Origin of the sequence: Streptococcus sp. LMAG:39, from assembly GCF_008680485.1 — a bacterium.
In the GTDB taxonomy this organism is placed as follows: Bacteria; Bacillota; Bacilli; order Lactobacillales; family Streptococcaceae; genus Streptococcus; species Streptococcus pasteurianus.
This window is the reverse complement of the sequence record NZ_NALE01000001.1, coordinates 865,072-922,742: the sequence shown is the minus strand read 5'-3', so window position 1 is coordinate 922,742 and position 57,671 is coordinate 865,072. Positions and strand designations below refer to the sequence as shown.

The 57,671-nt window shown below is 37.5% G+C and carries 51 protein-coding genes and 2 pseudogenes (1 of these 53 running past the window's edge); 34 read left to right on the top strand and 19 right to left on the bottom strand.

What is annotated here, in order from left to right; genetic code table 11:
• Positions 1–47, top strand: partial view of an AzlD domain-containing protein gene (locus CCC20_RS04490; protein WP_069789066.1) — the 3' end only. Its footprint begins 280 nt before the window's first position; 47 of the gene's 327 nt are visible here — the last part of the coding sequence; its start codon lies beyond the left edge, outside the window; its stop codon occupies positions 45–47.
• Here the strand turns inward: CCC20_RS04490 and CCC20_RS04485 are convergent.
• Positions 36–437 (bottom strand): MarR family winged helix-turn-helix transcriptional regulator, encoded by a 402-nt coding sequence (locus tag CCC20_RS04485; protein WP_009854967.1) that lies wholly within the window; start codon positions 435–437, stop codon positions 36–38. The two genes, CCC20_RS04490 and CCC20_RS04485, sit on opposite strands and share 12 nt — an antisense overlap.
• 108 nt (positions 438–545) lie before the next feature.
• Between CCC20_RS04485 and CCC20_RS04480 the strand changes: the two genes are divergently transcribed.
• On the top strand, positions 546–1,571 hold the full coding sequence (locus CCC20_RS04480; RefSeq protein ID WP_069789065.1) for a threonine aldolase family protein: 1,026 nt from the start codon (positions 546–548) through the stop codon (positions 1,569–1,571).
• 9 nt (positions 1,572–1,580) lie between these two features.
• Entirely contained in the window at positions 1,581–2,060 is a 480-nt protein-coding gene (locus CCC20_RS04475; protein WP_003066501.1) for a GNAT family N-acetyltransferase, read from the top strand.
• 64 nt (positions 2,061–2,124) lie between these two features.
• Here CCC20_RS04475 and rpsN read toward each other — a convergent pair whose 3' ends face one another.
• The gene (gene rpsN, locus CCC20_RS04470; protein ID WP_003066499.1) at positions 2,125–2,394 is read right to left on the bottom strand and encodes a 30S ribosomal protein S14; all 270 of its coding nucleotides are present in this window, start codon (positions 2,392–2,394) and stop codon (positions 2,125–2,127) included.
• A 130-nt stretch (positions 2,395–2,524) separates the two neighbouring features.
• Complete coding sequence (gene aao, locus CCC20_RS04465) at positions 2,525–3,697, bottom strand: aminoacetone oxidase (RefSeq protein ID WP_069789084.1); 1,173 nt, start codon at positions 3,695–3,697, stop codon at positions 2,525–2,527.
• Between the two features lie 219 nt (positions 3,698–3,916).
• Between aao and CCC20_RS04460 the strand changes: the two genes are divergently transcribed.
• From CCC20_RS04460 to CCC20_RS04450, 3 genes are all read left to right on the top strand, one after another.
• Positions 3,917–4,450, top strand: a complete 534-nt coding sequence (locus tag CCC20_RS04460; RefSeq protein ID WP_003066496.1) for a DUF536 domain-containing protein — start codon at positions 3,917–3,919, stop codon at positions 4,448–4,450.
• A gap of 72 nt (positions 4,451–4,522) precedes the next feature.
• Positions 4,523–5,110, top strand: coding sequence for a 3'-5' exonuclease (locus tag CCC20_RS04455; protein ID WP_058692499.1), 588 nt, complete (start codon positions 4,523–4,525; stop codon positions 5,108–5,110).
• Positions 5,111–5,212: 102 nt separating this feature from the next.
• On the top strand, positions 5,213–5,947 hold the full coding sequence (locus CCC20_RS04450) for a MerR family transcriptional regulator (RefSeq protein ID WP_285394662.1): 735 nt from the start codon (positions 5,213–5,215) through the stop codon (positions 5,945–5,947).
• Between the two features lie 43 nt (positions 5,948–5,990).
• Here the strand turns inward: CCC20_RS04450 and CCC20_RS04445 are convergent, their stop codons facing one another.
• Positions 5,991–6,290 (bottom strand): YbaB/EbfC family nucleoid-associated protein, encoded by a 300-nt coding sequence (locus CCC20_RS04445; protein ID WP_003066489.1) that lies wholly within the window; start codon positions 6,288–6,290, stop codon positions 5,991–5,993.
• 251 nt (positions 6,291–6,541) lie between these two features.
• On the opposite strand from CCC20_RS04445, the gene CCC20_RS04440 reads away from it, so the two are divergent.
• Genes CCC20_RS04440 through CCC20_RS04410 form a run of 7 tightly spaced genes read left to right on the top strand, consistent with a single transcriptional unit; the run spans position 6,542 to position 12,871 of the window.
• Positions 6,542–7,423: a substrate-binding domain-containing protein gene (locus CCC20_RS04440; protein WP_285394664.1), complete on the top strand. Its 882-nt coding sequence runs from the start codon at positions 6,542–6,544 to the stop codon at positions 7,421–7,423.
• A gap of 10 nt (positions 7,424–7,433) precedes the next feature.
• Complete coding sequence (gene pstC, locus CCC20_RS04435) at positions 7,434–8,279, top strand: phosphate ABC transporter permease subunit PstC (protein ID WP_003066486.1); 846 nt, start codon at positions 7,434–7,436, stop codon at positions 8,277–8,279.
• A gap of 2 nt (positions 8,280–8,281) precedes the next feature.
• Positions 8,282–9,160 carry a phosphate ABC transporter permease PstA gene (gene pstA / locus CCC20_RS04430; RefSeq protein ID WP_003066485.1) on the top strand — a complete coding sequence of 293 codons (879 nt, stop codon included), beginning with the start codon at positions 8,282–8,284 and terminating at the stop codon, positions 9,158–9,160.
• Positions 9,153–9,902 (top strand): phosphate ABC transporter ATP-binding protein PstB, encoded by a 750-nt coding sequence (pstB, locus tag CCC20_RS04425; RefSeq protein WP_287179320.1) that lies wholly within the window; start codon positions 9,153–9,155, stop codon positions 9,900–9,902. Before pstA ends, pstB begins: the two co-directional genes overlap by 8 nt.
• Positions 9,899–10,552: a phosphate signaling complex protein PhoU gene (gene phoU, locus CCC20_RS04420; RefSeq protein WP_013852255.1), complete on the top strand. Its 654-nt coding sequence runs from the start codon at positions 9,899–9,901 to the stop codon at positions 10,550–10,552. The genes pstB and phoU overlap by 4 nt, the downstream gene beginning before the upstream one ends.
• Positions 10,549–11,226, top strand: a complete 678-nt coding sequence (locus CCC20_RS04415) for a winged helix-turn-helix domain-containing protein (RefSeq protein ID WP_003066479.1) — start codon at positions 10,549–10,551, stop codon at positions 11,224–11,226. Before phoU ends, CCC20_RS04415 begins: the two co-directional genes overlap by 4 nt.
• Entirely contained in the window at positions 11,219–12,871 is a 1,653-nt protein-coding gene (locus tag CCC20_RS04410) for a sensor histidine kinase (protein ID WP_013852254.1), read from the top strand. The genes CCC20_RS04415 and CCC20_RS04410 overlap by 8 nt, the downstream gene beginning before the upstream one ends.
• Before the next feature lie 321 nt (positions 12,872–13,192).
• On the opposite strand, the gene CCC20_RS04405 is transcribed toward CCC20_RS04410, so the two are convergent.
• Entirely contained in the window at positions 13,193–15,484 is a 2,292-nt protein-coding gene (locus CCC20_RS04405; protein ID WP_287179318.1) for a Xaa-Pro dipeptidyl-peptidase, read from the bottom strand.
• A 119-nt stretch (positions 15,485–15,603) separates the two neighbouring features.
• On the opposite strand from CCC20_RS04405, the gene gla reads away from it, so the two are divergent.
• The 4 genes from gla to CCC20_RS04385 all read left to right on the top strand — a co-directional run bounded on the left by gla (position 15,604) and on the right by CCC20_RS04385 (position 19,143).
• Positions 15,604–16,449 carry an aquaglyceroporin Gla gene (gla, locus tag CCC20_RS04400; RefSeq protein WP_013852252.1) on the top strand — a complete coding sequence of 282 codons (846 nt, stop codon included), beginning with the start codon at positions 15,604–15,606 and terminating at the stop codon, positions 16,447–16,449.
• Between the two features lie 319 nt (positions 16,450–16,768).
• Positions 16,769–17,515: a CppA family protein gene (locus CCC20_RS04395; RefSeq protein ID WP_013852251.1), complete on the top strand. Its 747-nt coding sequence runs from the start codon at positions 16,769–16,771 to the stop codon at positions 17,513–17,515.
• On the top strand, positions 17,512–18,432 hold the full coding sequence (locus CCC20_RS04390) for a serine hydrolase domain-containing protein (RefSeq protein ID WP_270619840.1): 921 nt from the start codon (positions 17,512–17,514) through the stop codon (positions 18,430–18,432). Before CCC20_RS04395 ends, CCC20_RS04390 begins: the two co-directional genes overlap by 4 nt.
• A gap of 96 nt (positions 18,433–18,528) precedes the next feature.
• A complete protein-coding gene (locus tag CCC20_RS04385) occupies positions 18,529–19,143 on the top strand; it encodes a DUF1269 domain-containing protein (RefSeq protein ID WP_058692495.1) in 615 nt (204 codons plus the stop codon).
• Positions 19,144–19,544: 401 nt separating this feature from the next.
• On the opposite strand, the gene CCC20_RS04380 is transcribed toward CCC20_RS04385, so the two are convergent.
• Positions 19,545–19,982: a GNAT family N-acetyltransferase gene (locus CCC20_RS04380; protein ID WP_058692494.1), complete on the bottom strand. Its 438-nt coding sequence runs from the start codon at positions 19,980–19,982 to the stop codon at positions 19,545–19,547.
• A gap of 59 nt (positions 19,983–20,041) precedes the next feature.
• Positions 20,042–22,366, bottom strand: coding sequence for a formate C-acetyltransferase (gene pflB / locus CCC20_RS04375; protein ID WP_048791117.1), 2,325 nt, complete (start codon positions 22,364–22,366; stop codon positions 20,042–20,044).
• Between the two features lie 225 nt (positions 22,367–22,591).
• On the opposite strand from pflB, the gene dinB reads away from it, so the two are divergent.
• Positions 22,592–23,689, top strand: coding sequence for a DNA polymerase IV (gene dinB, locus CCC20_RS04370; RefSeq protein ID WP_287179316.1), 1,098 nt, complete (start codon positions 22,592–22,594; stop codon positions 23,687–23,689).
• Between the two features lie 54 nt (positions 23,690–23,743).
• Here the strand turns inward: dinB and CCC20_RS04365 are convergent, their stop codons facing one another.
• The 4 genes and pseudogenes from CCC20_RS04365 to rnhC all read right to left on the bottom strand — a co-directional run bounded on the left by CCC20_RS04365 (position 23,744) and on the right by rnhC (position 28,602).
• Positions 23,744–24,247: a hypothetical protein gene (locus tag CCC20_RS04365; protein WP_287179314.1), complete on the bottom strand. Its 504-nt coding sequence runs from the start codon at positions 24,245–24,247 to the stop codon at positions 23,744–23,746.
• Between the two features lie 522 nt (positions 24,248–24,769).
• Positions 24,770–26,962, bottom strand: a pseudogene (gene recD2, locus CCC20_RS04360) (SF1B family DNA helicase RecD2); the annotation flags it as partial.
• A gap of 127 nt (positions 26,963–27,089) precedes the next feature.
• Complete coding sequence (gene lepB / locus CCC20_RS04355; RefSeq protein ID WP_003066451.1) at positions 27,090–27,683, bottom strand: signal peptidase I; 594 nt, start codon at positions 27,681–27,683, stop codon at positions 27,090–27,092.
• Between the two features lie 16 nt (positions 27,684–27,699).
• Positions 27,700–28,602 (bottom strand): ribonuclease HIII, encoded by a 903-nt coding sequence (gene rnhC, locus CCC20_RS04350; RefSeq protein ID WP_013852248.1) that lies wholly within the window; start codon positions 28,600–28,602, stop codon positions 27,700–27,702.
• Between the two features lie 121 nt (positions 28,603–28,723).
• Here rnhC and zapA point away from each other — a divergent pair, with 121 nt between their 5' ends.
• The 3 genes from zapA to CCC20_RS04335 all read left to right on the top strand — a co-directional run bounded on the left by zapA (position 28,724) and on the right by CCC20_RS04335 (position 32,025).
• Entirely contained in the window at positions 28,724–29,032 is a 309-nt protein-coding gene (gene zapA / locus CCC20_RS04345) for a cell division protein ZapA (RefSeq protein WP_003066449.1), read from the top strand.
• Positions 29,033–29,034: 2 nt separating this feature from the next.
• Positions 29,035–29,583 carry a CvpA family protein gene (locus tag CCC20_RS04340; RefSeq protein WP_003066448.1) on the top strand — a complete coding sequence of 183 codons (549 nt, stop codon included), beginning with the start codon at positions 29,035–29,037 and terminating at the stop codon, positions 29,581–29,583.
• Positions 29,584–29,688: 105 nt separating this feature from the next.
• Positions 29,689–32,025: an endonuclease MutS2 gene (locus tag CCC20_RS04335; RefSeq protein WP_285394673.1), complete on the top strand. Its 2,337-nt coding sequence runs from the start codon at positions 29,689–29,691 to the stop codon at positions 32,023–32,025.
• A gap of 98 nt (positions 32,026–32,123) precedes the next feature.
• Here CCC20_RS04335 and nadA read toward each other — a convergent pair whose 3' ends face one another.
• A complete protein-coding gene (gene nadA, locus CCC20_RS04330) occupies positions 32,124–33,044 on the bottom strand; it encodes a quinolinate synthase NadA (RefSeq protein WP_013852246.1) in 921 nt (306 codons plus the stop codon).
• Between the two features lie 236 nt (positions 33,045–33,280).
• On the opposite strand from nadA, the gene CCC20_RS04325 reads away from it, so the two are divergent.
• Positions 33,281–34,585: an L-aspartate oxidase gene (locus CCC20_RS04325; protein WP_285394675.1), complete on the top strand. Its 1,305-nt coding sequence runs from the start codon at positions 33,281–33,283 to the stop codon at positions 34,583–34,585.
• A gap of 27 nt (positions 34,586–34,612) precedes the next feature.
• A complete protein-coding gene (gene nadC / locus CCC20_RS04320; RefSeq protein WP_287180420.1) occupies positions 34,613–35,473 on the top strand; it encodes a carboxylating nicotinate-nucleotide diphosphorylase in 861 nt (286 codons plus the stop codon).
• A 79-nt stretch (positions 35,474–35,552) separates the two neighbouring features.
• On the opposite strand, the gene CCC20_RS04315 is transcribed toward nadC, so the two are convergent.
• On the bottom strand, positions 35,553–36,050 hold the full coding sequence (locus CCC20_RS04315) for a phosphatase PAP2 family protein (protein ID WP_003066443.1): 498 nt from the start codon (positions 36,048–36,050) through the stop codon (positions 35,553–35,555).
• 239 nt (positions 36,051–36,289) lie between these two features.
• On the opposite strand from CCC20_RS04315, the gene trxA reads away from it, so the two are divergent.
• Together trxA and CCC20_RS04305 are read left to right on the top strand one after the other, a co-directional pair.
• Positions 36,290–36,604, top strand: a complete 315-nt coding sequence (trxA, locus tag CCC20_RS04310; RefSeq protein WP_013852243.1) for a thioredoxin — start codon at positions 36,290–36,292, stop codon at positions 36,602–36,604.
• Between the two features lie 959 nt (positions 36,605–37,563).
• A complete protein-coding gene (locus tag CCC20_RS04305) occupies positions 37,564–38,607 on the top strand; it encodes an alcohol dehydrogenase catalytic domain-containing protein (protein ID WP_013852242.1) in 1,044 nt (347 codons plus the stop codon).
• Positions 38,608–39,196: 589 nt separating this feature from the next.
• Here CCC20_RS04305 and CCC20_RS04300 read toward each other — a convergent pair.
• Complete coding sequence (locus CCC20_RS04300; protein WP_013852241.1) at positions 39,197–40,243, bottom strand: AraC family transcriptional regulator; 1,047 nt, start codon at positions 40,241–40,243, stop codon at positions 39,197–39,199.
• Between the two features lie 173 nt (positions 40,244–40,416).
• Here CCC20_RS04300 and CCC20_RS04295 point away from each other — a divergent pair, with 173 nt between their 5' ends.
• The 8 genes from CCC20_RS04295 to CCC20_RS04260 all read left to right on the top strand — a co-directional run bounded on the left by CCC20_RS04295 (position 40,417) and on the right by CCC20_RS04260 (position 47,803).
• A complete protein-coding gene (locus CCC20_RS04295) occupies positions 40,417–41,778 on the top strand; it encodes an MFS transporter (protein WP_058692489.1) in 1,362 nt (453 codons plus the stop codon).
• Positions 41,775–43,034: an MFS transporter gene (locus CCC20_RS04290; RefSeq protein ID WP_013852239.1), complete on the top strand. Its 1,260-nt coding sequence runs from the start codon at positions 41,775–41,777 to the stop codon at positions 43,032–43,034. Before CCC20_RS04295 ends, CCC20_RS04290 begins: the two co-directional genes overlap by 4 nt.
• Before the next feature lie 4 nt (positions 43,035–43,038).
• Complete coding sequence (locus tag CCC20_RS04285; RefSeq protein ID WP_013852238.1) at positions 43,039–44,619, top strand: alpha-L-rhamnosidase-related protein; 1,581 nt, start codon at positions 43,039–43,041, stop codon at positions 44,617–44,619.
• Between the two features lie 3 nt (positions 44,620–44,622).
• On the top strand, positions 44,623–45,525 hold the full coding sequence (locus tag CCC20_RS04280; protein WP_041973383.1) for an ROK family protein: 903 nt from the start codon (positions 44,623–44,625) through the stop codon (positions 45,523–45,525).
• Between the two features lie 147 nt (positions 45,526–45,672).
• Positions 45,673–46,122: a DUF3290 domain-containing protein gene (locus tag CCC20_RS04275; RefSeq protein WP_270619851.1), complete on the top strand. Its 450-nt coding sequence runs from the start codon at positions 45,673–45,675 to the stop codon at positions 46,120–46,122.
• A gap of 3 nt (positions 46,123–46,125) precedes the next feature.
• Complete coding sequence (locus CCC20_RS04270; protein ID WP_333557732.1) at positions 46,126–46,761, top strand: DUF421 domain-containing protein; 636 nt, start codon at positions 46,126–46,128, stop codon at positions 46,759–46,761.
• An 86-nt stretch (positions 46,762–46,847) separates the two neighbouring features.
• Positions 46,848–47,252, top strand: a complete 405-nt coding sequence (locus CCC20_RS04265; protein ID WP_013852235.1) for a hypothetical protein — start codon at positions 46,848–46,850, stop codon at positions 47,250–47,252.
• A gap of 122 nt (positions 47,253–47,374) precedes the next feature.
• Positions 47,375–47,803 carry a YjdF family protein gene (locus CCC20_RS04260; protein ID WP_144356919.1) on the top strand — a complete coding sequence of 143 codons (429 nt, stop codon included), beginning with the start codon at positions 47,375–47,377 and terminating at the stop codon, positions 47,801–47,803.
• A gap of 193 nt (positions 47,804–47,996) precedes the next feature.
• Here the strand turns inward: CCC20_RS04260 and CCC20_RS04255 are convergent, their stop codons facing one another.
• Positions 47,997–50,411, bottom strand: coding sequence for a flavocytochrome c (locus tag CCC20_RS04255; RefSeq protein WP_013852233.1), 2,415 nt, complete (start codon positions 50,409–50,411; stop codon positions 47,997–47,999).
• 13 nt (positions 50,412–50,424) lie between these two features.
• Positions 50,425–51,024, bottom strand: a complete 600-nt coding sequence (locus CCC20_RS04250; RefSeq protein WP_003066384.1) for an NADPH-dependent FMN reductase — start codon at positions 51,022–51,024, stop codon at positions 50,425–50,427.
• A 235-nt stretch (positions 51,025–51,259) separates the two neighbouring features.
• Between CCC20_RS04250 and CCC20_RS04245 the strand changes: the two genes are divergently transcribed.
• Positions 51,260–52,465 carry an L-lactate MFS transporter gene (locus CCC20_RS04245; protein WP_003066383.1) on the top strand — a complete coding sequence of 402 codons (1,206 nt, stop codon included), beginning with the start codon at positions 51,260–51,262 and terminating at the stop codon, positions 52,463–52,465.
• A gap of 354 nt (positions 52,466–52,819) precedes the next feature.
• On the opposite strand, the pseudogene CCC20_RS04240 reads toward CCC20_RS04245, so the two are convergent.
• From CCC20_RS04240 to mutY, 3 genes and pseudogenes are all read right to left on the bottom strand, one after another.
• Positions 52,820–53,092 (bottom strand): annotated as a pseudogene (locus CCC20_RS04240) (GFA family protein); the annotation flags it as partial.
• Between the two features lie 294 nt (positions 53,093–53,386).
• A complete protein-coding gene (locus CCC20_RS04235; RefSeq protein ID WP_003066378.1) occupies positions 53,387–55,048 on the bottom strand; it encodes an AbiH family protein in 1,662 nt (553 codons plus the stop codon).
• A gap of 6 nt (positions 55,049–55,054) precedes the next feature.
• Entirely contained in the window at positions 55,055–56,209 is a 1,155-nt protein-coding gene (mutY, locus tag CCC20_RS04230; RefSeq protein ID WP_003066376.1) for an A/G-specific adenine glycosylase, read from the bottom strand.
• Positions 56,210–57,671 lie beyond the last annotated feature (1,462 nt).

Genomic DNA, 57,671 nt, shown 5'->3' with positions numbered 1-57,671 from the left:
TCATTACAGGAATTGTTGGCATGGCGATTTTACGGTTAATATTTTAATTTTGCCATTAATTGTTTGAGTTGAGCAATTTCTTCTGTGGATAAGTTTGATAAAAGAAAATCAGATTGCTTTTGTTCATATTCGTGAAGCTGTGGATAAATGTCCATGGCTTTTTCTGTTGGATAAACACGTTTGATTTTCTGGTTAACAGCATCTTTCTTTAGTTCAAAATAGCCGAGCGTAGCTAATTTTTTTATCGTTCTAAAGGCAGTTGTACGGTCAATTTGGACATTATCTGCCAACTCGCCCAAAAACATTCCAGGTTTTTCACAGACACGAATAATATAGATGAATAGATTGTTATTTAGTCCAAGTTCTTTAAAATGATTATTAGAGTCAATTTGAATGGTGCGCGTGACAGCACCAATAGTACGAATAATATCAAACATAATAGTTTCTCCTTGCTAAAAATTTTAACAAAAAAATATTGCATTTACAATAAAAAGTGATATAATAATCTCGATATTATTGTAAATGCAATCAAAAGAGGTACTAATATGTTACATTTTGAAAATGATTATAATAAAGGAATTCATCCACAGCTACTCCAAGCGCTTGTGGATAGTAATCAAGAAAGTTTTGCTGGTTATGGCATGGATAGTTATTGTGCACAGGCTGCAGAAAAGATAAAAGAAGCTTGCCATTGCCCTGAAGCTGAAATCTTCTTTTTATCAGGTGGCACACAGACTAATCAAGTGGTTATCGATAGCTTGTTAACCTCTTACGAAGGTGTTATCGCTGCTGAAACGGGGCATGTTAGCACTCATGAAGCTGGTGCTATTGAATTTACAGGACACAAGGTACTAACACTTCCTTCTCATCAAGGAAAAATTCAGGCGGCTGAGCTTGCTGCTTATGTGGATAACTTTTATCATGATGGCAACCATGACCATATGGTTTTTCCAGGGATGGTTTACATTTCTCACCCAACTGAATCTGGCACGCTCTACACCAAAGAAGAATTAACCGCCATTTCAGATGTTTGTCGTCAATATCAATTGCCACTCTTTATTGATGGCGCACGTTTAGGATATGGTTTGGCAGCTAAGGAGACAGATGTTGATTTACCAACTATTGCTGCATTGTCAGACGTCTTTTATATTGGTGGTACCAAAATGGGAGCCTTTATTGGTGAAGCCGTCGTGTTTACAAAACAAAATACACCAAAACATTTTGTGACAACAGTCAAGCAGCATGGAGCACTTTTGGCAAAAGGTTGGCTGATTGGTGTGCAATTTGACCGTTTCTTTACGGATAATCTTTATTTTGAAATTGGTGAGCACGCTATTAAAATAGCAGAGCAGTCAAAAGACATTTTACGTGAAAAAGGCTATCGTTTCTATCTGGAATCACCAACAAATCAACAATTTATCATTATTGAAAATGCTAAATTAGCCACTTTAGGTGAAGTCCTTGCTTATAGCTTCTGGGAAAAATATGACGATACTCATACGGTTATTCGTTTGGCAACAAGTTGGTCAACAACGCAAGAAGATATTGATAAATTACGAGAGGTTTTATAGGAGGAAGGTATGCAGATATCTATTTTTGAACCAAAGTTTAATCAGGCGGTGATAGACTTGATACTAACTATCCAGCAAGAAGAATTTTTGCTTCCTATTTCCTTAACGGAACAACCTGATTTATTGGACATTGAAAATTCTTATCAAAAACAAGGTGGTCAATTCTGGGTAGCTATCAATGAGAGGAAAGAAGTGCTAGGGTGTATTGGCTTAGTGGCTCTTGAACAAGACAATGTCGCTTTAAAGAAAATGTTTGTAAGTAAAAATTACAGAAAAGCAGGTTTAGGAAAAGAATTATTGAAGGCTTTTGTAGCTTATTGCCAAAAAGAGCAGAAGAAGGCTATTTTTCTTGGAACAACAACAGATTTTGAGGCTGCTCAGCACTTTTACCGAAAATTTGGTTTTCAAGCAATTGAATCGTCAAATTTACCTGCTGATTTTCCACGTTTAGCTGTGGATAATCGTTTCTATACTTATGTTATTAACTAAAAAAGCTGGGGACATCCCAGCTTTTTGTGTGATAAAAACTTTTGTCTTTCTATTTTTTTGAGGATTACCAGCTGGCTTTTTTGACGCCAGGAAGTTGTCCTTTGTGAGCAAGGTCACGGAAGTTGATTCGGCTAACGCCGAATTTACGCATGTATGCGTGTGGGCGTCCGTCAATGCGGTCACGATTTTTCAAACGATTTGGATTTGAGTCGCGTGGTAATTTACGAAGCGCTTCGTAATCGCCTTTTGCCTTCAATTCACGACGTAAGTCGGCATATTGCTCAATGAGTTTTAGTTGTCGGTTGTATCTAGCAATTTTTGATTTTTTAGCCATAATGTCTCCTTTACTTAACTGGTTAACGATATTTATTATAACACCTTTGAGGAAATAATCAAGAGAAAAACTTAACTAGTTAAATATTTTTTTAAAAAAAGAAACCCACAAAAGGATTTCTCAACAATTGTTAGTAATGTAAACTTCCAGCGACCCAGCCTGTACATAACGCCACAGTGATGTTAAAACCACCTGTGTGGGCATTAATATCAAGCACTTCACCAGCAAAGTAAAGTCCAGGGACTTGCTTACTTTCAAGGGTTTTGGGATTAATTTCTTTCAAATCAATGCCACCTTTAGTCACAAAAGATTTTGCCAGTGACATTTTTCCGGTTACTTTAATTGGCAGCTCTTTGATATTATCCACAAGTTCTTTTTCTTGTTGTGGCGTTAGTTGTTTGACTTTTTCGGGAAATGGCTGTGCTAAAAAGCTTGCTAATCGTTCTGGAAGAAGCACTTTAAGAGCATTTTTGAGGGATTTCTCACGCTGCTCCGCTAAAAATGTGTGTAGCTCTTCTGTGGATAGTTTGGGGATAAGGTCAAGTGTAATGGTTTCGCCACCCTTGATAAAACTTGATAGGCGTAGTGCGGCAGGTCCAGACAAACCAAAATGCGTAAAGAGCAAATCATGCGTAATATGGTGTTTTTGATAGCTCAAACAAACATCATCGAGAGAGATTCCTTGAAGTTCCTTGTGTGGAAAATCTGTTAATAATGGACTTTCAGCCGCTTCAAGTTCTGTAAGATTGAGTTTAAAATGCCTGGCAATCTCATAACCAAAACCTGTTGACCCTGTGGAAGGATAGGCTTTACCACCTGTTGTGACAATGAGTTTTCCACAGATGAATTCATCTGTCGCAGATTTGACGTGGAAAAGGTTGTCGATTTTCTTGACAGAAACAACTTCAGTATTGGTTAAAACGGTGCCACCGAGTTCATTGATTTTATGGGTAAGAGCATCAATAATCGTTTTTGATTTATCAGTTTTTGGGAACACACGCCCATGGTCCTCAACTTTTAAAGCAACGCCATTTTCTTCAAAAAATCGGATAATGTCGTAGTTGTCAAACTGTGAAAAGACACTGTAAAGAAAGCGTCCATTTCCAGGAATGCCTTCCATGAGGTCATCAATGGTACCATTATTAGTGACGTTACAACGTCCACCCCCCGTTCCAGCTAGTTTTTTGCCGAGTCGTTTATTTTTGTCAATAAGTAATGTTTGGTTACCATAATAACTGCTTGAAATGGCAGCCATCATACCAGCGGGACCGCCACCAATGATAATTGTATCGTATGTATTCATATAGCTATTGTAGCATAAAATATTGCTATCTTGATAAGCAAGTAATGGGATTTGTGAAAAGAAAGTTAGGATGTTTACAGAAAATAACAAAAACGTGACAGCAGTTCTAAAAAAAGTTGATATCAAGTAAAAAGCACACCAGAAACTTGGTGAAAATTGACAATCATAGACTGTTATGTTATCCTTTTCATAAGAAATTTCAACGTAAAAGAGGATATTATGGCAATTGAGAAAACAGTTAGCGAGCTGGCTGAGATTCTAGGAGTTAGCCGTCAAGCGGTTAACAATCGTGTCAAGAGTCTGCCAGAAGAAGATGTCGATAAAAATGAAAAGGGAGTTACCGTTGTCAACCGAAGTGGCTTGATTAAATTGGAAGAAATCTACAAAACAACCATTTTTGAAGATGAGCCAATTGATGAAGAAACAAAACAACGCGAACTTTTAGAAATTTTAGTGGACGAAAAAAATACTGAAATTACACGTTTGTATGAGCAGCTCAAAGCTAAGGATAAACAGCTTGCTTCAAAAGATGAACAGCTTCGTGTTAAAGATGTGCAAATTAGTGAAAAAGACAAGCAGCTTGATCAGCAACAACAATTGACGCTTGCTGCCATGGAAGACACAAAACGCCTTCAGCTTGAACTTAATGAAGCTAAGGCTGAAGTCGAAGAAATTCAAACGAAGTCAGAAGAAAAAATTCAAGAAGAAGCAGCTCCGAAGGGATTCCTAGCGCGTCTTTTTGGTGGAAAATAAGAACTCGAAATTTATCGGAAGCTGGGACAAAAGTTCCAGCTTTATTTTATAAACTCATTTTTAGGAGGTATCATGGAAAAATTAGCGGAGTACATTGCATTTGATTTGGAATTTAATACGGTTGCTGAGAAAAGTCATATTATTCAGGTTTCAGCAGTAAAATTCAAAGAAGGTCACGAAGTTGACAGCTTTGACACTTATGTTTACACCGATGTGCCATTGCAGTCATTCATTAATGGATTGACGGGTATTACGTCAGAAAAAATTGCTAACGCTCCAAAGCTTGATGAAGTGCTGGCTGACTTTAAAACATTCGTTGGAGAGACTGCTTTGGTTGGTTACAATGCGCTAAAATCAGACCTGCCCTTACTTGCTGAAAATGAATTAGACTTGACAGAGCTTTACAAGGTTGATTTATATGATGAGGCTTTTGAACGTCGTAGCACAGACTTGAATGGAATTGCCAGTCTCAAGTTGACAAGTGTTGCTGAATTTTTAGGTATTTCAGGACATTGTCATAATTCACTTGAAGATGCTCGCATGACTGCGCTTGTTTATGAAAAGTTCATGGAATTTGATGAGAATAAATCTTATTTGAATCAGCAAGAAGAAGAGCATGGTGACAATCCTTTTGCAGCTTTAGGTGGCTTTTTTAGCTAAAAGCTCTGCTATTTTTCAAAAAATAAAAAATCATCTAGGGTAACCCCTTGCTTGTGACGTTGGGGCATGTCCTATAATAAGGACAGAAAGGAGGTGAAAGGAATGTCTCGCTCTTATACAACTGGCGATTTGGCGAAGTTGGCAGGTGTTTCAGTTCGCACGGTCCAATATTATGATAAACGTGGTATTTTGTCGCCATCTGATTTGACAGAAGGTGGACGGCGGATTTATGTGGATAGTGATTTGGAACAGTTGCGCATGATTTGTTTTTTGAGAGAGTTAGATTTTTCTATTGAACAGATAAAGCGGTTGTTTGCTGAGGAAAATGCAAGGCAAGTTTTAGAGTTACTGCTTGTTGAGCATATCAAGAAAACAAAGCGTGAGCTTGCTGAGAAGAAAGCCAAACTTGACACTACTGTCAACTTGCTTGACAGGGTAAAAAATCAAACAGGTCAGTCGCTAGAATTTTTATCAGACATTTCTCTTACCATGAAAAATCAATTAGCTTGGCGTCGTTTGCAAAAACGGATGTGGATTAGTAATCTAGCAACGATTCTTATTTTTGTTCTTTGTGTTGCTTGGCTTGCAAGTCGTCCACAATCTGTTGTTTGGCAAGGTGTTGGTATCGGTATTGGTTTGGTGTATGTTGGCACATTATTAACATTGTCTTATCGTTTTTCACGTAAAATAGCTTATATCTGTCCCAATTGCCACCAACTTTTCCAACCAACGTATAGGGAATTCGTATTTGCTCGTCATACTCCTAAAACGCGAAAATTAACTTGCCCACATTGTCATGAAAAATCTTATTGTTTAGAAACAGCAAAAGAAGCTTAAAAAGCTCGAACCTTAAAAGGTTCGAGCTTTTTTGATTATGTCATTAAAATGGTAATTTTCCTGCAAATGCGCCTAGTGTTTTTTGTGTGGCATCATCGATTTGAGAAAGTGCATCGTTGATTGCTTGTGTTGTCATGTCTTGAAGTGTTTCAACATCATCTGGGTCAACAACAGCATCTTTAAAAGTGATGTTCACCAATTTTTTATCACCTGTAAACTCAACAACAACTAAATCTTGAGCTGATTTTCCAGTGAAAGTTGTACTAGCAAGTTCAGATTGTTTTTTCTCCATTTGTTTTTGGAGTTTTTGAGCCTGACGCATCATATTTTGCATATTCATCATAAGATTTTTAAGATTCCTTTCGTAGCAAGGGTTTAGACCCTCTTGTTAAATTTTCGTTGCCTTATGTTTCTTTTTGAGTATTTCTTAAAGCTTTATTTATTATAGCATTTTTTGAAGTAACTGCCTATTTTAACTGTGTGATAAGAGTGAGCGTTTGGTAATGATTTTACAAAAACTTTACAAAAGTATGGTAATAGATTTGATGTTGGCTTTCTATAATGGTCATTGTAAAGAATTTAAAGGAGAACATCATGAAAAAATGTAAATTGTTTTCGGTACTGGCCCTAGCTGGCTTAACAGCTCTACTGGGACTTTCAGCTTGTAGCAAATCAAACGGGGACTCTTCATCTGCATCTGGTAACATCAGCGTTGTTTCCCGTGAAGATGGGTCTGGGACACGCGGTGCTTTTGTTGAACTTTTCGGAGTTCAACAAGAGCAAAATGGTGAAAAAGTTGATTTGACAACGGACAAAGCCATTGTTACTAACTCGACCTCTGTTATGCTAACGACAGTAGCTGGAGATAAGTCAGCTATCGGCTATACTTCGCTAGGTTCTTTGGATGATACCGTCAAGGTTCTGAAAATTGATGGTACCGAGGCAAGTGTTGCCAATATTAAAGCCGGAAGCTACAAGATTTCTCGACCATTTAACATTGTGACTAAAGATAAGATAAGTGAGGCTGCTCAAGATTTCATCAACTTTATTTTAAGTTCTGATGGTCAAGCTGTCGTAGAAGAAAATGGTTACATTCCACTTGACGATACCAAAGCCTATAAATCTTCAGTTGATTCTGGCAAGGTTGTTGTTTCAGGATCAAGCTCTGTCACACCAGTTATGGAAAAATTAAAAGAAGCTTATAGCAAAGTCAACTCTAAGGTTGAAGTAGAGATTCAACAAAGCGACTCCTCAACAGGTATCACAAATGCAATCGAGGGAACAGCTGATATTGGAATGGCGTCACGTGATTTGAAAGATGAAGAAACATCTAAAGGAGTCAGCTCAACAGTTATTGCGATAGATGGTATTGCTGTTATTGTTAATAAAGATAACAAAGTTGATGGCTTAACAAGCGAACAAGTCAAGACTATTTTTACAGGTAAGACAACAAGTTGGGACGGTCTTTCAGACTAAGGGGTCATGAATGAATCATACAAAAGAAAAAATGATGCAAGCGGTATTTTTTCTTACCGCCTGCATTTCTGTTCTATCCGTGCTACTAATTTGCATCTTTTTGTTTTCGAGTGGGATTCCTGCTATTCATCAAATTGGTTTAGGTAACTTTCTTTTCGGAACTGTATGGAGACCGGCTAACAACCTTTTTGGTATTTTTCCAATGATTGTCGGTTCACTTTATGTGACAGCAGGGGCGCTTATTATTGGGGTACCTGTTGGAGTTTTGACAGCGGTTTTTATGTCTTCTTTTTGTCCAGAAGCCATCTATAGACCGCTCAAGGCGGCTATTAACCTCATGGCAGGGATACCATCGGTTGTTTATGGTTTCTTTGGTTTGGTTGTTTTAGTTCCCTTTGTTCGTGATAACATCGGTGGCTTTGGAATGGGAGTACTTACCGCTTCAATTTTGCTTGGTTTGATGATTTTACCAACTATTATCAGTGTCTCTGAGGCTGCTATTCGTGCTGTTCCTAGATCCTATTATGAAGGTGGTTTAGCTCTGGGGGCTTCCCATGAGCGTAGCATCTTTTTTGCAGTACTGCCAGCAGCTAAGCGGGGAATTTTGGCATCTGTCATTTTAGGGATTGGACGCGCAATCGGGGAAACTATGGCAGTTATCATGGTTGCAGGTAACCAAGCTGTCTTGCCAGATTCCTTGACATCAGGGGTCAGAACTATGACAACCAATATTGTTATGGAGATGGGGTACTCTAGTGGTCTTCACAGAGAGGCTCTTATAGGGACAGCTGTTGTTCTTTTTATATTTGTCCTAATCATTAACATCAGCTTTTCGTTGTTACATAAAGAGGAGTAGACATGGAAAATATCAATCACCGTAGCTTCAAGCAAGATTGGCAGTCACGCCGACGGGACCTGGTATCATTAATGTTGTATTTGTTAGTTTATGGTGCTGCCTTGATAACATTTGTCGGAATTGCTTTCACGGTCGGATATATTCTGGTCAAAGGCTTGCCCAACTTAAACATGAGTTTGTTTGCTTGGACTTACAATAGTGAGAATGTATCGTTGTTACCGGCCTTAATCAATACGATTTTTATGACCATTTTAGCATTAAGTGTTGCCGTACCTATTGGTATAGGGGCTTCTATTTACTTGGTAGAATATGCGCGTCGTGATAACCCTTTTGTTAGTGTTATTCGGATTGCAACTGAAACGCTCTCTGGGATTCCCTCCATTATCTATGGACTGTTTGGCGCTCTTTTCTTTGTTAAGTTCGCTCACATGGGACTTTCCTTGCTGTCAGGAGCTGTTACACTTAGTATCATGATTTTGCCACTGATTATGCGAACAACAGAAGAAGCTTTGCTTTCAGTACCAGACTCCTATCGTGAAGGGGCTTTTGCACTTGGGGCGGGTAAACTTAGGACAATTTTTAAAATTGTCCTTCCTAGCGCCATGCCAGGAATTTTTTCAGGAATTATTTTAGCGATTGGGCGAATTGTGGGAGAATCAGCCGCCTTGATTTTTACAGCAGGTACGGTTGCTGAAGTGGCGAAAAGTATTTTCAGTTCGTCACGGACTTTGGCTGTACATATGTATGCTATCTCAGGAGAGGGACTTTATGTCAATCAAACCTACGCTACAGCAGTGGTTCTCTTAGTATTAGTTATTATCATTAATCTAGTGTCAGGTTTGATTGCTAGACGATTAGGAAGTAAAACAAGCGATGAATAAAATAGAAATTAAAAATTTGGATCTCTACTACGGAGACTTCAAAGCTTTAAAAAACATTAATCTGGAAATTGCCAGCAATGAAATTACAGCTTTCATTGGTCCATCAGGATGTGGAAAATCGACCTTGCTGAAAAGTCTTAACCGAATGAATGACTTGGTGAAAAATTGCCGTATTACCGGAGAGGTCACATTAGATAAAGAAAATGTTTACCGCGATTTAGATATCAATGTCCTTCGTAAAAAAGTAGGTATGGTTTTCCAAAAAACCAATCCATTTCCGATGAGCATCTATGACAACATTGCCTTCGGGCCTAGAACTCACGGTATTCACAATAAAGTTCAATTGGATGAAATTGTGGAGCGTTCCTTAAAACAAGCCGCTATATGGGATGAAGTCAAAGATCGCCTCAATAAATCTGCTCTTGGTATGTCTGGTGGTCAACAGCAACGGCTTTGCATTGCTAGAGCTTTGGCCATTGAACCTGAAGTTCTCCTCATGGATGAACCAACAAGTGCCTTAGATCCGATTTCAACAGCAAAAATTGAAGATTTGGTTATTGAACTCAAGAAAAAATATACTATCGTCATGGTGACCCACAACATGCAACAAGCTGTGCGGATTTCCGACAAGACAGCCTTCTTCTTATTGGGCGAAATTGTTGAGTACAATAAAACAAGCCAACTATTTTCAATGCCACAAGACGAACGCACAGAAAATTATATAACAGGGAGATTCGGATGATACGCTCAGCCTTTGAAAATCAACTGCATGCACTCAATACCAATTTAATTTTGATGGGGTCGTTATGTGAGGAAATTATTTCAAAATCATTAATGCCCATCAGTGAAAATAATCAGCATCTGGTTAATGATGTTGGCAAAACTTATCAAAAAATTGAGCAGATGGAAAGAGATATTGAATCACAATGTCTTAAGTTACTGCTTCGTCAACAGCCAGTTGCCAAGGATTTGCGACGTATTTCAGCTGCTTTGAAAATGGTTTATGATATGAAGCGTATTGGTGCTCAATCTGCTGAAATTGTTGATATTATTGGTGATGGTCATGTTCATGAAGGAGCTGATTTTCGTCATCTCAAGCAAATGGTCAAACACGTTGTCCATATGGTAACAGATAGTGTGGATGCCTTTGTCCATGATGATGAGACTTTAGCTTTAAAAGTTATCCAAAAAGATGTCACAGTGGATAAAGAATTTGATACAATAAAGGCAAGTTTAATTGCCCATATTGCTGAACTTGGAAACGATGGTGAATATACTATTGATGTTTTGATGATTGCCAAATATTTGGAAAGAATTGGTGACCATACCGTCAATGTCGCTAAGTGGGTAATTTTTTCAATCACTGGTGAACTGAATGGAGAAGAAACATGATTTACTGCGTTGAAGATGATGATGATATTCGAGAACTGATGCTTTATACTTTACGAACAGCAGGGTTTGAGGCTCAGGGGTTTCCTGACTCCGTTCTATTTTGGAAAGCCATGGAAGAAGAGCAACCTAAGCTTATACTGTTAGATATCATGTTGCCTGTAGATGATGGATTGACCATTTTAAAATCCCTACGATCAAATGGCATGACAAAAGATATTCCAGTAATCATGACAACTGCTAAAGGAACAGAATTTGATAAAGTCAAAGGATTAGATTTGGGTGCCGATGATTATTTGGTTAAGCCGTTTGGTATGATGGAAATGATTTCTCGCATCAAAGCAGTTCTCAGACGTACATCAAATCAGGAACAGGAAACTCATTTGACAATAAAAAACCTCTCTCTGGATGCAAAGAATTACACGGTTAGAAATAATGGACAAAAAATCGAATTAACTTTGAAAGAATTTGATCTGCTATCTTTATTGATGTTAAATCCTGGCCGTGTTTTTACGCGGCAAGAACTTTTGGATAAAGTTTGGGGAGAACACTTTATCGGAGAAACACGGACAGTTGATGTTCATATTGGAACCCTTCGCATGAAGCTTGGAGATGCTAGTCATCTGATTAAGACAGTTCGTGGTGTTGGTTATCGTTTGGAGGTAACAGATGATTAAGAAAATCTTTCGTTCAACTTTTTTTGCCACGCTAGGCGTTCTTCTTGTAACTCTATTTATGGTTGTTGGCTTGCTTTATGGCTACTTTACTCAAGTACAAAAGGAACAGTTGCAGACAGAGACAGCCTTAGCTGCTCAAGGGGTTTCTCTGGAAGGCCAAGATTATTTTAATGAGCTCAAGATGTCAAATGTCAGAATCACTTGGGTTGATAATCAAGGAAAAGTTCTCTATGATAATGAGTCTGATGCACAGATCATGGACAATCATGCTAATAGAGAAGAAATCAAAGAAGCTTTGAAAGATGGTTATGGTGAGAGTGTTCGATACTCTAAAACCTTAACCACTCAGTCACTTTATTCTGCTCAGCGCTTGGATAATGGAACCGTTATTCGCTTATCTGTTACTAGACACAGTATTTTAGTGCTTTTGTTTCGGATGTTCCAGCCTTTGTTCCTTATTCTTGTATTGGCCTTCTTACTCTCTCTGTGGCTTTCACACTCTATTGCTAAGAGTATTGTGTTACCATTGAATCGACTGGATCTTGACCATCCGCTTGAAAATGATGCCTATGAAGAAATTTCACCCCTTCTAAGACGGATTGCCAGACATCAAAAGGAAGTTACTGAGCGAGAAGTTTTGATAGAACAACGTCAATCAGAATTTGATACCATTATTTCTAAAATTAAAGAAGGCATGATTTTGTTAGACAATAACTGTCGTATCATCAGTATCAACCAAGCAGCACAGGATATTTTGCAGACTGATCAAACTTGTTTGGGTAAAGATATGTTGCAAATTCTCCGTAACCTGTCACTAAATAATTGGCTAGAAAAAGGTCTTCAGGGTCGCAAACAAGAAGGGATTTTGCAATTAGATGATGCGCATTACAAAGTTATGGTACGTCCTATTCACTCTGAGGATAAGGTGACTGGTTTAGCAATTCTTTTCTTTGATGTTACAGAGCAACTTCAGGCAGAGCAGCTGCGCCGCGAATTTACGGCAAACGTTTCTCATGAACTGAAAACACCGTTACATTTGATTTCTGGATATTCTGAAATGCTGGCTAGTGATGTTGTTGCGCAAAAAGATGTTCCACAATTCGCTGAGAAAATCCACAGTGAGTCTCAACGTATGATCCAGTTGGTAGAAGATATTATTAAACTGTCACATCTTGATGAGTCAGAAGAGTTAGCTATGGAACCCGTCAATCTCTATCAGATATCAGAGGAAGTTTTAGATAGTTTATCTGCTAAGGCAAATGAACGTCATATCAACTTGCATTTATTAGGGGAACCAGCTTATATTACTGGTAACCATGCCCTTATTCATTCTTTGATTTATAATCTTTGTGATAATGCTATTATCTATAACCGTGATAAGGGGGATGTGACTGTCAATGTCACCTCGAATGAGGACGATGTTGTTCTGACAGTACAGGATACTGGAGTTGGTATCGCCAAAGATGAGCAGGAACGCATTTTTGAGCGTTTCTATCGAGTTGATAAGAGTCGCTCGAAGAAGTTGGGTGGCACTGGTTTGGGGCTCTCCATTGTTAAGCACGCAGTCAATCAACATCATGCTGATATTAAGGTGGAAAGTCAGCTAGGATTAGGAACTAAAATGACTGTGACCTTTTATAAGTAACCCTCTTTGAAAATTAAACTCAGACGTTTGTGACTTGATTTGAGGTGTGAAAATCTTCAACGGAAGTTTTTAGCTTATTATTCCAAATTATAAAATAACGGAGTTCTATCTGAATCTACGTCACCTAGTCTAATTTTGATTTTCGTTGAGTATAAAAACACAAAAACCTCCTCTTGTTCATAAGACATAGAGGAGGTTTTTGTATGAGATGATATTCTTTGATTTTTCAAAGTAAGCAGGGTTCTTATTAAAATTTGTAAACTTATGTGATAGATTAGAAAGGATTTTTTCTTCTGAGAATGATAGGAGGATGCTTATGTGTCAAAGACCCACGTTATTCTCTATAGGAATCTCCAAATTTGATTTGTCTAAATCAACTGTCAAAATGTAATTGCTATTGTCACGGATAGTGTGCTCAAAGTCTGTTGTGTAGAGAAGTACGCGGAGAGTGTCGCCTTTTTCCAATTTGTAGATGCTTGGTTGAAGGGTGAAATCAATGGTCATCCATTCATTGGCAGGGATATCTTCAATTGTTAACAAATCTGTACGATTTTGAAGATTTAGAACACCTTTTGTGATGACACGTTCTCTGGTTTTGGTAAATGGCAATTCTTTGAGAGCTTCACGTGAGAAATTGCGTCCATTATCAATAGCGTATAAATCAAGTACATAAGGAACATCTTTAAAACGTTTCTTTTCGCCATAGTCTAAGACTTGGGCAGACAGAATTCCTTTATTTTCACTAGATTTGACGGTTAGGTGTAGAGTGATTTGCCCATTGATATGGTAATCGTGTTCAATCGGTAAATCGAGGCAAATGGCATTTGCTTTTCCAGTAAATAACTCACTCTTGAAAGTTCTGAAATTCTTGCTATAACGTTCAAATTCAGCTTTGGCGTAATGATTGTCAATGATTTTTTGGTCTGTACCAAGGGCTAAAGTTGATTGATTGTTACTGCCAAATTCAGCTAAGCTTGTCCAAGCTTGTTCTTGGCTATTATCTTGCCAGATAAGTGTTGGCAAAACGAAATGATTATCTTGTCCAAGCATTTTTTTAGAAAGTAAAGTGTTCATGCTTTCACGGAAATCAATGGATTGCCAGTTGTGCATGTAAACATGCTCACCGTGGTGAAGAAAAGCGTGTTTTTCGACAGTATCTGGAAGGGCATTGAAAATATTGAAGATGTGACGTGGCTTGACATTCCAGTCTTGGAGCCCGTGAGTGAATACGCAGGTTGCTTTAACCTTGTCAGCGTGTGGCAGATAATTACGGTCATGCCAAAATTGATTGTAATCACCAGAAGCACGGTCGAGCTGTGCAGATTGCTCGTCAAGGAGTTCTTGATAATGTGTATTATTGCGTAAATAATCGCCAGCCAGCAAATTACGTGAGTAAGTCAATTCGGTCAGCACATCAAGGTCCTCACCAGGATAGCCACCAGGGCTGCAAACCAACCCATTTTCACGATAATAATCATACCAAGATGAAATAGCTGATTCAGCGATGATAACTTTCAGCCCCTCAACACCTGTCGTTGCTAGAGCGGTTGACATGGTTCCAAGATAAGATTTTCCAGTGGTACAAACCAGTCCACTCGCCCAATCAGCAACAACTTTTTGGTCACGACGGTGGCTAGAAAAGGCGATTGCTTTGCCATTTAACCAATCAATGACTGCTTTAAAACTTTCCACTTGCGCATAATCTCCGCTGGTCATAAAACCGTCAGAGCCTGCAGTTCCAACCCCAGAAACGTAGATACTTGCGAAACCACGTGCAAGGAAATAATCATTGAGCGTGTAGGGGTCAATAAAATTGAAACGTTCTTCACTTTCTCCGATAGGAAGGTCAACATCAGGAGCAGCTAACGGTTCAAAGTCACGTGTTTCAACGTTGATTGTTCGTGCTGGTTTTACAGCTAAATCACCTTCCATTTTGTAAAGTTTTTTATCGTTAGCAACGACATTTGTTCCTTGGTGATAAGGACTAGCTGTCATCATGGTTGGCAATTGGTGGCTTGTTTTAGGGCGAATAATATTGACCTTAATCAAATCGAGTTGTCCGTCTTGGTCAGTATCAAGCGGTGATTGCACATAAACAACTTCACGAATCAAATCAGTTGTATCAAACGTTGCTAGTGATTTGCCATTGAAAAAATGATAATCATTATCTACTGGAATAAGCCCCTTACTAATTAAATCATCAAGCAAGGTCATACCTGATTTTTGGCGACTAGCTAGCAAATGATAAAGCGCCTCAAGGATGTGTCCTTTTTGATAATTAATCGGAAAGGCAATTTTTTCTAAAAAGTCAGTTGTATTTGTAAAGTCAACATGCGGAATAAATCCGAGAAGTTGTAGTGAAATAGTGTAAAAAATATCCGCTGTTAATGGACGTTCAGAATTAAAAAATGTTAATAAATCTGTCTCAAAATCAGCGATTAAATGACGAAGTGGGTAGTCCGTATCTTTGTAATTAAAGAAAATCTTACGGCAGAAATTTTCCAGAGCTTTTTTATCAGCTTGTTGGTGGGTAATATCAAATCCTAAGGCTTGCAACTCTTGCTCTGCAATAGCGATAGGTCTTGGAATGAAAGAGAATTGATTATATTTCATGAAACTTTCCCTTCTAAAAAGTAAACGTTTTAATTTTACGGATAACCTTTACATTATTTATTATACTTGATAGAATGTTAAATGTCTAAACTATATTTTCTCGGAGGAAACAAAAAAACATGGATGTTACATGGACTGTGAAATATATCACAGAATTTATCGGGACAGCTTTACTCATCATTCTTGGTAATGGTGCAGTTGCTAATGTGGAACTTAAGGGGACAAAAGGGAATAACTCTGGGTGGGTTATCATCGCACTTGGGTATGGTTTTGGTGTTATGATTCCTGCACTCATGTTTGGTAACGTTTCAGGTAACCACATTAATCCAGCCTTCACACTTGCACTTGCAGTTTCAGGTTTGTTTGACTGGTCACACGTTCCACAGTACATCACTGCTCAATTACTTGGTGCAATGTTTGGTCAATTGCTTGTCGTTATGACACACAAGCCATACTACCTTAAAACTGAAAATCCAAATGCTATCCTTGGTTCATTCTCAACTATTTCAGCTGTTGACGACGGCACAAAAGAAAGTCACAAAGCCGCTTGGATTAACGGTTTCTTGAATGAGTTCTTAGGTTCATTCGTACTTTTCTTCGGTGCTATGGCACTTACTAAAAACTACTTCGGTGCAGAATTAGTTGCAAAATTGACTAACTACGGTTATGATGCTACTACAGCAGCAAGCCAAGTTGCACCTTACACAACAGGTTCACTTGCTGTTGCTCACTTAGGACTTGGTTTCCTTGTAATGACACTTGTTGCATCACTTGGTGGTCCTACTGGTCCTGGTCTTAACCCTGCACGTGATCTTGGTCCACGTATCGTTCATGCTTTGCTTCCTAAATCAGTTCTTGGTGAACACAAAGGCGATTCTAAATGGTGGTATTCATGGGTACCAGTTATCGCTCCAATTCTTGCAGGTATTGCAGCAGTAGCCTTATTCAAACTCTTGTACCTATAATAATGAGACATATAGGAAACCTTCGGGTTTCCTTTTTTATTTTTGATTGACACTAATAAAATATCTCATCACTATTCTTATGTTTTTGAGGTAATCCTCAACAATTTTCCCCTGAATCTATTGAACTTCAAATCACTGTATCTTGTTAATTATCACTGTATAAATAAAGCAGTTGGGTACTTTTTATACAAAAATTTCTAAAAAACGCATAATTTCTTGTCAAACTAAATAATTTTTTCTAAAATAGAAAAGACCTAGTCCTTATTTTGTAGGAACTGTATTGAAAATTTAATAAATGAAACATTGTGAGGAGACAGTTATGACTTTATTTGACGAAGTTACGTTTAGGCATCCCGTTTTGCGAATCAATAATCGTGATCACAACATTGAGTTTTATAAAAAATTAGGTTTTAAACTAGTTAACGAAGAAAATGCGATTGCTGAGTTTTCAACCAAACAAAAAAAAGCTAGTTTTGTTATTGAGGAATCACCATCGCCCTATACACATGCTGTTGAGGGAACAAAAAAACTTAATAAGATTGTTGTTAAAATTCCGAATGCCGATGAAGTGACAGCTATCTTAGGAAATAGTGTTGCTGTTGAGCGTCTCTTTAAAGGTAAAAATGGATATGCCTTTGAAACGTTATCACCAGAAGGTGACCTTTTTCTTTTACATTCTGAAGATGATATTCAACAATTAACTGAAATCGATAGTGTCAATTTCCCTAAAAATGATGAGTTAAAAGAAGTTTCTGATTTTAGCTTCGAAAGTATGACACTTAACGTGGCTGATGAAGCAGCTGCGCGTGCCTTTTACGATGATGTTTTTGAAGGACAATTTCCGCTTGATATCCAATTTGTGCAAGCACAAGGTGCAGATTTAGCTGTTGACCCACTTGAAACTTGGGATGTGGAAATTTTAGAATGTCAAGTTCCTGACAATTATGATTTGAAAGCCTTGGCTAGCTTTTTAGAAGATAAAGGGCAAACTGTTTATTTGGATAAAAAAGCGAGTGTCTTAGTACTTTCTGACCCTAGTAATATTGAAATTTGGTTTATCAAATGATAGATTTGCTAGAAATTATTAATAATCAAATCAATCGTAATATTTATCATGGAGCTAGTTTAGCTCTTTTTAAAGATGGTCAATGGTCAGAACATTATATTGGTACGATTGACGGTGTCACTCCTATAAAATCTGGTTTGATTTACGATTTGGCATCCGTTTCCAAGGTAGTTGGCGTTGGAACAGTTATCACTTCTCTTTTATATCAAGGAAGATTAGAGTTGGATGCGCCTTTGGTGCGGTATTATCCTGATTTTCACGAGTCATCTGTAACCTTACGACAACTTTTAACACATAGTAGTGGGATAAATCCTTTTATCCCTAATCGTGATAATCTGAATGCAGCTGAGTTGAAAGAAGCCATTAATCACATTGCTGTGGAGGGAAGGAAAGTTTTTCTTTACACAGACATCAATTTTCTTTTGCTTGGCTTTATGCTGGAAGAGATTTATGGCAAGTCACTTGATGTGATTTTTAAAGATGAAGTCTTTCAGCCTTTTGGCATGACAAATACTGGTTTTGGTCCAGTAAAAAAGGCGGTGCCTACGGTTGCTGGCATCGGTGATGGAGTTGTTCATGATCCAAAAGCCAAAGTTCTTGGCATTCATTCTGGTTCAGCAGGGTTATTTTCAAACCTGCAGGATTTAGAAAAGTTTTGTCAGCATTATCTAACAGATGATTTTACGAGTGATATTTGGCAAAATTTCAGTCAAGCGAATAAAGAACGTTCGCTTGCATGGAATAAAGAGGGCGATTGGCTTGACCATACTGGTTACACAGGCACTTATGTGACAATCAATCGTAAGGAGCAAAAGGCTGCTATTTTTCTGACTAATCGTACATATGCTTATGATGATAGACCTCTGTGGATTGAGGAACGTCAGAGAATTTCACAATGGATTCAGCAGAATTATTAAAAACAGAAATTTCTTTGAAAACGCTTTGTTTTTATCAACCTTTTAAGTCCGAAAGTGTTATAATGAGGGTGATAAAGGAAAAGGAGGAACAAGATTATGGCAAATGTGCTGACTGTTGTTTTTGATATTGAAAGTGAAGCTTACCAAGCTTTTTCAGAACTAAAATCATTTAAGCAGGATAATGATACGCAAATTGCACAGATCGCATTGGTGAAAAATGAAGATGGTAAAATCACTATCAAAGATTCTATCGACTTTGACGATGCTAGCCGTGATTATGCGACTGTTGGCGGTATTATCGGCGGTCTGTTGGGAATTTTGAGCGGTCCTATCGGTGTTATTATTGGTTACGGTATAGGCAGTCTTGCTGGTGCAGCAAGTGGAAGCATGACTGATGCAAGTGACAATAGCTTGATTGAAGAAGTGACGACAAAATTGCTTGATGGTGAGGTTGCTGTTATTGCTTTGGTTCATGAAGAAGATGAAAGTATTTTAAACCATGTCTTTGCTCCTTATAAAACGAATATTATGCGTTGGGATGCCCTTGCTCTCGCACGTGAAGTTGAACTTGCAGGACAAGTCCAAGATGAATTGTACGATAAAGTCCAAGAAGATTTGAACGAACGTCGTCTAAATCATCTCAAAGAACAAGGAAATGATATCGCAGATGCTATAAAAGCAACTTTCCGACGACTAAGGGGAAAAGAATAACTTTAAAAGGTTTGGGAAATAAATTCAAGGAAAGTTTGATGCCAAAAAGGGTTGTAAAAGCTGGTCTATCAGCGTATTAGAACCTATTCAGCGGTGATTGCTTAAATAGTTGAAAATATTGTTTGAGGTTTAAAAGTCTAGCTTGTAAAGCAAGCGTTAAAAAGTGCCTAATCAATTGCGCATGGAAACTCTAAGTTGACAATTTCTGTTTTTAGATTTCTTGACAGCGACCTTCAACAATTGATTTCCAGATTCTTGAATTCCAAACCACTGCATTTTGCTTATTACAGCTATATAAATAGCGAGGCTGAACACTTTTGTTTCTGCCTCGCTTTTGTGTTATGTCAAATTGCAAATCAGCCCAAGGTAATGAATCTAAGCCAGTAAGCCGTTAAAGAGTTTTATAATGATTTTTCCATACTGATGTGCATGATACCAGCTTCTTCAAATTCTTCGCCGGAGCAAGTAAAGCCAAGCTTGTCGTAGAAACCTTTTGCTGTTAATTGCGCGTGTAATACCATGCGTTTAAAGCCTTGTTTTTGACAGAATTGAATCACATCCTCTAAGAGAAGTTTTCCAAGATTTTGTCCTTGATAGCTTGGGAGTATCGCCATACGTTGTAGTGTCGCTTCACTATGGTCTTTATTTGGCAAAATACGGCAGGTAGCGGCTGCTTGACCTTGCTCATCATAAAGGACAAAATGAAGGCAATAAGCCTCGTTCTCATCGATTTCAAGTGACATTGGCACGCCTTGCCCCTTAACAAAGACTACTTGTCGGATTCTGACAGCATCTAAATAAGTATCTGATAATGTATTTCGTGTCTGTTTGATTTTCATAGCTATATTTTAAAAACAAAAAAAGACCTTGTCAACTAACAAAGTCTTTTCTTCTACTCTTATTTTCCAGCAATGGCTTCAGCAGCATCGTCCATTGAAAGGACTTCGTGGAAGACACGTTGTGTCAATTCAGTTTTTTGTTCTTTTGTAAGATATTTAGTGTTGACACAGTAACCAGAGATACGAACGATAACATCTTCACCACTCATAATCTTGTCATAGACATCTTTAAGGTCCATAACGTTCAAGTTAACGTGTTGTCCACCGTTTTCGAAGTAACCATCAAGGATAGTTACCAAGTTATCAACTTGTTCATCGAATGTCTTACCAAGGGCACGTGGAGAAACTTGAGTTGTAAGTGAGATACCATCTGCAGCGTATGAGAAATCAAGGCTTGCAAGTGAGTTAAGGTTTTGCAACCAACCACCACGAGCTTTGTTAGATGGATTAGCACCTGGAGAGAAGAATTCAAGTTTAGACAGGTTCACAGTGCCATCTTCGTTAAGGTAAACACCTTTGTGGACTGGAGAGTTACCAGTTTGTTTTGAATAAGCAACGTTTGAAGTGATTGTAAGAAGTGATACAGTAGCTTCTGCATCCTTGTAGAGTTTGTGGCTACGAAGACGAGTAGTGTATGCTTCTACCAACCATTCTGCCAATTCGTTTGAACGAGGGTCATCTTCACCCCAACGTGGGTAATCACCAGTTGTTTCGTAATCGTAGATGTAACCATTTTCATCACGGATTGGTTTAACAGTAGCGTATTTGATTGCTGACAAGGTATCAACAGTATTTGCAAAACCACAGATACCGAATCCCATGTTAGCACGTTGTTTTGTTGGTAAAAATGCCATTTGGACAGCTTCGTAGTTGTACTTATCAGTCATGTAGTGAATGATGTTAAGGGCATCTACGTAAGTTGAAGTCAACCAATCAAGTGATTTTTCAAAGTTAGCTTTGACAGTTTCAAAGTCAAGAACTTCGTCACGGACAGGGTCAATATCAAAGACTTTGTAGTCTTTGTGAACATCGTCGTAACCACCGTTCAAACCAGTAAGAAGAGCTTTAAGAACGTTTACACGAGCACCAAAGTATTGGATGTTGTGACGTTGTTCTTCATTTTCTGGGTCAAGTGGTGATACACAACATGAGATACATGACATTTCACCATAACCGTCTTTCGCCATTGTTGTCACACCTTCGTATTGGATTGAAGAGTGTTTGTGTGACATTTTCATACAGTAGCGACGGAATGAATCTGGCAATTTGTCAGTCCAGAGAACTGTCAAGTTTGGTTCTGGAGCATTACCAATATTATCAAGTGTGTTCAAGAAACGGTAGTCCATTTTAGTAACACGGTGACGTCCGTCAGCACCCATACCAGCCATAGAAGTTGTGATGAATGTTGGGTCACCTGAGTAAAGTTCGTCGTAAGCTTTTGTACGTGCGAATTTTACAGTACGAAGTTTCAAGACAAAATCATCAACGAATTCTTGGATTTCTGATTCTGTAAATGTACCACGAGCAAGGTCACGTTCTGCAAAGATATCAAGAACAATTGGCACACGTCCAAGAGAAGTTGCAGCACCGTTGATAACACGACAAACAGCCATAAATGCGATATTTACCCATTGGATAGCTTCTTTAACGTTCATCGCTGGTTTGCGGACATCAACACCGTAAAGGTCACCAAGTTTGACAACTTCACCAAGTGCTTGGTATTGCAAGTTAACTTCTTCACGAAGACGAATTGATTCTTCATCAATTTCAGTAATTGCATTCCAGTCGTTGGCTTTTTCTTTCATCAAGTAGTCAGCACCGTAAAGAGCAAGACGAGCATAAACACCGATGATACGCCCACGAGAGTAAGCATCTGGAAGTCCAGTTACAGTGTGTGCGTGACGTGCACGACGGATATTTGATGTATAAGCACGGAAGATACCGTCATTTACTGTAGTTACGTGTTTTGTAAAAATTTCGTGAACAGCTGGGTCAGGTTCATAGCCATGTTCCTTGAGAGCTGTTTCTGCCATACGAATTCCGCCTTTTGGCATGAAATTCAGTTTGAATAACTCATCATTTTGAATACCGTAGATTAGTTCGTCGTCTTTTGAAATATAGCCGGCAGGAATATCTGCGATTGATGTTGGACGAGTATCCATTGGGAAACGTGTTTCTTCGTAGTGAGCTTTAGTTTCTTCAATGATTTTTTTCACTTTAAGTGAACGTTCTGTAGCAGGAGCTAAGAAGCTTTCATCACCATCATAAGGTGTGTAGTTAGCTTGTACGAAACGAGAAACGCTGGCTTTTTCTTTCCAGTCAGTACCTTTAAAGCCTTCCCAGGCTTTTTCAAAAACATCTGTATTAGTTTTAACAGTCGCCATAATGAGATTTCTCCTTAAATTCTAGTAACAGACCATCTGTTACATTTACAAGTATAGTTTATCACAAAGGAAGCGTTTTCCAAAGCAGAAAACTCGCAAAAAACAATAATCTTTTCTAGTACAGTTCCATAAAAAACACTTAACTGTACTAGAAATTTGTAAGTTTGGTTGAAAACCATGAAAATTGTTATAATAGATTCAGAAACAATCAGAAAGGACAGGTTTATGTTGATTTTTCCTTTAATTAATGACACTTCTCGAAAAATTATTCATATTGATATGGATGCCTTTTTTGCGTCGGTAGAAGAGCGGGATAATCCAGACTTGAAAGGTAAGCCTGTCATTATCGGTTCTGACCCACGAAAGACAGGTGGACGTGGTGTTGTTTCAACTTGCAATTATAAAGCCAGAAAATTTGGTGTTCATTCAGCCATGTCCTCAAAAGAAGCTTATGAGCGTTGTCCGCAAGCCGTTTTTATATCAGGTAATTATCAAAAATATCGAAAAGTCGGTATGCAGATTCGTGAGATTTTCAAGCGTTATACGGATTTGGTTGAGCCCATGTCCATTGATGAAGCTTATTTAGATGTCACTGAAAATAAACTCGGCATCAAATCAGCTCTTAAAATTGCCAAAATGATTCAATATGATATTTGGCAAGAAGTCCATTTAACCTGCTCGGCAGGTGTCTCTTATAACAAATTTTTAGCTAAACTCGCTTCGGATTTTGAAAAACCGAAAGGATTAACTTTAATTTTACCAGAAGATGCCCAAGATTTTCTAGAAAAACTTCCTATTGAAAAATTTTACGGTGTCGGAAAACGGTCTGTTGAAAAATTGCATCAACTGGGTGTTTTTACGGGAGCAGATTTGTTGGAAATTCCTGAAATGACCTTGATCGATCTTTTTGGTCGCTTTGGCTATGATTTGTACCGTAAGGCGCGTGGCATTTCAAATTCGCCAGTCAAGTCTAACCGCATTCGCAAATCAATTGGAAGTGAGCGAACTTATGGTAAATTATTATATGAAGAAGATGATATCAAATCGGAAATTTCAAAGAATGCCCAGCGCGTGGTTGACACGCTTCAACGTAATCATAAAGTTGGTCGGACAATTGTCTTAAAAGTGCGTTATTCGGATTTTTCAACCTTAACCAAACGAATAACCCTTGATGATGTCACCAATGATTTTGAAGTGATTGACCAAGTTGCTAAAACGATTTACGATAGCTTAGACGAGTCAAAATTGGGTGTTCGCTTGTTGGGGGTGACCGTCACAGGTTTAGAGGATAATATCCAACCCTTGAATTTATTTGACAATTAAAATACCGCCTTAGTAAGTTGCTGAGACGGTATTGATTTTTATAGACTATAATACTTATTCAGCTTCAGTGACAGCCTCGTCATTTTCCTCTTCGTCTTTATCTAATAATTGCCCTGCTTTTGCATAGACATAGCCATAAAGAACTAGGAAAATAACTGGGAGAAGGAAGGTTGTAACTGATAATGTGCTACCTAAAACAACTGCAAGAATAATGCCCGTTACATTATAGACAACTGTGTAAACCAAACCAAGGCGGTAAGGTGTCAAGCTTGGAGCATCTTCTTTGATTTTAGGTAAATTTTTGAACGCTAAGAAGGCAATGGCAATATTTGCAATCAAAGCAACAATCATGATAATAACGTTCCAGACATTTGTAGCTGCCACGATTGTTTGGTAAGTATCGGCATCATAAGTACTTTTAATGGTGTCAAGATTATTAAGTAACGTGAAGTAGCTGATAATAGTAAAGATTTTTGCAAGGACTGCAAGAACATTTACCCATGCAATAAAGAGCGTCCAAGAACACAATGATTGACGAATTTTTTCATAAGAAATCATATCAAACCTCCTAAAACAATGATTATACTAATGTGATAGTACAAATATTATAACACAAAATTTCTCTCTGTAAATAGCTTTTTATCAATACTTAGTGTTTTGATAAAGCTTGTCGTTTCAAGTGATTGGACTGTTTTAAACATCAAAATATTTTAAGTGTAGAAGCTTTGAAACACTTGTATTACACTCTGAGTTATAAATAACCCCATGATTGTGAGCATCATGGGGTGGCTGTTATTTCTTAAAAAATTGTTCAATGTCGGCTTGGGTAATGCCAATCATTGGGTTGATAAATGCCAAGTTTTCTTCTGTCAAGCGATAGATTTTTGGTTCTTGCTCTGTTTGTGTTTGCTCATTTTCGGCAATATCTAGTGTCAGTTGAATGTTTTCTTCTTTAGAAATATTTGTTTTGGGAGAAGTTGGAGAGGTGATTTTCTCAGCTTCATTATCTGTTTTAGGTGATGTTTGTTGAGAAATTTCAGTTTGTAAATCAATACTTTCTTCTTCTTGAGCGGAGCTTGTAAAGCGTTGAACAAGATAGGTGTTGCGCTTAGCGCCTTCGTTTTTTATGGCGTAATCAAAGGCGGCAATTTCCCCTAACATCACTAATTTACTCTTAGAGCGGGTGATAGCTGTGTAAATGAGGTTACGTTGTAAGAGTCGGTGACTTTGGCGAGTGATCGGCAAAATGACAACCTGAAATTCGCTCCCTTGTGATTTGTGGATTGACATGGCGTAAGCAAGGGTGATTTTATGCCATTCATTACGAGGGTAGGTAACTTCAGTGCCGTCAAAAGACATGTAAAGCTCGTCTTGTTTGGATTCGGTATATTTAGCAGGAATAAGGTCTGTAATATAGCCGATATCACCATTGAAAACATTGAGTTCAGCATCGTTGATGAGGTGGAGAACTTTGTCACCCTTACGGAAATTCATCTCACCCAAGGCAAACGAGAGTTGATCTTTAAGCGGGTTAAGTAAATCCTGAATAATGGTATTAAGTCGATTAATCCCAGCTGCGCCACGGTACATTGGGGCAAGAATTTGTATTTCTTGTGGGTCGATTCCACTCTTAACAGCTGCGCTGACAATTTTAGGAATCATTTCTGGGATATATTGTGCACTTGCTTCAAAATAAGAACGGTCAGCTTTCTTTTGTGTGAAGTCAGCTGGTAATTTTCCAAGTCTCATCTGATTAGCAAGTGTAACAATGGTTGAATCTTCTGATTGTCTAAAGATTTTAGTCAATGCTAGTTGAGGAAGAGCTTCAATTTTTAATAAATCAGCTAATACTTGCCCAGGACCGACAGACGGCAATTGGTCACTATCTCCAACGATGATGACTTGAGTATTGGACGAAATGGAACTAAAGAGTTGATTGGCAAGCCAAGTATCAACCATCGAAAATTCATCAATGATAATCAAGTCACAGTCGAGATAATCATCAATAGCTTGGTAGTCGTTATCACCATTTAACCCCAAATGGCGGTGAATAGTCGCACTTGGCAAGCCTGTTAATTCATTCATACGGCGGGCAGCACGTCCTGTTGGCGCTGCTAAGATGATAGGAATCTCTTTTTTCTCAAGGTCAATTTGATGAAGGTCTGCGTAGGCAGCAATCAAACCGTTGATAACAGTCGTTTTTCCCGTCCCAGGACCACCAGTCAAAATAAACACCTTGCTCTTGAGCGCTTCTTTGATAGCATTTTTTTGTACATCGTCGTAAGAAATGCCGAAAGCTTCCTCAACGTCAGCGATTTCTTCTTGCAAGTCATCATCTGAAAACTTTTGGTCGAGTGGTGTATCAAGAATACGTGTCAAGTGTTTTTTGATACCTGATTCAGCATAGAAAAGAGTATTGTCAAAAATTTTGGTACCGACATTTTGCACCTTATCTTCAGCAATAAGTGTTGATAATTCTTTGGCAACGGCTGCGGGGTCTAACTCAACTTGTCTAGCTTCTTCAAGGGTAGTAATGGCATTTTCAAGCAAATCACGCGCTTCGACGTAAGTATCTCCTCGCTCAATAGAAGTTTCAAAAAGACTGTGTACGAGAGCGGCACGAAAACGTTGAGGAGCGTCCGCTTCGATTCCTAATTGTTCAGCGAGTTGGTCAGCGATTTTAAAACCAATCCCTTGAATGTCTTCGACTAATTGATAAGGATTTTCTTGGATAATATCAAGACTGTCTTCCTTGTATTGATTAAAAATGTCAAAGGCAACACGATTAGTCAAGCCATACTCTGCCAACTTGGCTAAAATGAGCTCTGTACCATAATTAAGCTTGAGTTTGGTTAAAAAGTTGTCTTTATTTTCCTTAGAAAGCCCAGAAATACTGTCTAATTTACTAGAGTCTTCTAGGATTTTATCAATGGTATTGTCACCGTAAAGCTGCACAATTTTTTCAGCAGTTTTTTTACCAATTCCTTTGAAATGGTCGCTTGAAAAATATTTAATTAGACCAGAAGAAGTTGGTTTGCTGCGCTCGTAACGTGTGACTCTGAGCTGTTCGCCATATTTTGGGTGTTGCGTTAATTCACCCCAAAACGTATAATTTTCTCCCTCGATAATATCAGCAATTGTTCCAGTAACAATGACTTCAAAATCATCAAAGTCTGAATCAGTATCCTCAATTTCGAGTAATACAATTTTAAAGAAATTACTGGCATTTTCAAAAATAATACGGTCAATTGTGCCAGAAAAGAAGTATTCCATAACGTGTCCTTACTTGATTACTATAATGATTTTATTATATCATTGCTAATCAGATAAACAAACTTTTAATCTATTTAGGTAGTGAGAGTTAAGAAAAGTCTGGACCAAAGAGTCCAGACTTATTTTATTAATTAATAACGCCGATTTTTGAGAGTGGCCATAAGCGGAATTTGACTTCACCGACGATATCTGATTTAGAGAAAGTTCCCACTTCACGACTATCTTTTGAAACGATACGGTCGTCTCCAAGAAGGTAATATTGTCCTTTTGGAACTTTGACTGTAAACTCGGTATTGCCATCCCTATCAGTTGTGAAAGCATCTGAGTCTTCAGCTAACTCTTGGAATAAGGTATTGTACGAATAAGTATCTTGCAGTTGGTCGTCCTCAAAGGCTTTTTTGTATTCATCTAAGTAGTCCTCGTCAACTTTCTTGCCATTAACGTAGAGGACATCATTTTTATAAGTAATGGTATCGCCTGGCATCCCAATCACGCGTTTAACAATTTCTTTTGTCTTACCGTTTTCGGTTTCTTTAGCAACAACGATATCAAAACGGTCAATAGATGTGGTTGATAGGACAATAAGACGCTCACCGTCAGCTAACGTTGGATCCATTGAATGACCGTCAACTTTTACAGGTTGCCAAATAAAGGCACGACTAAGTATAAGAATAAGAAAGAAAAGGATTAGTGGTCCCCATTCTTTAATAAAGTGTTTCATAAATCTTCCTCTACTTTTATTTTTTTAATAATGCTTGCGCTTTTTGGGTATTTGCAAAATGAAGCTTGGCAGTATGTTCTAAGCCAGACATGCCATAGGCTGTTAAAATTTGACTCGCAACTTTATCTGACTGGCTACCAGCACCGCTTGGGAGTTTGTACTGAACTTCTTGGCTAAGTTTATCGAGATTTTCTAAGAAAAGGTTGCGAGCGATGATTGAGCTGACGGCAACTGCCAAATATTTTCCTTCAGCTTTTTCTTCGAGTGTCAGCGGATTAGCAAATTGGTTGGCTTCATTTTTAAGGTATTTTTGATAATTTTGCCGACTGGTAAAAGCATCGATAACAATTTTTTCGGGCTTGACACCGTCTTGGAGAAGCAGATAAATAGCTTGATTGTGAAGAGCTACTTTGACAGAGACAGCGTTGTGCATTTTTCCTTTACCGACGACTTGGTTGTATTTTTGTGGGGACAATAGCAGAGCTTTATGCTTGATATTGTTTTCTAAGATTGGGGCGATTTGACGGATTTTGCTGTCTGTTAAGTTCTTGGAATCATCTACTCCAAGCTTTTTAAGCAAGGCATGGTCATCAGGGGTCACAAAACTAGCAACAACAGCCAGTCCACCAAAATAAGACCCATTACCAACCTCATCTGAGCCGATAAGGGGTATATTCTGACCACTAACGGTGTCACTTGTTGACTGGCTAGCTGATTGATAGCCAAATTGTTCAGCGATAGTTTCCGCATTTGCACCCTGAAAGACGACTTTGCCAGATGTGTAAACAAGAACCGTAACCCCTTTTACTTTTGCCGCAAAAGTGACATAGGGATTGTTATTGTTGACTTGCTGGCTAGTTAGTGCCTTTATCAGATTTTGCAAATCATCTTTACCCATTTTCATAACAATGGTATTCATGATTTTATTTTATCATAAAAACGCTCTAAGAGGGCAAAACAGTTGGCAGAAAGTGAGATTTTTCCGTGCTTACATTTTACGAAATGCTTATTTTAAGGTATAATGTCAAAGAGGTGACTATATGAAAAGTAAAAATCGTTATAGATTCGTCTTTGGTGATAAACCACTCACATTGACAACGGATAAGGATAATCTCTTCATGGAAGAGGTTGAGCGTGTAGCCAAAGAAAAATATAATACTATCAAGGAAAAATTACCACAAGCTGATAATGAAACGATTGCTATTTTGATGGCTATCAATTCGCTTTCTACTCAGCTTAGTCGTGAGATTGAAGTTGAAAAGATGGAAAAAGAATTGACGGCTCTTCGCGCTGAAGCGATTGTAGATATTAAGGAGAAAGCCAGCAAGTCTGATTCCGATGAGGATTAATTATGTTATCAATTCTTCTTGTATTGATTTTAATCTGGCATTTTTATATCGGTTATTCACGTGGGATTATTTTGCAAACCTACTATTTTATAGCAAGTATTGTCTCACTTGTGATTGCTAGCCAGTTTTATCAAACATTAGCTGAAAAAATAACGCTGTGGATTCCCTATTCTAATGCTAGTCAGGGAGCAACGGTGAATTTTTTCACGGACGTTAATATTTTTGATTTAGATCAAGTTTATTATGCGGGAGTAGCTTTTACAGCCATTTATGTGGTGGTTTATTTGCTTTTTCGTTTCATTGGTATTTTGGTGCATTTGGCGCCAATCAATCACTTTGATAATGTTAAAATGAATTGTGTCAGTGGTGTTTTAGCGATTTTAGTCACATTGATATTTTTCAATCTTGTATTTACAATATTAGCGACTGTTCCTATGACGACGGTGCAAAATATTCTATCAGGCAGCTTTCTTGGGCGCGTGATTGTCAATGATTTGCCACCTTTATCGAATATTATAAAAGCGTTATGGGTAACAGCGATTCTAGGATAATAAAGGAGTCTGGGGTAAATCACCTCAGACTTGTTCAATATATAATAAAAGCATCAGCGTGCCTAGGAAGCACGAGAAAAGTTAGGTTTTTGGTATAATAAAGATATGAACAACAGAATTTTAGAACAGTTAGAATTTGATAAAGTCAAGCAACTTTTTGCTGGCTATTTACAGACTGAGCAAGGCCAAGACGAGTTACGTAAACTTGAGCCAATGACTGAGCCTGACCGCATTTCACGTTCCTTTGATGAAATGTCGGACATGGAACAGATTTTCATTGAACACCATTCTTTTGGAATGGGGAGTTTGCGTGACATTTCTGAAAGTATGCGTCGCTTGGAATTGGATGCTGACGTTAATATTTCAGAAATTATCGACATCAAGAAAGTCTTGCAAGTCTCAGCTGAAATCAAGCATTTTTATAATGATTTGGAAAATGTAGAGTTGTCTGCATTAAATACTCTTTTTGAGAAGATTGAATTGTTGCCAAGTCTGCAAGGTAGCTTACAAGCGATTAATGACGGTGGTTTCATTGAAAATTTTGCAAGTTCAGAATTAGACCGTATTCGTCGCCAAATCAATCATGACGAAGGTAGAGTTCGTCAAATTTTGCAGGATATTTTGAAAAAACAAGCTGATCATTTGACAGAGACTTTGATTGCTAGTCGTAATGGTCGTGCGGTTTTGCCTGTGAAAAATAGCTACCGCAACCGTATTTCAGGGGTTGTGCATGATATTTCGGCATCAGGAAGTACGGTTTATATTGAACCGCGCGCAGTAGTGCAACTTAATGAAGAAATCACGCAATTGCGAGCAGATGAACGTCACGAAATGGCACGTATTTTACGTGAATTGTCAAATATGCTTCGCCCACATACTAATATTATTCGTAACAATGCGTGGGTTTTAGGGCATTTGGATTTTGTTCGTGCTAAGTTCCTCTTCATGCAGGAAAACAACGCAATCGTGCCACAATTATCAGCAGATAAAACCGTGCAACTATTACAAGCTCGCCACCCGCTTTTGACCGATCCAGTCGCCAATGACCTTCATTTTCTTAACGAATTGACCGTTATTGTTATTACAGGCCCAAATACTGGTGGTAAGACAGTCATGTTGAAAACATTAGGCTTAGCGCAGCTTATGGCGCAATCAGGCTTGCCAATCTTGGCTGACAAAGGTAGTAAAATCGCCGTATTTAATGAGATTTTTGCAGATATTGGCGACGAGCAATCTATCGAACAAAGTTTGTCAACATTTTCAAGTCATATGACAAATATTGTTGAGATTTTGGCAGCAGCAGATAAAGATAGTCTTGTCTTGGTTGATGAATTGGGAGCAGGAACTGACCCACAAGAAGGTGCCAGTCTTGCGATTGCCATTCTTGAACACCTTCGCCTCATGGAAATTAAAACCATGGCAACGACACATTATCCAGAATTGAAAGCTTACGGTATTGAGACAGAATTTGTGGAAAATGCCAGCATGGAATTTGATACAGAGACATTAAGTCCAACTTATCATTTTATGCAAGGTGTACCAGGGCGCTCAAATGCCTTTGAAATTGCTCGTCGTCTTGGTTTAGTAGAGATTATTGTCAATGAAGCAGAGCGTTTGACAGACTCTGATACGGATGTTAACCATATCATCGAGCGTTTGGAAGAACAAACCCATGAAAGTCGTAAACGACTTGACCATATCAAAGAAGTGGAACAAGATAACCTCAAATTCAATCGTGCGGTCAAGAAACTTTATAACGAATTTTCACATGCCAAGGACAAAGAACTTGAAAAAGCTCGCGCCAAAGCGCAAGAAATTGTGGATAAAGCCATGACAGAGAGTGAAGAAATTCTCAAAAATCTTCATGATAGAGCAAGCCTTAAACCGCATGAAGTTATTGAAGCCAAAAGTCAGCTGAAAAAATTGGCGCCTGAAGTTGATTTGTCGAAAAATAAAGTCATCAAGAAAGCTAAAAAATTGCGCGCACCGCGCGTGGGTGATGACATTGTCGTCACAGCTTACGGACAACGCGGAACATTGGTTAACCAAGGGAAAAACGGGAAATGGGAAGTGCAAGTTGGTCTTATTAAAATGACACTTAAAGAGGACGAATTTACCCTTGTTAAAGTTCAAGAGGAAGCCCAAAAGCCGAAGAAAAAACAAGTCAATGTGGTCAAGAAAAGCAAAAAATCAGCTGGTCCACGTGCCCGCCTTGATCTACGTGGTAAACGTTATGAAGAAGCCATGCAAGAATTGGATGAATTTATCGACCAAGCCTTGCTAAATAACATGGCACAAGTCGATATTATTCACGGTATCGGAACAGGTGTTATCCGTGAAGGTGTCACAAAATACCTTCGCCGCAACAAACACGTCAAATCATTTGGTTATGCCCCACAAAACGCAGGTGGCAGCGGCTGCACCATTGCAAATCTAAGGTGAAGATAGAAAAAGTCTTTTTTCACAATTCAGAATAACTACCAAAAAACTCTTCCTGAAAAATGGAAGAGCTTTTTGTTTGTAGAAAATGCACATAAAATTTATTTTTGTCCGAGTAGAATCATTTGGTCGATAGAGCGGCGTGCACCATTGATTGTTTCTTCATCTAGGGTGATTTTTTCGCCTGCTTGACCGAGTAGGCAATTATAAATGTCAGCTAGCGTTGTCATTTTCATATTGTGGCAAACGCACTCGGTTGACAGCAGATAGAAACGTTTGTCTGGACATTCGAATTGCAAATGTTGGACAATACTGCTTTCGGTACCGATGATAAATTCTTTTTCAGAACTGTTTTTGGCGTAAGCCATGATTTCTGTGGTACTTCCTGCAAAATCAGCTAATTCGGTTACCTCTGCTAGACATTCTGGGTGAACAAGAACTTTGGCATTTGGATGTTCTTCACGCGCACGAATGACATCACGTTTACGCATGCGCATATGCGTTGGACAGCCACCTTTGAAAAATTCAAATTGCTTATTAGGACATTGTTCAGCGACCCATTGTCCAAGATTGCGGTCTGGAACAAAAAGGATTTTGTCATTGTCAATGTTACTGATGATTTTGACAGCAGAAGAAGATGTCACACAAACGTCAACAAGTGTTTTTACTTCTGATGTTGTGTTGATATAAGCAACAACGGTGTAATCTGGGTGAGCTTCCTTTAACCAGCTGACTAACTTTTTATCAATTTGCGCAGCCATTGGACAGCCAGCCATTGGATTTGCTAGGATAGATGTTTTTTCAGGAGATAGAACCTTGACAGTTTCTGCCATGAAACGAACGCCACACATGATAATTGTGTCTTGTGGTGCTTTGGCAGCGTATTTACTCAAGGCAAAAGAGTCACCGACAAAATCAGCCACTTCCCAAATATCCTGACTTTGGTAGGCATGGGCTAAAATGCAGACCCCCTTTTCCTTTTTGAGACGTAAAATCTCATCTTGCATCTCTCTTGTATTCATTGTAGATTGTGGTATCCTTCCTTGAATTGTCTTAGTTATATATTATAGTCCTGCAAGCTATTGGTGTCAAGACACCTGTAAATAATTTTACTTATATGTCTTGTCAGGTGTAAAGTTTAGTGGTAAAATGTTTCCTAAGTCGTATGATTTAATAACTAACCTATTTTAAATAGTGTTAATAAAAGTGACGGTTACAGTTTTAGTTCACTTGTAATTGTCAAAAAAAGAAGGTTTGTATGAAAACAAATGTACTTATTGTAGGGAGTGGTTGTTCAGGGCTTTATACGGCGCTGAATTTGCCGCAAGGACTTCAAATTACTATTATTACTAAAGATACATTAGAAAATAGCGATTCCTTTTTAGCTCAAGGTGGAATTTGTATGTTAAAAGATGATTCGGATTATGAATCGTTTTTTGAGGACACTTTGCGAGCTGGTCATTATGAGAATGACAAGGTTTCTGTTGATTTGATGATTAAGTCATCACCTGATGTTATCGAAGATTTGCTTGATTTTGGTGTGGATTTTCAACGTGATGAAAATGGCAATCTAGTCTTTACACGTGAGGGTGCGCATTCGGATAAACGCATTCTCTTTTATCAAGACACAACAGGAAAAGAAATCACAAGTAGATTGCTTGCTGCGGTTAAAAAGCGTCCAAACATTACGTTGATGGAACACACCTGTTTGCTTGATATTTTAGAAGAAGATAATCGTTGTTACGGTGGCGTGGTGCGTCTTGAAAATGGTGATTTGGAAAAAATCACAGCTGACGTGACTGTTCTTGCCAGCGGTGGTGTTGGTGGTTTGTATAAAAACAGCACCAATTTCAAACATTTGACAGGTGATGCGCTAGCTATTTCTCTAAAACATGACATTGAACTCAAGGATATGTCTTATGTGCAAATTCACCCAACCACTCTTTATCAAGAAAATCCAAAAGAACGCTTATTTTTGATTTCTGAATCCGTTCGTGGGGAAGGGGCACTGCTTTACGATAAAAATATGAATCGTTTTGTGGATGAATTGCAGCCTCGTGACGTTGTAGCACAAGCTATTTTAAAACAAATGGAAAAAGACGGCACAGACCATGTTTGGGAAGATTTACGCACCATTTCCAAAAAAGAATTGGAAGAGCATTTTCCAAATATCTTGGCACATTGTCGTGAGGCTGGCTATGACCCATTCACAGAATGTATTCCTGTCGTGCCAGCGCAGCATTATTTCATGGGTGGAATTAAGGTTAATCACCACAGCAAAACAACCATGGATGCTCTGTATGCGGTTGGTGAAACAGCTTGTAATGGTGTGCATGGGCAAAACCGTCTGGCAAGTAATTCGCTGCTTGAAAGTCTCGTTTTTGCGAAACGTGCGGCTAAAGATTTGGTGGCTCACTATGAAACAGTTGCTAAATTGCCAGAAAGCTTGTCAGAGCTAGATTTGGAAGATTATCAAGACCAAGAAAGTCTCGAAGAGGACTACAAGAAAATGGTGCTTGAAAAGTTAACCGAGCAAAATCAACTGGCTAGTTGTATTGTATAGTCAGAATTGAGAAAAGAAAGGATAATGATGTTAGACCCAATTACCCTAAAATTAAACGTTGACCCGCTCATTTTGAGTGCTTTGTCTGAAGATATTAACAATGAAGATGTCTCAACGAATAGTGCTATGCCTGAAAATGTGGCTGGTCAAGTTGATTTGATTTGTAAAGAAGATGGGATTATCTGTGGCTTACCTGTTTTTGAACGCGTTTTTTACTTGCTTGACCCAACGACAACCTTTGACGTTTGGGTGAAAGACGGTGAAGCTGTCAAGGCAGGACAACATTTGGGAACCGTTCGTGGTGATATTCGTGTCTTACTATCAGGAGAACGTACGGCTCTTAACTATTTGCAACGCATGAGTGGCATTGCGACTTACACGCATGAAATGGCAGAGCTGTTGAAAGACAGTCCGATTACACTTCTTGATTCACGTAAGACCACGCCAAATAATCGTATTTTTGAAAAATACGCTGTTAAAGTTGGCGGCGGTAAAAATCACCGTTACAATTTATCAGACGGTGTCCTGTTGAAAGATAATCACATTGGCGCAGCAGGTGGTGTCAAGGAGGCTGTTCTTGCTGCTAAAAATTATGCTCCGTCTGTTCGTAAAATTGAAATCGAAGTTGAAACGCTTGAAATGGTCAAAGAAGCTATGGAAGCAGGTGCTGACATTATCATGCTTGATAATATGGACCATGACACAATGAAAGAAGCAGTTGCTGTGGTTAATGGCAAGGCAGAAATCGAAATTTCTGGAAATGTGACTAAGGAAAATCTGGCTTCTTATGTTGATTTGAATGTCCAATATGTCTCAAGTGGAGCAATTACTCATTCTGCTAAAATTTTGGATTTATCCCTTAAAAATCTACATCCTGTTGATAACTGAGTTGATGAATTTCCAAAAGCAAAAATTATGGTTTGAAAAATCCCCAGCTCTTTAAAAGTTGGGGATTATAGGTTGACAACTAAAAAAGGAAAAGCAGTAATCCACAGACGATTCCAACGAGAAAACCCACCATGACATCGCGAGGATAATGTACACCGCCTAAAACGCGGCAAAGTGCAATCACTAGGGATAATATCAGAAAGAAAATGCCCAAAATAAGGTTCAACCGTAAAATAGCCATGCTGATAATGGTTGCCGAAAAGACATGACGACTTGGCATAGATTGTCCCTTGGTATTTTTTAAAATAAGTGGTGTGATGTTCCAAGTCTCGTAAGGACGAGGGGCATTGAGTAGCTTGCGCACAACTGATACTAACACAAATGAAATAGCTGGGATAAGAATGAAAGCAATCAACCTATTTGGCTGTTTACAAAACAGGTAAATTAGCATTAGCGGATAAACCAAATACATGATTTTTGTTAATAAACTATTGACAATTTGCAGGCAACGAATGGCGGTCGGTTTATTCTGAAAACTTCGTGTCAGCTTGTTATAAAATATATCGTAATTTTTCATAGCAGTCCTTTATGTGAGAATAGCTTTATTATAGCATATAAGTCAGACAGATATGGAAAATGAGAAGTTTTCAAAAAATTGTTTTCCGTAGCAATTAATTGTCAAATCAACAATTTTCTCGTAAAATAGGCTCATAAACTAATAGAAAAGGAAATGAACTTTAGGATTGTTTAGCTGGTCGTAGTTTACTTTTTAATAAGGTATTTTCCAGTAACCTCTAGAGTTCTAGGTAATTTATTATGGCACATAATATTACAGATGCGACATTCGAAGCAGAAACAAGTGAAGGGCTTGTCCTTATTGACTTTTGGGCAACTTGGTGTGGTCCATGTTTGATGCAAGCGCCAATTTTGGAACAATTGTCAGAAGAAATCGATGAAGACGAACTTAAAATCGTCAAAATCGATGTTGATGAAAATCCAGATACTGCACAAAAATTTGGTATCATGTCAATTCCAACATTGCTGTTCAAAAAAGACGGCGAAGTTGTGAAACAAGTGGCTGGTGTCCACACAAAAGAACAAATCAAAGAAATCATTACTGAATTAAGCTAATGATAGGGAGTGAGACAAATAAAGTCTCCAGTGGAGATTTTATTCATGAGCCTAAAAATTAAAAAGCGAATCAGTAGTTTCAAAGAAACTTGATTTTCAGCAAGTCTTAATTTCTTGTTGCTGATCTAAAACGGTCTATCCCCAGACCGTTTTTGACACTTACTTCGTAAGTTGTATTTCCCAATTATAAAGGTTCCCCGAACCTTTATAACTCACCCCTGCATGGCTCGAAAGATTTGGGAATCTTTCGAGGTGGGAGATAGAGTCAAGTGAAGATTGACATCGAAAAAGGGTTGTAAAAGCTGATTTATCAGCGTATTAGAACGCAGTCAACAGTGATTGATTGCTCAAACAATTGAAAATTGTTTGAGGTTGGAAATCTAGCTTGCAGTGCAAGCGTCAAAAAGTGCCTAATCGATTGTGCATGGGAAACTCTAAGTTGACTAAAGTTGGTAATCGCTGTTTTAATATGCCTTGACAGCAACCTTCAACAGTCTATTTCTGAATTGTTAAAGTCCAAACCACTGCGTCTTACAATAATAACTATATAAGAAAGAATCTGGGTACTTTTGTTCTAGGTTCTTTTTTATCAATTAATGAAGCTTTCGGCTTGACTTAGAGTTAACTCAAAGGTATATAATGACCATGTCAAGAGGATGAAACTCTGACAAGGTTTACTCCCTAGATGTTGTGAACTAGAAAATAGAAAGGTTTGATTGTCATGTTTGGTGATAATTGGACTTGTCTGACGATGTTGTAAACTTCATTTAGAAGCGTGGGAAACTTGAGTGATAGTTGTTATCCCAAATTTTAGAAAGGAAAGGTTCGATTGTCATGTTTGATATGATAATTGAACCTGCCCTACTGACTGTGTAAAAAAGATAAATCTTCCTATATGCAAGCATTGTCGGTCGATTTCCTATTTTTACTTTGTCGTATACGGGCTCGGTATTTTATTTATGAAATCTGCTATTTTTGAAAAAGCTGGTCTGATGACTGTTGAAGAAGTGGCTAAGCCAACTTTGCAAGCTGACGATGATGTCATTATCAAGGTTGTTCGTGCATGTGTCTGTGGTTCTGACCTTTGGTCTTATGCTAATGGTGATGAAAAAGCTGCACATTCTGAAAACTCAGGTCACGAAGCTCTTGGTATTGTTGAAGAAGTTGGTTCTGCCATTACGACTGTACAACCTGGTGATTTTGTCATCGTGCCATTTACTCACGGTTGTGGGGAATGTGATGCTTGCCGTGCTGGTTTTGACGGAACGTGTGATAACCACCCTGGCTACACAAACTGGTCTTCTGGTTTCCAATCAGAATATGTCCGTTTCCACTATGCTAACTGGGCTTTGATTAAAATCCCTGGGCAACCGTCTGATTATTCAGAAGGTATGATGAAATCACTCCTTACTTTGGCTGATGTTATGCCAACAGGTTACCATGCTGCGCGTGTTGCCGATGTAAAACGTGGCGATAAAGTCGTTGTTATTGGTGATGGAGCGGTTGGACAATGTGCCGTTATTGCGGCGAGAATGCGCGGAGCTTCTCAGATTGTCTTGATGAGCCGACACGAAGACCGTCAACAAATGGCGCTTGCTTCAGGAGCTACCGCTGTCGTCGCTGAACGCGGTGAAGAAGGCATTGCTAAGGTTCGCCAAATTCTCGGCGGCGGAGCTGACGCTGCTCTTGAATGTGTCGGTACAGAAGCCGCTATCGAGCAAGCTCTCGGTGTTATCCACAATGGCGGACGTGTTGGATTTGTTGGTGTCCCTCATTACAATAATCGTCCGCTAGGGTCAACATTTGCACAAAACATTACTGTCGGAGGCGGTTCAGCTTCTGTCACTACCTACGATAAACAACTCCTTCTCAAAGCAGTTCTTGACGGTGATATCAACCCAGGTCGCGTCTTTACAAATACTTATCGCTTGGATGACATTAACCAAGCCTACAAAGATATGCAAGACCGCAAAACCATTAAATCAATGATTGTCGTGGATTAATCATAGTCAGGAACACTTTGGTTAAAAATGTTTAGTGCAACAATTATTATTGGAGACGAGTCTGAGACAAGAGTAACTCAAAGCAAAAAGCAACAGTTTTGATACTGTTGCTTTTTGATTTGTAGCAAGGCTATCTCATGTATCTTCACTGTAACACAAATCAAACAAACTTACCATTAGAAATTGCTTCTTGTTTGTCTACTCACAAGGGGTCTTTTCTGGACGGAAAATCGAAAAAATAATGGTTGAAAACTTGGGATGCCCTATCTAATAGGTCAACTTGTCGTCTCTTAGCGGACTATCAATCAATTTTGAGTAGTAGCTAGTATGGAAAGATAAAAGAAAACTTAAACGCCGTCAGCTTAAGAAAGCAGTCAGATTTTCGCACAACGCAAAGTTGATGTGGAATCAGTCTTCGGTTAGATAAAGGCTTGTTTGGGTTATAAACGCTGTAACCTACTGAAATACAACAAGAAATTAACTAATAAAAAAGAGAAACTCACACTAAATATGACTCTCTCTTTTTTATTAGCTGAGAATTCTTCTTATCTCAGAAGTGTCTTATTTTCTAGGAAGTTTATGTAAACTATCATAATAACAACTCTTTTCTATATTGCCCAGGGGTTTTTGAGAATTTCTTTTTAAAAAGTCGATTAAAATGTTCAATGTTGTTAAAACCACATTGTGTAGCAATTTGAGAAATAGGGTAAGTAGTTGATTCTAAAAGATTTTTGGCTTTGGTAAATTTGATTGATAGAACAATCTCTGTAAAAGATTCACTAGTTAATTCTTTTATCATTCGAGAACAATAGTTACTAGAAAAATTAAAATGTTCTGCTAGTTGTTTTAGAGTGATGTCTTTAAAGTGATGCTCAATATAGGCAATCATTTGAATGATAATATGATTACCTTGGAATGGTTTATATGGAAATGAAATAGAGTGTTCATAATTTTGTAGAATGAGTGAGAAGACATGAATAATCTGTGCGTTTCTAACAAGCTCATAAAATGGTTTTTGCTCCAGGGTTTGGCCATACATATCTAAAATAATATTTTTGATTTCACTATCCTTGAGGGTGTCTATCAGCATATAACTATTTTGTTCGTAGAGATAAAGTGATTGGTTAAAAAAATCTGAAATAATATTAGACTTTCTCAAAAGATTGTAAAAAATATCTTCAAAAGTTCGTCTCCAAATAATGATATTTAAGACGATACTATCATCAAATACGCCTATACTATGTGTTGTACGAGGAGGAATTAAGCAAAACTGTCCTTCGGTTAACGTAAATTTAAAATCATTTATTTCCTCTTGGCATGAACCGGATACGCAATAAACTAATTCATAAAATGAGTGTTCGTGCTTAAAAGCTGGTGTATATCGAAAATGTTTGAGGACTGTTAGTTCTTTGATAAGGTCTCGTTGATCCATGATTTCCTCATTCATAAAAGTTGGTCTCCAGCTTCCTTTAATATCTGGGACAATAAGGCGTTTTTGATATAATTCGTTAGGATCAAATTGACTTAAAAATGATTTTTTTGAATTGAGATTTTGTTTAGCAAGATAGTATTCTCTATAAAAAATTTCATGTTCTTCATACGTTTTAAGTTTTTGCATGATTTCCTCACGATTCATATTTCTCTCCTAAATCAAAAATAGACGATACTAACGATGCATCTGCTTACAAATATTATACTCTTTCTTCTTTGAGAAGTCATAATTAATCAATTAAAATTGATATTATATATCATTTTTATTTCTGTTTTTTTATAATATACTGAAACCATCAAAGTGAAAGGGGTTTCAATATGGAGACTGCTACTTGCAAGACTTCAAAAGTTTTTCTCTGGCGACAGAGAGTTGGATATGGTGCTGCTGACTTTGCATGTAATCTTGTATGGCAGATGATATCACTTTATCTTCTTTATTATTATACAGACATTGCTGGTTTATCTGGCTTCCAGATAGCTACTATGTTTGTTATTTGCCGTATTATTGATGGAATTACTGATTTGTTAATTGGATATGCAATTGATAAAACTCAGACAAAGTTTGGAAAATCTCGACCCTATTTTTTGTGGGGTGCAATTCCTTTTTCCGTATTTGCTTATTTAGCGTTTTCTGTGCCATTAGGTTTTAGTGTTACTCATAAATTAATATATTGTTATGTGACTTACATTGGCTTATCGTTCATGTATACGGTTGTTAATATTCCAATGGCTTCTATTTTACCTGCACTGGCAGATGATGCACAAGAACGGACCAATCTGGCAACGATAAGACAATTCTTTGGTTTTTTAGGTGCGACGGTTGTGTCATCTTTAGGATTAAAATTAGTTGATTCCTTTGGGCAGGGTGATCAAGCGCTGGGGTTTAGATACGTTATGTTGCTATTTGGAGTAATCGGCACATTAATTTTCTTTTTTACTTTTTTTAGTGTAAGAGAAAATGAAGTGAAGGTAAATGAAAAAATAAGTTTTGGAGCATCTATCCGTGCATTATGGCAAAATGGGCCATGGAAAATTTTTGCTTTGAATATTTTATTTATGTTTGGTGCCTATTATCTTCAATCGGGTGCGTTAGTTTATTATTTTACTTCTGTAGTAGGAGATAAGAAGTTATCAGTAGTAGTAGCAACTATCACATCTATAGTTCCCGTATTATCAAATTTAACAGTTCCATTTCTATCAAAACTAACAATCAAGCGTAATCTATTTATGATTTCGTCTTTAATTCAAGTCTTAGGAATTCTATTAATATTATTTTCTGAAAAAAATAATATCGGTATCATTACTGGAGCAATTATTTCAGGGATAGGTATGGGAATAAAAATGTCAATTTATTTCTCAATGCAAGCTGATCCAGTTGACTATGGAATATGGAAAACAGGAATAGATACTGCTGGAAGTTTATCGGCTATTAATGGTTTTATAGGAAAAGTAGCACAAGCAGTAGCTGGTGGTCTATCAGGAATATTAATTGCTATTGGTGGTTATCAAGGTGGAAGTATGACCCAAACGGATTCAGCGTTGTTTGTAATTTCAAGTATGTATCTTTATATTCCTATGATTATGATTTTAATATCAATGTTGATTATGTCATTCTATAAACTTGACTATCTACATCCACAAATTCAAAAAGAGTTATCAGAAAGGAAGATTGTATTATGAAAGAAAAAACAGTCTCATATTATCGTCCATTACTTTATAGTGCTGGATTTGGTTCAATTTTAGGTTCAGGAATTATTGTTGGAATAGCATCAACGATTACAGTTTGGCAAAAGGTTTTAAATCTAAGTGCGGGTCAAGTAGGTTTGATTTCTAGTTTATTAACATTTTCGATTGCAGCAGGCTCTTTATTAGCAGGAAATATTAGTAAAAAATTTGGTCTTATTCGTGCATTTAACTTTTTAAATATTTTTTTTATTATAGGCACACTTTTAGTTTTATTTGCTAATAATTTTGTGATGCTTGTTTGTGGCACAGTTATTGCAGGGTTTATTTCAGGCGCAGATTTACCTATCTCTTTGACAGTGATTTCTCATGATGCTCCAAATAAAAAAATTAGCGCTGAACTAGTGTCAGGAACTCAAGTGTATTGGACAGTTGGTATGTTGGTTGCAACTATTGTAGCATTTCTCACTTCAACTTTGCCTGGCGCAATGTCTGCACAGATTGTTATGGGAGTTTTGCTTATTATTGCTTGTTTAACACTTTTTATGAGAAACAATAACGCTAAACTTAAAAAGATCCATACTGAAGCACAGTATATAGAAAAGAGTGAAGAAACAGTTAAAGAAAAAGTTTCGGTATTTAAACTTTTGTTTGGAAAAGATAAAAAATATTTAATGTTCTTTATTTGTATTTTAGTGTTTTATTGTGGCTGGAATCTATTAGCTAATACTTTTGGTCAGTTTCAAACATATATGCTAGTTAAGGCTAATGCCTCACAATCTTTTGCTACAGGGTCAGGACTCATTTTAACAATGGTTTGTTTAGTGATTGCAATGATTTTTTCTAAAATTGCTGGTGGGCATCGCAGAAATGTTGCTTTCTTCTGGGGTATTGTCATCATGGTTGCCGCTTTATTAGGTCTTGCAATGAGTGGTAGCAATTTAATAATGATTGTTGTTTGGCTTGCTTTCCAAAATATCGGATCAACGTTTGCTGGTGAAGCCATTTATAAGGTATGGACACAAGAATCTTTTCCAGATAATTACCGATCAGGTATTCAAGGATTTATTAATGGCTTTTCGCGATTATGCTGTGCAGCTTTTGCACTGATTACACCGGTACTTGTTTTACCAGAGAATATTCGCAGCACTATGATTGGATTTGCGGTTTTAATTGCCGTTGCTGGCGGATTTGGTTATATACAAATTCGTTTGCAAAAGAAATACGGTTTAAGTGGACATGAAAAGGAGTAGATATATGGCTTTTACATTTCAAATGAATCATTCAATTAAGTTTAACCATGATGAGGAATTGCTAAAGAAGGCAGAGTTACTAACCCCTCCTCTGATTAACAAAGAAAAAAAGTTGGTAAGATTGGGCGAATTGACTAAAGATATCACAAAATTTGAAGGATGGACTATCAAAACTCTTGATATGAAAATAGATGATAAAGAGTATAAAAAAGATGATAGTTTGATTTTAGATTTTGGAAATCATTATGTGGGACGATTTGCTATTGATATTAACTCTGTAGGATCACCTATGGACGCTCCACTTTATATTCGACTCCGTTTTGCAGAGGTTGCAGCAGAACTATCACATGAGTCGGAAGAATATGATGGGTGGCTAGCTAGAGGTTGGATTCAGGAAGAATTTATTCATTTAGATGAATTACCAACTCTCCTTTCACTTCCTAGACGTTATGCTTTTCGATACGTTGAAATCAAAGTATTGGATACCTCTCCAAAATGGTCAGTTGTCTTTTCTAATCCAAGATTAATAACTGAATCTTGTGTTGATAGTGATAATCTTCCTTTTCCCAAAATTGAGGATATGGAGTTAGCAGCTATTTATCAAGTTGGCTTGAAAACTTTGGAAGATTGTATGACTGATGTTTTTGAAGATGGTCCTAAGCGTGATAGGCGTTTATGGTTGGGTGATCTTCGTTTACAAGCGTTGGCAAATTATGAAAGTTTTAAACAAAATGACTTAGTTAAACGCTGCTTGTATCTTTTTGGAGCTATGACTACAGAAGATGGTCGTATTTCTGCGAATGTTTTTACGAAACCCTATCCTATTCCAGATGACACCTTTTTGTTTGAATACTCGTTATTTTTTATTAGTGTTTTGCACGATTATTTAGCTCAAGAGGATGATGAAGAGTTGTTAGGGGATTTATATCCTATTGCTAAGAAGCAAATAAATACCAGTTTGACGTACATACAAGAGGATGGTAAGGTTTGTGCTGATGAAAGTTATCCTGTTTTTGTAGACTGGTCAACTGAATTTGATAAAACAACTTGTTTACAAGCTATCATGATTTATGTTTTACGACAATTTATAGAGTTAGCTCAAAAAGCAGGAGATTTTGGTAGTACTGAGTACTATGAATCTGTTTTAGATAAGCTAGTAAATTATTCTAAAAATAATTTATTTGATTCGGAAAAAAATCTATTCAAGACGGAAAAAGTTGAGTATAATATAGCTAGTCAAGTTTGGATGGTTTTAGCGGGTGTTTTTCCTAAAGAAATGAATCGGAAAATTATGATGACTACAATAGAAAAATTATTCCCAATAAAAAATATTGCGACACCGTATATGTATCATCATGTGACAGAAGCTTTGTTTGTTGCTGGTTTAAAAGAAGAAGCTACTGAGCTAATGAAAAACTATTGGGGACAGATGATTCGTCTAGGTGCAGATACTTTTTGGGAAGCTTTTGATCCGGATAAGCCTGATTATTCACCATATGGTAGTCCGATTATTTCTAGTTATTGCCATGCTTGGAGTTGTACACCGGTTTATCTGATTTCGAAATATTTACATAGGGAGGAATAAGTGATGACAGAATATTTGACAGTAGATGTTGGTGGAACGGATATTAAGTATGGGGTGATGACCGCAGATGGCCATCTAAAAGAGAGTAAGAAGCAATCAACACCAGATAATTTAGCTGAATTCACACAACTTATTCAGTCCTTGATAGATCAATATTATGAGCAAGTTTGTGGCTACGCTTTTAGTGTTCCGGGAAAAATTGATACTAAAACAGAAACGATTTATTTTGGGGGAGCTCTGACTTATTTAGATGGTTTTTGTGTTGAAAGCGAATTAGAAACTTATGGTAAACGCATTTCAGTTCAAAATGATGGTAAAGCAGCAGCATTGGCAGAACTTTGGCTTGGAAATCTTAAAGGAATTGACAACGGTGTGGCAATGATTTTAGGAACTGGTGTCGGTGGAGGAATTATTCTAGACGGTCAACTTCGTATTGGACCACATTTCCAAGCAGGAGAGTTTAGCTTTATGTCATCTGATTATAGTGCTGATGACTATTCATGTGCTGGTTTTACAAGCTCTGCTGTTGGTATGGTTGAGCGTATTAATACTATGCTTGGAAATGATAATATAACAGATGGCAAGGCAGCCTTTGAAGCTATTCATGGTGGTAATAAACAAGCTATTTCAATTTTTGAAGATTATTGCTATGTTATCGCTAATCAAATTCTTTCCATTCAAGGAATCTTGGATGTAAAACGATTTGTTATTGGTGGAGGAATTAGTGCTCAAAAAATTCTGGTTGAAGAAATCAATCGTCAATTTAATACTATTATTAAGTCTAATCCTATCCTAGAAGTTAATATACCAAAAGATATTGAGATTATGGCAACGAAATTTGGTAATGATGCTAATCTCTATGGTGCTCTGTATAATTTTTTGCAAAAAGTAGAAAATCGTTATTAATTAACTGTTAAATACCGAATAAAGCTGGTTTTTAAAATAATTTTAAAAACCGGCTTTATTGTTTAAAAGACAAACATACTTCTTTATTTTGACAATTAGAAATAGTATAATGATGAACTAAGTTAGAGATAGTTAAGGATAAGAAGTATGAATTTTTATAATTTGGAGTATATTACACAAAATCAATCATTTAATCTAGTGTTTCGTTCGGTAGTTTTGATTATGTTACTTGTGATTGTCATGCTTACAAGTCTCCATTATATGCGTAATCGACTTAAGACGCGTTTGCGAGATATTAGTATCGGAATTGTGGTTTTAATGTTAGTTCTTTTAGGTATACAAGTCGAAGACTATATGCAAAATAATCATGATTTTTCACAATCGCAGGTTTTGGTGAAATTTATTGAAAGTGTTGCTACCGATAATGATATTTTGCCAGAAGATATTTTAGTTAATTCTACAGTATTAAAGGATGGTATTATTGTACGTTACAATGAGGAGGACTATACTGTTCATCTTAATAACGATAATAATTCTTATACACTTGAACGCACACATGTGATTGATCATCATGTCTATATTAACGGAGGAAGATAATTGATGAATATGTATCTCTTAGTAAGCATTAAATTTCTTTTGGGGATTCTTGTCATGATTTTACAAATTAACATTTTAGGAAAATATGAATTTTCGGTAAACACTCCACTGAATCAGATTCAAAATTATGTTCTTGGTGGCATTATTGGTGGGGTTATCTATAATAATTCTATTTCAATTTTAACTTTTCTCATTATTTTATTGATTTGGTCGTTGGTAGTAATTATTGTAAAACTGCTAATTAATAATAAAATAATCAAAGCTATTGTCGTTGGAAATCCTGTGATTTTGATAAAAAATGGTAAGGTTAATGTTGAAAATTGTGCTCAAGTTGGCTTATCAGCAGATCAACTGATGCTTCATTTGAGAATGGAAGGTGTGAACTCTACCAAGGATGTTAAAAGTGCTATTATGGAACCAAATGGTAAGTTAACAATTTTAGATAAAAATTCTGAAACTCCTAAATTTCCACTTATCAGTAATGGACGTATTAACTATGATGTTCTTGAATTGATTGACCATGAAGAAGAGTGGTTATTTAAAAAACTTAATAAGCAAGGGATTAGATCCCCAAAGGAGATTTTTTTAGCAGAATATCAAAACAAGGAATTATACTTAGTACCTTATTCAGAAGAATAAACTTACCAAATTTGGTGAGTTTTTCCTCCTGAAATTTTTCGGGAGGTTTTTCTTTCTTTTTTCGAATAAATAGGTAGGAGGGAAAAATGAGAGTAGTGAGTGTGTTGGGGTTGTTACTCCTATCTTTTTTATTTTATTGTGGTGATGTTAAGGCTGAAACGGCTGATAATATTTGTTTTGTTACGCTTGATGCGGTGAAAGAAAAAATGGCGGCTAAAGAGGAATTTTTCCTTTTTGTTGGTCGTTTGGATAATGTGGATACGCAGAGAGGTTTGGAACGGCTTGAGGCTGTAGAACAAACAATTTATTTTCTTGATACTAAGAAAATTGATTATGTTGCTTATAAGAAATTTGCCAAGAAATACAACATCAGAACCATGACACATTTGGGACATTTTAAAGGGAAATATCAATTTGCGGTGGCTAATGTCTTTACGGTAGATTTGCCAAGTTTTCTAGGTTATCAAGGTATTCTCTTTCAAAATCAGTAAAATCTGATATACTAAAGCTGACATAAAAACACATCGCAGTTGGTAGTCTGTGAGTACAACATGTATCAGTAACCTTCCCCTTCCGAGGTCGTCCATTGTCAATTTTTTAAGGAGGGGCTGTTATGAAAATGACAGTATATTTTGATGGGGCATTTTGGTCGGCTTTGATTGAATTTACGGATTCGAAGAAACGTTACAAGGCTTTTCGTTACGTGTTTGGCCAAGAACCAAAGGATGATGATATTCTAAAATTCATTGATGTTTCTTTGGGAAAATGGCTGCGCAGGTATGATAAGGTCGAAGTAAGCTCTGAGTTTTCAGCGCCAGCTATTTCACAGAAAAAACGAAATCCAAAACGAGTGCAACGTGATATCAATAAGGCAAAGTGTAAGCCTGTGGTGTCAACGAAAGCTCAGCTTGCTATGCAGGAAATGCGTGAGGAAGTCAAGAAAGCTCAAAAGTCTAAGCAAAAAGTGAAGCGTGAGCTAGAAAAGGAACGAAAATACTTGCTTAGGCAAGAAAAGCGTCATCAGAAAAAGCGGGGACATTGAAAAGAAAAAAAGTTTAAGTTTTCTGTAAGAAAAAATTTAGGTTTAGTTAAGCAAGCGGCTCTATACTATAAACAATCCTAATAAACTTTCTTTTTCATAATCTCCTAGAGAGCCCTAGCTTGAAGAAGCTGGGGTTTTCTTTTGTTATCTGAAAATAAAAAACAAGATGAGAAATTCTCACCTTGTTTTTAGCTTAACCAAGATATTCTACGATAGCGGTGTCGGTTGCGATGCGACCGAATGTGAAAATGTCTGTTAGAGAATTTCCACCGAGGCGGTTACCGGCGTGGAGTCCGCCTGCAACTTCGCCAGCTGCAAAGAGCCCTTTAATCGTTTTCCCGTTTTCGTTAATAACATGGGCTTTGGTATCAATTTTCAAACCACCCATGGTATGGTGAACGGCTGGTTTGCGTGGTGTCGCGTAAAATGGTGCTTTTTCGACTTTGAGGTCGAAGGCACCTTTGTCAAATTCGGGGTCATGACCAGCATCAACGTATGAATTGTAATTGGTGATTGTTTCTACCAGAATGGCTGGGTCAATATTGATTTGCTCTGCTAATTCTTCCAAAGTATCAGCGCGGAAAAGCGTTCCAGCTTCTACTTGAGCGTCAATTTTTTCTTGGCTTGTATTATAAGCTGTTTCTTTGATATTTTCATCAGCAATCAAGTAGAAAAGTCCACCATTATCAATTGCCGCTTGGGACAATTGGTCACGGCTGCCGTATTCATCAACGAATCGTTTTCCTTTGGTATTGACCATGATAAAGTTAGCTGGTGGAACTTGGAGACCTGAGAAGAGAGCACCAGTAACTGGGTCTGATACGGGCATCATTTGGCTGAATCCCATTCCAACCAAGTCAGCACCGACGGATTGACCAAGTAAAATGCCATCACCAGTGGCTGCTGGGGTATTAGACGTGGCAATGTCGTCATCAATTTCTGACCAATAAGTATTGTACTGTTGAAGCATTTTAGTATTTGCCCCAAAACCACCTGTTGTCAGAATGACAGCTTTCCCATTTACGGTAATGGTTTGACCATTGCGTCCTGTTCCCTTAACACCTGTGACAATATCATCTGTAATAAGCAATTCTTTGACTTGTGTATCTGTTAAAATAATGCCACCATTTTTTAAAACAAAGTCTTTCAAAACAGAAATAAAGGCAACGCCCATTGGAACTTTTGGTTTATGACCGCGGCGCCAGAGAGCTCCAACTGGCATGGTGACTTCGTCACGGACAAATTCAACACCGATATTTTCCAGCCAGCGGACAGATTCGAGAGCTCGCTCGGTTAAAATACTGATTAATTGATAATTTCCGTGAATTTCATTGCCTTTAAGGTCTTTTCGTTTACCGCCAAGATAAGTTTGGATACGGTAGAGTAATTTTGAATCAAAGAGATAAGTGGGGTTTTTGAGGTATTCTTCGATTTCAACTTTTAAAGCACGGAAGTCATCGATAAATTCAGGGTCGATTGTTGCTTCGTCAATGTCATGCAATTCCTGAAGCGTATTAGCTTCACCAGGGTTAGCAGCAAATGTATTTTGCCAAGCAGGGTCAGGAGCATTCATTGGTCCACCGGCACGAACAGTGTTTCCACCAACAGATGGGAATTTTTCAACGACAACTACTTGTTTACCAGCTTGAAGGGCGCGAGCTGCAGCAGCAAGTCCTGCTCCGCCACCACCGACAACAACGAGTTCAGTATTGTAAGTTTTATCTTCTTTATCAAGCGCTGATGGTGCTTTTGGACGTGAGCGGAGCGCATCTGGATTGGCCCCTGCTTGTCGAACAGCACGAGCAACTCCGTCAATAACACCATTTGATGTCACCGAAGCACCTGACACCGCATCGACATTTAAAGTTTGTCCCTCAATAATTTCACTTGGGATACGAGTAAAGACAACGTCAGCAATTCCACCTGTTTCACCAGAAGAATCAATGTCAATAGCTTCAATACGTTCTTCTGAAAGGGTTACGGACATTGGCAAATCTCCGTTGTGCCCAACTGTCGTGACTTGATAAGTACCAGGTTCAAAACGAACTTCTTCTGGTTCATTGAGTTGATTGGCAATGGTTGCAAAGCGAAGGAATCTGAAGAAACATGATTCTAGAAAATCAATAGTTCCTTGGTCTTTAAGGTCACCATTTTCATCAAAAGCAGTTTGGACACGTCCTAGTAAAAATTCACTTCCTGGCATGACAGTAGCATTAACACCTGGTGCATCCAAAATTTGGCGGAGATGCAATTGCGCACGAGATGAGCCTTGAATGTCATAAGAAGCTCCAACAATCATGGTTGGCTTGCCAGCTAAAGGATGAATGTTGAAAGAAAGCCACTCAAGAAGGCTGTTTAAGCTTGAAGGAATCGTGTGGTTGTGTTCAGGTGTGGCAATGATAACACCGTCCGCTTCTGTGATTTTGCTATTAAATTCTTGGATAATGGCTGACTCGGTCTGGTCATCTGTTTCATTGAACATTGGTACATCTGTGATTTCTAAAATCTCGATGTCTGCCTTTTTGGCAAAATGTCTTGCCATGTATTGTAATAGCAGTCGATTATATGATTTTTTGGCGTTAGTTCCGACAATAGCGACTAATTTCATAACTTGTCACCTCCTATTTGGCTTCCCAAGCAAATGCTCTTTTGCGGTCTGTGTCTGCTTGGCTAACGATTTGATTACTAATCTCAACAAATGATTGGAATTCTTTGAAATTGTCTTCAAGTTCGGCGACTTTTTCAGGGTTATTGAGATTAAAATCATCATCTAAAACTTGTTCAGAATGTCCGAGGAAGAATTCTGTTCCTGGCATGATGCGTGCTTTTAATTCAGGGGCATCAAGGATTTGACGGAGATGAGCTTGTGCGCGTGAAGTACCGAGAGCACCAAGAGAAGCCCCAACAATCATGGTTGGTTTATTGATAAGCACACGGCTAGTGTAGGCAATCCATTCAAGAGCAGAGGCAAGTGGCGCAGGAATCGTATGGTCATATTCTGGAGTTGCGATAATGACACCATCTGCACTAGCAATTTTTTGAGAAAAATCAGCGACAGGAGCAGGAGCTAGCTTATCTTCTGGTTCGTTGAAAGCTGGCAAGCCCTTGATTTCAAGGATTTCAATATCAGCTGAATCAGAAAAATGCTTCGCCATAAATTTTAATAATTTTCGGTTGGTAGAACGGTCTGAATTCGTTCCAACGATAGCAACTAATTTCATATAGTTTACCTCTTTTACACAAATAATTACCTATATCATACTCCTTTTTTAAACAAAATGTAAACGTTTTTATAGATAACCTATGATAGTATCAGATTTCAATGCTATAATACAATTCTCTGATTTTTTTAGTATTTTAGTATTATTTTTTATAATGTAAGCGTTGACATTTTGAGGCGGTTTTGTTATTATCTTTGTCAAAATAAGGCAAATATAATCTAAAAGGAGGTTCCTTATGGATAAAAAAATAAATCGTTGGCTAGTGCTGGTAGCCTCGACTACTATCTTGCTATGTACGGGTGCAGTTTATGCTTTTTCAACTTTTGCGCAGCCTTTGAGTGAACAGACAGGCTGGACAATGCCCCAAATCATGTTAGCTTTTTCCATTAATTCAGCTATTGGTCCGATTCCGATGATTTTAGGCGGATATTTTGCGGATAAAGGCTGGGTGAAGTGGTCAATTGCGATTGGTGCGATTCTTTTTGCTAGTGGTTTTTATCTCACTGGTACGGCAACTAGTTTAGCGCAGTTGTATATTTACTACGGTTTGATTGCAGGGCTCGGTCAAGGTTTTGCTTATTCTGGTTGCTTGTCCAATACCTTACGACTGTTCCCAGATAAGCGTGGCCTAGCTTCTGGGATAATAACAGGCGGTATGGGTTTAGCGGCTGTTTTTGCTTCACCGATTGCTAATAGCTTGATTTTATCTCATGATGCTCAGTACGCCTTTCGGACAATTGGTCTAGCTTATATTGTCATCGTTCTTGTGGCAAGTGTCTTTGTCCAAAAAGCACCTGCAGGATATAAGCCTGACGGTTGGAATCCACCGACTTCGTCAGCGCAAAATGTGGTTAACAAAACATGGATTGACATGCTAAAGACACCAGTTTTTTACGTTGTTATTGCGATGTTTTTTGTCGGAGCTTTTTCAGGACTTATGATTGCTTCAAATGCTCGGACGATTGGCACGTCAATGTTTGGGCTTTCGGCAACGGTCGCCGCTCTTTATGTATCACTCTATTCAATTGCTAATTCGAGTGGACGTTTTATCTGGGGAACTGTTTCAGATAGGATTGGGCGTTCAAATACCCTCTATATTATTTTCACCGTTATTGTCTTAGCGCTCGCGGTTCTGGCATTTGTTCCAGGACAAGCTGGTTTTGCTGTTGGTATTATTGGGCTTGGCATTTGTTTTGGGGGTGTCATGGGAGTTTTTCCGTCAATTGTTATGGAAAATTATGGTCCCGCCAATCAAGGTGTAAACTACGGTATCGTGTTTACAGGATATTCAGTAGCAGCTTATTTTGCACCAAGTATCGCTTCAAATATAGCAGTAGCAAATAATGGCAGCTTCTCAATTGCATTTTACATTGCTATCATATTAGCACTTGCAGGGCTCTTGCTCAATTTCCTATACGGGAAAATTAGCCAAAAAGCTTAAATAAAAATAAGGCTGAGACAAAAAGTGCTCAGCTTCTTTGGTTATATAGTTATTATTTACAAGACGCAGTGGTTGAGTGGGTTCTAATGTGCTAATAAATCAGCTTTTACAACCCTTTTGACATCAAGCTGCACTTGACTTCATTTCCAACCTCAAAAGGTTCCCCAAACCTTTTGAGCCATGCGGGGGTGGGAGTAAAACAGTTCAGTGAACTGTTTTAGGTCAGCAACAAGAAATTAAGACTTGCTGAGAAATCAAGTTTCTGTGAAACTACTGATTCGCTTTTTAATTTTTAGGCTCATGAATAAAGTCTCCACTGGAGATTTTATTTGTTTCACTTCCATTTTGTTTCAATCATTCAAGCCATGGGAATTTCTGGCTGTTGTGAATGTGTTTGCGTTCGAGTAAGGTTAAGTCTTGTTCGCAACGGTCAATTGTTTCCAGTTTTAAAGTAACTTTATCTGGCATATCATCTTTGATGTGGTAAATTTGGCTGTGATAATTCTTGCAATAATAGCGGTATTTTCCTTTAGAGGATTCATAAGTCACAATCTCATCTGCACCAAATAAGATTTGAAAATCTTCAACGTTGACCAAAGAATTAACCGAAAAAGCCGATGCCGAAGCTTTTTGGCAGGCGGTAAGTCAGAAATCTATGATTTCGTTGACACACCCCCGTCAGGATGATTAGGATTGTCATAGTCCAAGGGACGAAGAGAATCCAATCAGCTACGACGTTAAGAACAGTGGCAACAAACGATAGGTCCTAACAGTTTTTTGGTTTGGTAAGTGACAGTGTAACAGAGACAGGAACCAGTAATCATTTTATTTCTCCATTTTCAGATACTCTTTTAACATTTTCTTTTGTGGGGTTGCCATGGGGGATTGTGATAATATTTCGTGAAAAGCGGTGTCAAGGGTCTAGAATGTATTTATTTGGGTGCGCTTTTTAGATTCATATATAATTGTTTCAATTTCGTCCAATTTAGAGGCATCTATAAAATGTACAAGATTGTTAGCAGTTAATTCAATTAACTTATCTTTTCCTAAGATAGCGGATAAATTACGAACTTTTGATTTTAAATCTATAGTAGATTGTATCTCTGTCTTGCCGTAGTGTAGAATGATTATTTCCATACGTAATGGGGATGAGGAAGTGTTTGTAATGTTATCTAATTCATCAAATATTTTTTTGAAAATTTCTTGATCTAACACATCTAGTGAATGACCATAAATTATAACACGAACAAGATTATTAGAATGATCTAAATTGAAAAATGAACGATATTTTGAACCTGTTTTTTTAACGATTCTTTGAAATGTTTTTTGAAAATCTATTAGATCATCATCAATGATATTATGGTCAATATCTTCAATTCCAAGTACCAAGTTTGATGTCTCAATTGTATCTTTAGTGAAATTTAGCTTTCCGTGAATGTAATGAATGTTATTATCTGGAATATTATAAAGTTGTTGAGCAGTATCGGTATAATTAAATGTTAGTATATCATCGACTTGTTCAAAAGGTGATAAAATTTTTGGAATTTCAAATTTACTTTCGTCCTCAATTTTATCAAGGTATGTTAAATATAATTCAAGTAGAAATGTGAAAGAATTTAGCGCTTTAACTAGTTTACTATGATATTCTTCAAAAGCAGTGGTTAGGTTGCTGTGCATAGGCTGTGGTGGCTGATAATTGCTGTTGGGTCTTAAATTGGGATGAAATGTATATCCAATGTCTTTAATTAAAAAGTTGATATGAGTACTGTTTGGCAAAAAAGAAAAGTGTTTTTCAATTTCTTTGGTAAGTGTCTTGAGTTCGTTATCGGTAAGGTAATTGTCAATAAATAGTTTGGTATACTCTTCTTCTAACTCTTCAATTTTTCCTTTTAATTCTACAAAGCCATTAATTAAATGAGAAATATGTTGTTCGAGACTTGACCAGTTATCGAGGGAATCTCTATTGAGCAATATAAAGTCTAAAATAGGATTTTTAAATTTTAAAAAGAATTCATAGTAAGATAAACTGATTATGTAATCGGATTTTGAAGCCATTTTTTTAAATCCACTATTAGTTTCCACTACATCTAAAAGGGCACTAAGGTTAATAGGATTACATTTTTCAATTTCTTTTTGAAGTTTTTCTTCTAGGGATTTTATAAATAACTCTTCAAATGACTCACCTGGTGGGTACTGAATGCCATGTCCGTAAAAGGAGTTATACAAGTTATTAAATGTTTTTTCTCTTCCTTGGAAAGAAACTTCACATTGAAAATATTCGTAGTACTTATCCAAATATTTTAACTTTTCTTCGGTAAGATTACGTAAATTATTTTGTTCACTATATTTTTTTACTAAAAAATTAATAAATTCTAAAACAAGATTTTTTTGAAATAGTTCATATTGATCGATAAAAGATTCTTTACCATATAAGGTATAGTTATCGCACAAAGAATGAGAAATTGATTCATTGGGAAATCCTGTTATTTGACAAGCAAACTTAATAAAATCTTCATAGCTGGTTTTACGCTTGATTGCAAGGTCAAAACCATTACCGATTACTAAAATATTTTTTATTTCCAATTCTGTCTAAGTCTCCTTTCCTAAATACTCTTTTAACATTTTCTTTTGTGGGGTTGCCATGGGGTAGGTGGAAAGTTGGTCTTGTGCGACCCAGCGGAGTTCCTTATCTTTGGTAAATTCATTTGAGTTGACTGAGCCTTCGATGAGTTCGATTGTCCATTTTTGGTGGCTAAAGGTATGCTTGACGTGATTGAAGGTTTTATTTGTCCAAGTTGGGTTTAGTTGATAATCTTCCTTAAATAACGTTTTTTGCGACGTTGTTTTGAGAGTGTTTTTGGCATTATCTGTTTCAAATAAATCAAGCTGTTGCCCAATAAAATCAGTTTCCATGATTGGAAATGACCAGAAACCACCGAGCAAGCGTCCGTCAGTATTCTTTTCTAATAGGAAATCACCTTTGCTGTTGCGAATGATAAAAGCTTGAATTTGCAACGGTTTTGGCTTTTTCTTTGGCAATTTGATAGGGTATTTGTCATAAGTGCCGTGTAAATAAGCTGCGCTGAAAAAGCGAATTGGTGATTCATCTGGGCGAGGATTTTTAGCAGACTCAATATCTGTGCCCAAATCCATAAGTGCTTGATTGAAATCCCCAGGGCGTTCAGGGTCAATGAGCACTTCCATAATAGCTTGAAAAATTTTGCGATTTTTAGGGTCACCAATATCATAATTGACCTCAAAAAGCCTTGCCATAACACGCATGACATTGCCGTCCACAGCTGGTTCGGGAAGGTCAAAAGCAATGCTTGCAATCGCACCAGCCGTATAAGGTCCAATTCCTTTTAAGGAGAGAATATCATCATAAGTGCTAGGAAATTCGCCATTAAAATCGTCCATGATTTCTTGCGCAGCTTTTTGCATATTGCGCACGCGTGAATAATAACCTAAGCCTTCCCACGCTTTAAGTAATTTTTCTTCAGGAGCTTTGGCGAGAGCGTCAACGGTTGGAAACCAAGCTAAAAAGCGTTCATAGTAGGGAATAACAGTAACAACTTGTGTTTGTTGCAACATGATTTCAGACACCCAAATGTGATAAGGATTTTTGGTTCTGCGCCAAGGCAAATCCCGTTTTTCATTGTCATACCAAGCAAGCAGCGTGCGACGAAAAGAAGCAATTTTCTCATCATCCCACATCTCAATGCTATAATCAGTAAAATTAATCATAACTCTATTTTAGCAAAGAATGATTTCTTTGAATAACAAAAACGCTTATTATTTTATTTCATCAAAAATGAGATTTTTGACTATTTTTTAGAAAAATGAGTATTTAGGTATTGACAAAAGTAAGCGGTTACATTATAATAAAGGTGTAAAGAAGGATGACAAAAGTAACGAAGTAAGGAGGTAACAGTTCTTATGATGAAACCACATGTCGCTCGGTACAAAAATGGTGATTGGTCTCCTAGTCGGGGTAAGTAGGCACAGTTGACTTTACGGAGGTGGCGCTTATGTTAGCTTTTAACTTAGGACGCTATAAAGATGGTGATTAAGCATCTTGTTTAGCCTTGAAAACCAAATCTTGTAACAAAGTACATCGGAGGAACGCCTTATGTTGATGTTTAATGTGGGTCGTTACAAAAATGGAGACTAACGACTTGTTGTAGAAAATAGCGATAAAGGAGTGATGTCACATTTTAGGTGAAAAAATATTATTGGAAGTAAGCGGTTAGAAATGGCTAGTGCAAGAAATATTGTCGGTTGATCTTGTTGCTAGTAACAGTAGTAATCGAAAGGGCTTCTAATCATGTTGCTTCCATGTTTGAAAAAAGCTTTTAAAGAAAGTTGTGATAGATATGAAAGCAATCAATGTAGGCCGTTACAAAAATGGAGACTCTAAACAGATATGGCGACGAGTCAATCGCTGTATCAATCAAAAAACAGAAAAATAAATTAAAAATTAGGTGATTATTATCGTTGTTATGTGAGTATTTTCAGATTAATGGAGGTATCTTATGAACGTAGCAAGATATAAAAATGGTGATACCTTAGCTAGTTGCAGAAAATAGCTAAAGGAGTGAAACCAATGTAAAAAGTAGTGATAAAAAAGTCGTGGAGGTATGTACAATGCTGAAAATGAATTTAAGTCGCTATAAAAATGGAGATAATAATCCAACAGCCTAACTCCTTATGAGATTGGTATGTTGGTAAAACATACGCAATATTTTTAAAAGGATCTGGAACACCTAAGTGTTCCAGATTTTTTGTTTTTTCTAGCTTATTTTTAAAGGAAAATTCGTAGTGACTAATATTCTAATCACTTTTTTCTTTTGCCGGGCCTAAGATAGACTTAAGTTTTTAGGTGGATAATGGTTGCCAAGTAAATTTAACAGAAGGAGTAGCTATTTTACCAACAGAAGCGAAAAAAGAAGAGCTATCTTTATGAGGTTGACCTCACGCGCTGTATTTTTATTTTTGGAGTGCTGATTAATCAAGTTAGTTCTCTATTTACCAACGCCGTAAAAGTTCAGGAGCTTATGAATTATTTACTTAGTGCCCCATTTTACACGTATGCGGTTTATGTTTGTCACGGGACTTGTGCGATTTTTAGGAAATTATAAAAGGGCCATTTGGATATTGTACCTTATTTTTTCAACCATGCTTTGGTTGTATAATCAATTTGTGAATC

What these genes read in the sequence shown, in the direction of transcription:
- CCC20_RS04250 (WP_003066384.1), bottom strand. Translation starts at nt 51,024, where the DNA reads ATGAAATTAGTTGCTATCGTTGGAACGAATTCAGACCGTTCTACCAAC.
- CCC20_RS04280 (WP_041973383.1), top strand. Translation starts at nt 44,623, where the DNA reads ATGACAGAATATTTGACAGTAGATGTTGGTGGAACGGATATTAAGTAT.
- lepB (WP_003066451.1), bottom strand. Translation starts at nt 27,683, where the DNA reads ATGAAACACTTTATTAAAGAATGGGGACCACTAATCCTTTTCTTTCTT.
- aao (WP_069789084.1), bottom strand. Translation starts at nt 3,697, where the DNA reads ATGAATACATACGATACAATTATCATTGGTGGCGGTCCCGCTGGTATG.
- CCC20_RS04485 (WP_009854967.1), bottom strand. Translation starts at nt 437, where the DNA reads ATGTTTGATATTATTCGTACTATTGGTGCTGTCACGCGCACCATTCAA.
- CCC20_RS04315 (WP_003066443.1), bottom strand. Translation starts at nt 36,050, where the DNA reads ATGAAAAATTACGATATATTTTATAACAAGCTGACACGAAGTTTTCAG.
- CCC20_RS04285 (WP_013852238.1), top strand. Translation starts at nt 43,039, where the DNA reads ATGGCTTTTACATTTCAAATGAATCATTCAATTAAGTTTAACCATGAT.
- pstA (WP_003066485.1), top strand. Translation starts at nt 8,282, where the DNA reads ATGGAAAATATCAATCACCGTAGCTTCAAGCAAGATTGGCAGTCACGC.
- nadC (WP_287180420.1), top strand. Translation starts at nt 34,613, where the DNA reads ATGTTAGACCCAATTACCCTAAAATTAAACGTTGACCCGCTCATTTTG.
- CCC20_RS04390 (WP_270619840.1), top strand. Translation starts at nt 17,512, where the DNA reads ATGATAGATTTGCTAGAAATTATTAATAATCAAATCAATCGTAATATT.
- CCC20_RS04305 (WP_013852242.1), top strand. Translation starts at nt 37,564, where the DNA reads ATGAAATCTGCTATTTTTGAAAAAGCTGGTCTGATGACTGTTGAAGAA.
- dinB (WP_287179316.1), top strand. Translation starts at nt 22,592, where the DNA reads ATGTTGATTTTTCCTTTAATTAATGACACTTCTCGAAAAATTATTCAT.
- CCC20_RS04270 (WP_333557732.1), top strand. Translation starts at nt 46,126, where the DNA reads ATGAATATGTATCTCTTAGTAAGCATTAAATTTCTTTTGGGGATTCTT.
- CCC20_RS04265 (WP_013852235.1), top strand. Translation starts at nt 46,848, where the DNA reads ATGAGAGTAGTGAGTGTGTTGGGGTTGTTACTCCTATCTTTTTTATTT.
- CCC20_RS04385 (WP_058692495.1), top strand. Translation starts at nt 18,529, where the DNA reads ATGGCAAATGTGCTGACTGTTGTTTTTGATATTGAAAGTGAAGCTTAC.
- CCC20_RS04405 (WP_287179318.1), bottom strand. Translation starts at nt 15,484, where the DNA reads ATGAAATATAATCAATTCTCTTTCATTCCAAGACCTATCGCTATTGCA.
- CCC20_RS04450 (WP_285394662.1), top strand. Translation starts at nt 5,213, where the DNA reads ATGTCTCGCTCTTATACAACTGGCGATTTGGCGAAGTTGGCAGGTGTT.
- CCC20_RS04335 (WP_285394673.1), top strand. Translation starts at nt 29,689, where the DNA reads ATGAACAACAGAATTTTAGAACAGTTAGAATTTGATAAAGTCAAGCAA.
- CCC20_RS04475 (WP_003066501.1), top strand. Translation starts at nt 1,581, where the DNA reads ATGCAGATATCTATTTTTGAACCAAAGTTTAATCAGGCGGTGATAGAC.
- CCC20_RS04260 (WP_144356919.1), top strand. Translation starts at nt 47,375, where the DNA reads ATGAAAATGACAGTATATTTTGATGGGGCATTTTGGTCGGCTTTGATT.
- CCC20_RS04445 (WP_003066489.1), bottom strand. Translation starts at nt 6,290, where the DNA reads ATGATGAATATGCAAAATATGATGCGTCAGGCTCAAAAACTCCAAAAA.
- CCC20_RS04365 (WP_287179314.1), bottom strand. Translation starts at nt 24,247, where the DNA reads ATGATTTCTTATGAAAAAATTCGTCAATCATTGTGTTCTTGGACGCTC.
- CCC20_RS04415 (WP_003066479.1), top strand. Translation starts at nt 10,549, where the DNA reads ATGATTTACTGCGTTGAAGATGATGATGATATTCGAGAACTGATGCTT.
- rnhC (WP_013852248.1), bottom strand. Translation starts at nt 28,602, where the DNA reads ATGAATACCATTGTTATGAAAATGGGTAAAGATGATTTGCAAAATCTG.
- CCC20_RS04460 (WP_003066496.1), top strand. Translation starts at nt 3,917, where the DNA reads ATGGCAATTGAGAAAACAGTTAGCGAGCTGGCTGAGATTCTAGGAGTT.
- CCC20_RS04295 (WP_058692489.1), top strand. Translation starts at nt 40,417, where the DNA reads ATGGAGACTGCTACTTGCAAGACTTCAAAAGTTTTTCTCTGGCGACAG.
- nadA (WP_013852246.1), bottom strand. Translation starts at nt 33,044, where the DNA reads ATGAATACAAGAGAGATGCAAGATGAGATTTTACGTCTCAAAAAGGAA.
- pstC (WP_003066486.1), top strand. Translation starts at nt 7,434, where the DNA reads ATGAATCATACAAAAGAAAAAATGATGCAAGCGGTATTTTTTCTTACC.
- trxA (WP_013852243.1), top strand. Translation starts at nt 36,290, where the DNA reads ATGGCACATAATATTACAGATGCGACATTCGAAGCAGAAACAAGTGAA.
- CCC20_RS04380 (WP_058692494.1), bottom strand. Translation starts at nt 19,982, where the DNA reads ATGAAAATCAAACAGACACGAAATACATTATCAGATACTTATTTAGAT.
- CCC20_RS04255 (WP_013852233.1), bottom strand. Translation starts at nt 50,411, where the DNA reads ATGAAATTAGTCGCTATTGTCGGAACTAACGCCAAAAAATCATATAAT.
- CCC20_RS04480 (WP_069789065.1), top strand. Translation starts at nt 546, where the DNA reads ATGTTACATTTTGAAAATGATTATAATAAAGGAATTCATCCACAGCTA.
- CCC20_RS04245 (WP_003066383.1), top strand. Translation starts at nt 51,260, where the DNA reads ATGGATAAAAAAATAAATCGTTGGCTAGTGCTGGTAGCCTCGACTACT.
- CCC20_RS04275 (WP_270619851.1), top strand. Translation starts at nt 45,673, where the DNA reads ATGAATTTTTATAATTTGGAGTATATTACACAAAATCAATCATTTAAT.
- CCC20_RS04290 (WP_013852239.1), top strand. Translation starts at nt 41,775, where the DNA reads ATGAAAGAAAAAACAGTCTCATATTATCGTCCATTACTTTATAGTGCT.
- CCC20_RS04340 (WP_003066448.1), top strand. Translation starts at nt 29,035, where the DNA reads ATGTTATCAATTCTTCTTGTATTGATTTTAATCTGGCATTTTTATATC.
- gla (WP_013852252.1), top strand. Translation starts at nt 15,604, where the DNA reads ATGGATGTTACATGGACTGTGAAATATATCACAGAATTTATCGGGACA.
- CCC20_RS04440 (WP_285394664.1), top strand. Translation starts at nt 6,542, where the DNA reads ATGAAAAAATGTAAATTGTTTTCGGTACTGGCCCTAGCTGGCTTAACA.
- CCC20_RS04455 (WP_058692499.1), top strand. Translation starts at nt 4,523, where the DNA reads ATGGAAAAATTAGCGGAGTACATTGCATTTGATTTGGAATTTAATACG.
- rpsN (WP_003066499.1), bottom strand. Translation starts at nt 2,394, where the DNA reads ATGGCTAAAAAATCAAAAATTGCTAGATACAACCGACAACTAAAACTC.
- CCC20_RS04395 (WP_013852251.1), top strand. Translation starts at nt 16,769, where the DNA reads ATGACTTTATTTGACGAAGTTACGTTTAGGCATCCCGTTTTGCGAATC.
- CCC20_RS04325 (WP_285394675.1), top strand. Translation starts at nt 33,281, where the DNA reads ATGAAAACAAATGTACTTATTGTAGGGAGTGGTTGTTCAGGGCTTTAT.
- zapA (WP_003066449.1), top strand. Translation starts at nt 28,724, where the DNA reads ATGAAAAGTAAAAATCGTTATAGATTCGTCTTTGGTGATAAACCACTC.
- pflB (WP_048791117.1), bottom strand. Translation starts at nt 22,366, where the DNA reads ATGGCGACTGTTAAAACTAATACAGATGTTTTTGAAAAAGCCTGGGAA.
- mutY (WP_003066376.1), bottom strand. Translation starts at nt 56,209, where the DNA reads ATGATTAATTTTACTGATTATAGCATTGAGATGTGGGATGATGAGAAA.
- CCC20_RS04410 (WP_013852254.1), top strand. Translation starts at nt 11,219, where the DNA reads ATGATTAAGAAAATCTTTCGTTCAACTTTTTTTGCCACGCTAGGCGTT.
- CCC20_RS04300 (WP_013852241.1), bottom strand. Translation starts at nt 40,243, where the DNA reads ATGAATCGTGAGGAAATCATGCAAAAACTTAAAACGTATGAAGAACAT.
- pstB (WP_287179320.1), top strand. Translation starts at nt 9,153, where the DNA reads ATGAATAAAATAGAAATTAAAAATTTGGATCTCTACTACGGAGACTTC.
- phoU (WP_013852255.1), top strand. Translation starts at nt 9,899, where the DNA reads ATGATACGCTCAGCCTTTGAAAATCAACTGCATGCACTCAATACCAAT.